Raw genomic sequence first — 57,671 nt, forward strand, 5'->3', positions numbered from 1 at the left:
ACCGTTTTGCCAACAACAACAAACCCCGCGGGGGAAATGGGGGTGGGGGGGGGACCGGGGGGGGGGGGAGGGGGGGGGGGTGGGGGGGGGGGGCCGGGAAACGTTCCCCCCCCCCCCCACCACGAGTGGGTCCTGTGCCCGCCTTACGGGCACACCCAGCTGAACACGCCCCCGGCAACCGTACGGACGTGGACTTCGACGCCTCGGCCGTCAGTGCCGGGCGCGTCGAGTCCCGCGTTCGCGCCACCGACGCGGACCCGAACGCGGAAGCCGTCCGCGGTGGCTACGGCCCGCAGGTCGCGCAGGGTTCCGGGCTGCCCCGGCACTCCCGCACCGGAGACGCCCGCGCCATGGACGCGGTGCGCGGGGGTGCCGTACAGGGCCTTCCAGGCGGCTTCCTTGGCGGAGAAGAGGGCCAGCAGCCGGTCGCGCGCGAGGGCGGGTCCGGCGGCGTGCAGCCTTTCCTCCTCGTCCTCGCGCAGCACCAACCTGGCTGCTCCGCGCGGCAGTTCGCGCAGTTCCAGGTCGCAGCCCGGCGCACCGGGGCGTCCGGGCGCACGCGCCACCGCCACCGCGAGGCCCGCGTTGTGCGTGATCGACGCCGACCGGCCCGGCGGGAAGACGGGCAGCCGTCCGGACCGCGGGATGTCACCGCACTCGAGTCCCACCGCACGCAGTGCGCGCCGGGCGGCGAGCCGTCCGGCCAGGAACTCCTGTGCACGGCGCGGGATCATGCCCGCGGCCGCGGCCGCCTCGCCGGGCCCGGCAGGACGCGCCGCCGGGTCCGCCTGCGAGGCGATGCCCAGACCGAGGCCCACGGCGGCGAGCGTCGCCCGCAGCCGCTCCAACTCCTCCACCGCATGAGCCACTTGTACGAGGTCGACGCGCCCGTGCGGCATTGTGTCCACGGCGTCAGGCCCGCAGCAGCTTCTTGATGATCTTCCCGGCCGGATTGCGCGGCACCTGCTCGATGAACTCGATGCGCCGGGGCCGCTTGTAGGGCGCGAGGTTCGCCGCGACATGTCCGAGCAGGGTGGCCGCGGCGGTGCCCTCCTCGGCGACGACGTACGCGAGCGGGACCTCGCCGTAGTCCTCGTCGTCCGTGCCGACCACGGCCGCGTCCAGGACGGCCGGGTGGGTCATGAGGACGCGTTCGATCTCCGAGGGGTACACGTTCTGGCCCGCCCGGATGATGAGGTCCTTGCTGCGGTCGACGAGGTGGATACGACCGTCCTCGTCGACGAAACCGAGGTCGCCGGTGAGGATCCAGCCGTCGAGGGTGACCTCACGGGTGGCCTCGGGGTCGTTCCAGTAGCCCTGCATGGTGCCCGGTCCGCGGACCACGATCTCGCCGATCTCCCCGCGCGGCGCTTCCCGGCCCTCCGTGTCCACGGCACGCGCCGACATGCCCGGGACGACACGTCCGCACGGGATGCGCGCGCTCACGTCGCCGGGGACGGGGTGCTCGTCGGGTCCGAGGGTCACGAACGGGCCGCCCACCTCCGTCATGCCGTACACCTGACGGAAGCCGCAGCCCAGGCGGTCCACGGCGTCGGCGTACACGTCGAGCGGCATCGGGGCAGCGCCGTAGAGGATCTCCCGCAGGGACGACAGGTCGGTGCTGTGCGAGCTCTTGGCCTGGAGCATGAAGCGCAGCATCTGCGGGACCAGCCACATGTGCGTGGCGCGGTGCCGTTCGACGGCGGCGAGAGCGCGCTGGGGCGTGAAGCCGGGCATCAGCACCACGGTGGCGCCGGCGGCCATGTAGGTGAGGGACACGACCATGCTGCCGTGGTAGAGCGGGCAGCAGTTGACCATCACGATGTCGTCGGTGGGGCGGGCCAGCACCAGCCAGCCGAGCGCGATGGCCCGGAACGACGCCTCGTCGACGGTGACGCCCTTGGCCTGGCCCGTGGTCGCCGAGGTGTGCAGCACCGCGATCGGCGCCGTGTCGGGCACTTCGGGCAGGGGGGTCGGCCGGGCCACCGTGCCCAGCGCGTCGAACACCGGCTTGTCCAGTGCGAGCCGGATCCGCACCGACGCAGGCAGTGAGGCGTGCCGGTCCAGCAGGTCGGACTCGCCGAACACGGCGACGGCGCCGACCCGTTCGATGATCCCGGCCACCTCGGGGAGCGCCAGGCTGTGGTTGAGCGGCACGAACACCGCGCCGAGTCGCGCCAGTGCGAAGTAGCTCTCCAGCACCTCGATCCGGTCCTGGGAGAGCACCGCGACCCGGTCACCGCGCTCGATGCCGAGTTCGGCCAGTCCCCGGGCGAGTTCGGCCGTGCGGTCGTGGAACTGGGCCCAGGTGACGCTGCGGCGTTCGTCGACGAGCGCGATGCGGTCCGGGAAGCACTGGCGGTTGCGCTCCACCAGCTGCGTCAGCCACATCACGCACCGCCGGAGGTACCGGCGACGGAGTGCTCGGAGACGAACCGCTCGTAGTCGGCGATCGTGTGCAGCTTCTCCATGTCCTCGGCCGTGATCTCCACACCCGTCCGCTGCTCGACGAGCAGGACCAGGCGTACGAGATCGCCGGAGTCGATGCCGCTGGCGGCGAGGTCGACGTCGTCACCGATGGTGTCGGCGTACTCGGCCGTGCCGGTGAGTTCGACCAGCAACGTCCTGATGGTGCTCATGGCGTCCCCTTTCGCTGTGCCGTGGCCGTCCGCCGTCCGGCCACGCCTGTGTGTCGCAGGAAGAAGAGGCGCCCGGCGCCTCGCACAATCCCCGGGCTCCCGGGTGACGTTCGTCACCCGGGGCCACGGCAGTCGTGGGGATAGCAAGGGCAGTGCGGGGCCTCTCTTCTCGGTGAGGGTTCTGCCCGCGGCAGGTGACGGACCGGCGGCGGGCGATCGCAAGTCGAGGGAGTGATGAGGGTGCTCAGGCAGTGCGTGCGGACCGGTGCCGCGGGCCGGTCCGGTCCCGGCACGGCGGGGACCGGACCGGGAGAGGGAACGGCATGAGCGCCGCACGGAGTACGGCCGAGGCGGCCACCGGCACGGAGGACGAACTCGGCGCCCGCTTCGAGGAGTTGCTGAGCGCGGGTGAGACCGTGGAGCCGCGGGACTGGATGCCCGACGGCTACCGCCGGATGCTGGTGCGTCAGATCGCCCAGCACGCCCATTCCGAGATCATCGGCATGCAGCCGGAGGGCGGTTGGCTGACCCGGGCGCCTTCCCTGCACCGCAAGTCGGTGCTGATCGCGAAGGTCCAGGACGAGGCGGGCCACGGCCTGTACCTGTACTCCGCCGCCGAGACCCTGGGCGTGGACCGGGCCGAGCTGCTGGACGCCCTGCACCGGGGGCAGCAGCGCTATGCGGCCACCTTCAACCACCCCGCGCTCACCTGGGCCGACACCGGTGCCATCGCCTGGCTGACGGACGGGGCCGCGGTGATCAACCAGGCACCGCTCTGCCAGACCTCGTACGGGCCCTATGCCCGCGCGATGCGCCGGGTCTGCCAGGAGGAGGCGTTCCACGTACGCCAGGGCTACGACCTGCTGCGGTCACTGTGCGAAGGGACGCCCGCGCAGCGGGAGATGGCCCAGGACGCGGTGAACCGCTGGTGGCTGCCTGCCGTGGCGCTCATGTTCGGGCCGCCCGACACCGTCGCGGGCGGCGCCGACGCACGCACCGCCGCGCTCGGCGCGGCCGTCTCCCGCCGCGCCATCGCCTGGGGCATCAAACGGCACACCAACGACGAGCTGCGCCGGCGCTTCGTCGACCACTGCGTGCCGCAGGCCGAACGCCTCGGGCTGACCCTTCCCGATCCGAACATCCGCTGGAACGAGGAGCACGGGCACTACGACTTCGGCCCGATCGACTGGGAGGTCTACCGCAGCGCGCTCGGCGACGACTCGCACTGCGCACGCCGGCGCCTCAGTCACCGGGTCGCGGCGCACGAGGACGGGACGTGGGTACGGGAGGCGGCCGCCGCGTACGCCGCCCGCGAGGATGCGGACGCCGACCTCGCGGAGCGGTCTGCGACCGGCGCGCCCACGGACCCGGGCCTTGCCGGGCAGCCAACAGTCGGCGCGCACACGGGCACCGATCTCGCGAAGCAGCCGACGACCGACGGGCCCCCGCCCAGGGGCCTCGCGGACCAGCCGACAGCCGGCACTCAGACGGACACGGACCGCGCCGAGCAGTCGACGCCCGGCGGGCCCGAGGCCGCGCGTACGAAGGGGTCGGTCGTATGAGCCGTACGACGGAAGGCGCCGCGGGGTCCTGGGAGGTCTTCCTGCGGCCGCGCAGGGGGCTGTCGCACCAGCACGTGGGATCGGTGCGCGCCGCCGACGCCGACATGGCGCTCGCGCACGCCCGCGACCTCTACACCCGGCGAGGCGATCCCCTGTCGCTGTGGGTGGTCCGCTCGGACGCGGTGCACGCCGCGTCCCCCGACGAACGCGACCCGTTCTTCAGCAACGCCCCGCACAAGCCCTACCGGTATCCCGAGCAGTACACACCCCTGGTGGACGGAGGTGACGACGATGACTGAGACACGTGACGCGGGCACCCCGGCGCGGTCCGCTCCCGGCACCGTGCCGGCAGATCTCGCCCGGTTCACCCTCTGCCTCGGCGACGACGCCCTCGTCCTGGGCCAGCGACTGTGCCAGTGGATCACGCGGGCACCGAGCATCGAGGAGGACCTGGCGCTGTCCAACATCGCCCTCGACCTCATCGGTCACGCCCGCGTCCTCCTCGCGTGGAGCGGACGGCTGGACGGCAGCGGGCGTTCCGAGGACGATCTCGCCTTCGGCCGCACGGAACGCGAGTTCCGCAACGCTCTGCTCACTGAGCTGCCCAACGGCGACTTCGCCGTGACCGTGGCCCGGCAGCTGACGTACACGCACTACGCGGTGCTGCTCTACGAGGCACTGGCCGACTGCGCGGACCCGGATCTGGCGGCGTTCGCGGTACGGGCCGCGAAGGAGATCGGCTACCACCGGCTGCATGCCGACAACTGGACGCTGCGCCTGGGGCTGGGCACGGCCGAGAGCAGGCGGCGCATGCAGGCGGGCCTGGAGCTCGTGTGGCCGTACACGCCCGAGCTGTTCGACGAGGACGACGTGCTGCGCCGGCTCGTGGCGGCCGGGACCGTCCCGTCGCCGCGTCTGCTGCACCCGTCGTGGCAGGAGCGCGTCGGTTCGGTCGTCGCGCGGGCGGGACTCTCCGTACCGGCGCCCACCTGGCAGGCGAGCGGAGGCCGGGAGGGTCTGCACACCGAGGAGTTCGCCCCGCTGATCGCCGAAATGCAGTCGGTGCACCGGCAGTTCCCCGGAGGTACCTGGTGACCGGCGCCGCCCGTCCGGGGCCCACGCCGCCGGCCGCTCTCACGGAGGTACGGGCCCGCGTGGAGGCGCTGCCGGATCCGGAACTCCCGATGATCAGCCTGGGCGAACTCGGCGTGATCCAGGCGGTCGCCGTCGGGGCCGACGGGAGTGTGGAGGTGGCGGTCACGCCCACGTTCCTGGGCTGCCCGGCACTGGCCGCCATCAACTCCTCGGTCGAGGACGTCCTCAGGGAGTGCGGTCACGCCGACGGGCGGGTGCGTACGGTCCTGGCGCCGGCCTGGACCACGGAACGCATCACGGCGTCGGGCCGCGACAAGCTCGCCGCCCACGGCATCGCACCGCCCGCCCCCGCGGGCGCCCCCGGACCGGTGCGTCTGGGGCTCGGCGTGCCCTGCCCGCACTGCGGATCAGGTGCCACCCGGCCGCACAGCGCGTTCGGCCCGGCCCGCTGCCAGTCGATGCTGCGGTGCACGGCCTGCCAGGAAACCTTCCCGTACATGACGGCGATGTGAGGTGACGGCATGAACACAGCCCCCGTTGCCCAGCACACCGGCCCGGACGAGGTGCGTGACACCTCGGCCCGCCGCACCGGCTGGTTCCGGCTGCCGGTCACCGGAGTGGACCGCCTGGCCGCGGACACGGTGGCCATCACGCTGGACGTCCCCGACGCGCTGGCGGAGACCTTCGCGCACCGGCCCGGGCAGCACGTCGTCGTCCGGCACCGCCGGCCCGGCGGTGAACTGCGCCGCAGCTACTCGGTGTGTCCGCCGCCCGACGATCCGGCGGCCCTGCGCGTGGTCGTGAAGCGCAACAGCCCCGACGGCTTCGGCGCGTACGCGCTGTCCGCACTGGCGCGAGGCGACCGGCTCGAAGTCTCGCCCCCCGGCGGCCAGTTCGGCCTGCCGGACATCGCCGGAGGCCACCACGTCCTGGTCGCGGGTGGCTGCGGCATCACCCCGCTCGCCCCCATGGCCGGCGCGGCACTGCGTACGGATCCCGACTGCCGGGTGTCCCTCGTCCACGCGGTCCGCACGGCTCACGACGCCCTGCTGTCGGACGAACTCGCCGTCCTCAAGGACGCGTTCGTCGACCGCTTCACCGTCCTGTACGTCCTGTCGCGGGAGCGCAGGGAGAGCGAGCTGTTCTCCGGACGCATCGACCCGCCGAAGCTGCTGCGCCTGCTCGCACTGCTGGACGTCGCCCCGGGGCCTGCCACCTCGTTCTCGCTGTGCGGCCCGTACGGGCTGGTCGAGACGGTCCGTACGACGCTGACCGAGCGGGGCACGCCCCCGGAGGCCGTGCGCTCCGAGCTGTTCTCCGCCGCCGGGGCGCCGCCCGAGCCGGCGCCCGCCGCGGTGGACCACCGGCAGAGCCGGGTCACCTCGGTGCTCGGCGGCCGCACCAGTGTCGTCACCATGCAGTCGCAGGACGACGTGATCCTCGACGCCGTCCTGCGCCACCGCCCCGAAGTGCCGTACGCCTGCCGGGACGGCGTGTGCGGCAGCTGCCGGGCGAAGGTGGTGTCCGGCGCGGTGACGCTGGGCCGCCAGCACGCCCTCGACGCCGCCGACCTGGCCGCCGGCTACACGCTCGCCTGCCGGGCCCGGCCGCGCACCGACGACCTCACGCTCGACTTCGACGCCTGAGCGCCTCCGCGCCCCGGCCATCCGACTTACCTGTAAGGAGAGGACCTTGACCACCACTCTGCGGCATCAAGGCAGGACCGCCCTGGTCACCGGCGGCAGCCGTGGCATCGGCAAAGCCATCAGCCGGCGGCTGGCACGCGAGGGAGCCCTGGTCGCCGTGCACTACGGGTACGACCACACGGCGGCGGAGCGGACGGTCAAGGAGATCGAGGCGGACGGGGGCCGTGCGTTCGCCGTGCACGCCGAACTCGGTGTCGCCGGCGACGCGGACACCCTGTGGTCCGCGTTCGACCGCGAACTGGCCGCGCTGGGCGCGGAGTCCGGGCTCGACATCCTCGTCAACAACGCCGGCATCACTCTGCCGCGTTCCATCGAGCACGTCACCGAGGAGGACTACGACCGGGTGTTCGCCGTCAACACCCGGGCACCGTTCTTCGTCATCCAGCGCGCCCTGGAGCGACTGCGGGACGGCGGGCGGATCGTCACCATCTCCTCGGTGGCCACGCAGGTCGCGTTTCCCGCGATCATCGCCTACACGATGAGCAAGGGCGCTCTGGACACCCTCACCCTGGCGCTGGCCAAGGAGTTGGGGCCGCGCGGGATCACGGTGAACACGGTCGCGCCCGGCTTCACCGAGACGGAGATCAACCCGACGCTGAAGAACCCGGAGATCCGGCAGGCGTACTCCGCCGCCTCGGTGTTCAACCGGCTCGGTGCCCCCGCCGACATCGCCGACGTCGTGTCCTTCCTCGCCGGCGACGACGCCCGCTGGGTGACCGGCCAGTGGATCGACGCCAGCGGAGGCGTCCAGCTCTGACGGCCGTCGTCGACGCCCCGGCACCGCCCCCGCGCACGGCGGGCCCCCACATCGTCCGCCTCTCCCGCGGAGGCGGTTTCTAGGAGTTCTGATGAAAGACGGCACGTCCGCACTCGCGGATCTGTCCCTGGACGATCCGCTGACCCAGCCCTTCCACGGCGCGAGCCCCTACGACGAGTACGTCCACGCGTCGGTCCTCAACGCGCTCCAGCAACCCCTCACCGAAGCCGCGGACGAGATGGGCTTCCTGGTCACCACCCAGGTGATGGAGCTGTGGTTCACCCTGATCGTGCACGAGTGGCGCGTGGCCCGGGAGGCGTTCGCCAAGGACGACCTGGACGCGGCCATGGACGCGCTGGCGCGCAGCCGGCGCGCGGTGCACGCGCTCGTCGACTCCTGGCAGCCCATCGCGGCGCTGACGCCGGTTCAGTTCAACGGCTTCCGGGTCGCGTTCGGCAAGGCCTCCGGCTTCCAGTCGGCGATGTACCGGCATCTGGAGTTCCTGCTGGGCGAGAAGTCCGCCGCGCTGGTCCGTGCCCACCAGGGCGACCCGGCGGTGCACGAGGCACTGCGCGAGGCACACCGCGAGCCATCGCTCTACGACGAGGTCCTGCTGTTCCTGCACCGCCGGGGCCTGCCGGTCCCCGAGCACGTCCGCGAACGAGACGTCTCCGAGCCGTATGTGTCGGATCCGGGCGTGGTCGAGGTGTGGCGCCAGGTCTACGCCGGCCGGCAGCACGATCCGCTGCTCGCGCTCGGCGAGATGCTGACCGGGATCGCCGAAGCGGTCGCGCGCTGGCGGTTCGACCACGTGATGGTGGTGCGCCGCGCGATGGGCGCCAAGTCCGGCACCGCCGGCTCCACGGGGCTGGCCTGGCTGGAACAGCGCTCCAGCCGCCTGGTGTTCCCCGACCTGTGGGCGGCCCGCGGTGAGGTCTAGGGAGATCTCCGCGTTCGCCGCGGAGGAGGAGAAGCGCGTCCTGAGCCTGCGGCCCGTCCTGGCCCCGCAGCACAGCTCGTACGGCGACCACCCGCATCAGGTGTACGACGCCTGGCCGGCCGACGATCCGGACGCGCCCCTGGTGATCCTGCTGCACGGCGGGTACTGGCGCTACGACCGGATGCATCTGACCCCGTTCGCCGCGTACCTGTCCCGGCAGGGGTTCTCCGTGCTGCTGCCGGGGTTCCGCAGGTCGGGCGGCGAGGGCGGCTACCCGGAGACCTTCGACGACATCACGCGGATCGTGGACACCCTGCCCGAGGGCCGGCCGTACGTGCTGGCCGGTCACTGCTCCGGCGGTCATCTCGCGCTGTGGTGCGCGGCCCGCGGGCTGCTGCCGCAGGACTCTCCCTGGTACTCGGCTCAACTGCCGCCCGCCGTCCTGGCCCTCGCGCCGCTGACCGACCTGGACGCGACACGCCGTGACGGGCTGAGCGAAGGAGCGGCTCTGCAACTCCTGGGCGGGGAAACCCGGTTCGAGGCCCGGTTGCCGCTCGTCGATCCGCTCACCCTGCTCAAGGACGCCGGTTCGACGGGCGTACGCACCGTGCTGCTGCACGGCGAGGTGGACGAAGAGGTACCGCTGTCGCAGTTCGCGGACTACGCGGCCGTCCACCGTGACCTGGAGACCGTGGTCCTGCCGGGAACCGGGCACTACACCCTGATCGAGCCGGGCGCCCCGGCGGCCGAGGCCGTCGCGGACACGCTGCGGCGCCTGTCCGGCGAGCGGGGCGCGGTGCGTCCGCCGGCCGAGGACGAACCTGAGGAGACCGGACAGCCGTGACGACCGCTTCCCCCGCCCTGGACGAACTGGCCGCGACCCTCGACGCCGACGATCCTCTCGCACCGGTCAGGGAACGCTTTCTGCTCCCCGAAGGTCTCGTCTATCTGGACGGCAACTCCCTGGGCCCCCTGCCGGCAGCGGTGCCGCCGGTCCTGGCCGACGTCGTGCACCAGCAGTGGGGCACCGATCTGATCCGGTCGTGGAACGACCACGCCTGGTGGCAGGCCCCGCTCCGGGTCGGGGACGCCATCGGCCGGCTCATCGGCGCCGGTCCGGGGCAGACGGTGGCGGGCGACTCCACGAGTGTGCAGCTGTTCACCGCGCTCAGTGCCGCGACGGGACTGCGTCCGGGGCGCTCGTTGCTGATCACCGACCCGGGGCACTTCCCCACCGACCGCTACCTGGCGGATTCAGTGGCCCGGCTGCACGGTCTGCGCGTACGCCATGTGGCGCCCGGCGACCTCGAAGGGTTCCTGGCCACCGAGGGCGACGACGTCGCCGTCGTCAGCTACTCCCCCGTCGACTACCGGACCGGCGAACTCCACGACATGGAGTCGCTGACACGCGCCACGCACCGGGCCGGCGCGCTCGTCCTGTGGGACCTGTGCCACGCGGCCGGGGCCCTGCCCCTGCATCTGGACGGCCTCGGAGTCGACTTCGCGGTCGGCTGCGGCTACAAGTTCCTCTCCGGCGGCCCGGGCGCACCCGCATTCCTGTACGCGGCCCGCCGCCATCTCGACGTCTGGCGGACACCGCTGAGCGGCTGGACCGGCCACGCCGATCCCTTCGGGCTCCCGCAGGACTACAGCCCGGCACCGGGTGTCGCCCAGGCCCGTATCGGGACCCCGCCCATCCTGTCCCTGCTCGCCCTCGAAGCCGCGCTGAGTGTCTTCGACGGCATCGACATGGCACAGGTCCGCGCCAAGAGCCTCTCGCTGACGGGGTTCTTCCTCCGCTGCGCCGAGGACATGCTGACGGAGCTGGGCTTCGAACCGGTCACGCCGCCCGACCCCGCCCGCCGCGCCAGTCAGGTCGCGCTGCGCCATCCGCACGCCTACGGACTGATCAGGTCACTGGCGGACCAGGGCGTCGTCGCCGACATGCGCGCCCCGGACCTGCTCCGGTTCGGCGTCAACGCGCTGTACACCTCCCATCAGGACATGCTCACGGCCGCCGTCCGGCTTCGACAGACGGCGGCCACCGGCGCCTACGACCCGTCCCCCGCGGGAGCAGGGACGGTGACCTGAGGTCCTTCGCACCGTCCGGCCCGGCGTGTCGCGAGGCGATATGCCCGAACACTCCGGAGATGTCATCGACCGCTCCCGTCACACCGCACCGACGGGAGCGCTCGCCGAGCGGAGTGGCTCCCTCGCCCCACCCCTTCTTGCCCCCCAAGAAGTGGATTTGGTGAGGGAATTGGGGAAGATTGCCGAAGCACCCACGACGGACCCGGGTTAGGCTTCCCGGATCCGTCGAGTACCACCCGCTGCCGCCGTATGACCAACGGCCAGGTGCGTTCGACGATCCGGCGGGCCGATCACGGTGTTCGAGAGGTTCGCCTCCCGTCACCAGGGGGGACCGAACATGTGCAGCGCGGCCCGGCCGGACGACGCCGACGCGACGGGCCGGTGCCCGGACACGGTGCTCGTCGAGCGGGAGCGTGAGCTGTCCGTGCTCGCGGAACTGGTTCGGGCCACCGCTTCCGGCCGTCCGGGACTCGTCCTCCTCGAAGGGCCCGTGGGCATCGGCAAGAGCGCGCTGCTGCGGCAGCTGGCCGACGAGGGCCGAGCCGCGGGGCTACGGGTGCTCCAGGCGCGCGGCGACTCCATGGGGCGGGAGTATCCCTTCGGGGTGGTGCGCCGGCTGTTCGCCCCGCTCCTCGAAACCGCCGACGACACCGGCCCGTTGTGGCCGGCGCGGGCAGGCACGGTCGCGGACCGGCACCGGCCTGCGCCGGATGTGCCCGCTCCGCGCGGAAGCGGTACCCGCGGGGACGACGACGTATCGTACGGCGTACTGCTGGAGCTGCACCGGTTCGTCTGCCGTCGGGCGGCGCAGGAGCCGCTGCTCCTGCTGGTGGACGACGCCCAGCAGGCGGACTCGGCTTCGCTGCGATTCCTGGCGCACACGGCACGGCGGCTGGCCGGGCAGCCGGTGCTGCTGGCCCTGTCCCGGCGCACCGACACCGGTGTCCACCTGCCGCTGCTGGACGAGGTCGCGGCGCAGCCGCGGTGCCGGGTCCTGCGGCCACGGACGCTGGGCGGTGAGGGAGTCGCGCGGATCGTCCGGCAGATCACCGGCACCGACGACGAGAGGTTCCACAGCGCCTGTCTGGCGGCGACGAACGGCAACCCCCTGCTGGTCCGCGCCCTGTTGGCCGCTCTCCGGCACGAACGACAGCCGCCGACCGCGGAGAGCCTGGCCGACGTCGAGGGCGGCAGCACCGTCGCCCTGTTCAGCGAGCCGGTCCTGCGGGTGCTCCGAAAGGAATCGGCGGAGACCTTCGCTGCCGTGCAGGCGATGGCCGTGCTGGGTGACGGGGCGTCGCGTGAGATGTGCGCGCGGCTCGCCGGGCTGGACAGGGACGTGTTCCTGCAGGCGGTGCTCACCCTGGCGACCATCGGCCTGGTGACAGCCACGCTGGACGGGCGGGACTGGTCCTTCAGTCACGGCCTCGCCCAGGAGGCCGTACTGGCGGACATGCCGCCGGAGCGACGGGCCGGCGCGCACCGCCGGGCCGCGCGGCTGCTGCTGGACAGCGGAGCGCCTGCCGAGCAGGTGGCCCGGCACCTGCGCATGACCCGGACGCCGGCCACCGAGCCCTGGGCGGTCACCGTGCTGCGCGAGGCCGCCCACGAGGCCACCCTGCGAGGCGCCTTGTCACACGCCGTGGAACTGCTGCGGCTGTGCCTGCCGCAGGACACCGAGCCCGCAATCGATCCGGAGCTGCTGGTCGAACTGGGGCTCGCCGAAGCCCGGGTGGACACCCATGCCGGCATACGGCACCTGCGGCTGGCCCTGGAACGCGTCGGGGACGCGGGGCAGCGGGTGGCCGTACTCACCGCGCTGTCCAGCGCGTTGGTCCGCGCCGAGCAGACCGCGGAAGCGGTGAGTCTGCTCGCGGAGCACGAGGACGCGGTCGGCGCCGGCCGCGGCGAGAACGCGCAGCTGCTCCAGGCCCAGCGGCTCCTGCTGTCCGCCTGGGACCTGCGGTCCTTCCGAGAGGCGATGGACGGGGATTCGCTCGACCTCGGCCTGCCGGGCGACACACCGAGCGAGCGCGCCCTGCTCGCGACGCGGGCAGCCATCCGCGCCGCGCACATGGACCATGTGGATGAGGCGCTCTCGGCGGCGCGACGGTCCGTCGGGCAAGGATTCGTCGCATCCGACTCATGGGTGTTCCTGGCAACCGCAGCCACGGCGCTGCTCTACGCGGACCGGCCGGACGAGGCGGATCCGGTCTTCCGGCAGTTGATCGAAGCGGCCTCGGACACCCGGGCCGAACCGTCGTTCGTCACCCTGCGCACGTTGCACGCGGACGCCTCTCATCGGCTGGGCGACCTCCCCGAGGCGGTCGCCGAGACCGGCGCCGCCCTCGAATCGGCGCCCCCGGAACGGGCGGAGTTCATCTTCGCGCTGCCCTCCGCCATCCGCATCCACGCGCTCCTCGACCAGGGAGACGTCGCGGGGGCCGCCGACACCGCCGGCCGGGAGTTCGACCCGGCAGCCGCGGAGGGCTGGTCCTGGAACGAGTTGCTGGCCGCCCGTGGCCGCCTCCACCTGCTGCAGGGCCGGCCGGAGGCGGCGCTCGCGGACCTGACCGAGTGCGGCAACCGGCAGCGGGAGTGGCGTCGCACCAACCCGGTGGTGTCATCGTGGTGGTTCTGGGCCGGCACCACACACCTGACTCTGGGCGACACTCGCCGGGCTCGTGATCTGGCCGAGCAGGCGGTGTCCGCGGCCCGTTCGGCCGGCCTTCCCTCCGCACTGGGCACGGGCCTTGGACTGCTGGCCGCCACCTACGACAAGCGCGCGGGGCTGCCCCTGCTGGAGGAGGCGGAAGCGGTCCTCGCGGCGTCCCCGGCCGTACTGGAGCTGATTCGCGTGCAGGTCGCACGGGGCAGCGCGTTGCATGCCGCCGGGCACAAGGAGGCGGCACGGAAGGTCCTGCGGCCCGCCCTCGACAAGGCGTACGCGCTCGGCGCCCGCCCGCTGTACCGGCAGGCGCGCCAAGCCCTGTTGGCCACCGGTGCCCGGCCACGCCGCCCGGTGTCGAAGGTGCTGGTGTCCCTCACCCCCAGCGAGGCCGAGGTCGCCCGGCACGCCGCCGACGGCCGGAGCAATCTGGAGATCGCCGAGGCGCTGTTCGTCACCCGGCGCACGGTGGAGCTGCACTTGACGTCGATCTATCGCAAGCTGGGCCTGACCGGGCGGGGGGAGTTGCGTTCCGTGCTCGGCGAACCTGCTGCAGGCCACGGGAAGAACCGGCCGCTCTGAGAGGACACCCGGGCAGCATGCCTGAGCGCGTCGCACACGGGTCCGCCGAGCATGCACGGGCACGCAGAGCGGAGCGTGTTCGGGTTGCGCGTACATGAGCGCGTTCGGGTTGCGCATCATGCGCGTGTGCGGGTTGCGCATCATGCGCGTGTGCGGGTTGCGCATCATGCGCGTGCCGCAGAAGGAATCTGCGCACACATTCACGTACATCGCATAGCGACCCCACCATCGCCACAGTAGTAATCCGGACGAAACTGGCCTGATTGTCACCGAGTCGAAGGAGTTCCATATCGCCAGTCAACTTTCGGTTAACTTCGCCCAGGGGCCGAGCCGTAAACCGGCCACGCATCCGCTGCTTGGCCTTATGCGAATCGAACGCCACTCCATAAGGCGACCGATGTCACATTCCGTCAGAACGCCTCCGCACCCCGCGCGACCAGCGGATCGGCCGGGTGGATACGCCGGGTAACATGCCGATCCACACCGGAGAATGCCCGTTCACAGGCTGCGGGCTGTCTCCTTTCCGCCCGACTCCGGCGCCACCGCGCCTATTTCCGCTGCTGGTTGCTCAGCCCTGCGCCCTATGGTCTGCTGTTGGTGGAGAGTCAAGCACGGGCAGAACGGACTGCGAGGCACGCTCTGGTATGCGCAATTCTCACCTGTGGCCGGAGAACATGCCCCGTCCCGCGGCGGCCGGCGGCGTTCCCGCCCGCACGCCCGACGGGAGCGTGCCGTGCTGCGGGGCCCTCTCGTCCGGCCCGCTCCCTGTCATACGTCCCGGGGTCCGGAGGTTCCCGCTGTGACCTACCGCGCCCCGTCCGCCGGGCCCGTCGTCCCCGCGCTCACCGAGCCGTCGGCCATGGGCGGCGCACTGCGGGCGCTGCCGGACAACGCGCGTGCTCTCTTGCACCAGTTCACCTCCGACCTGCAGGCCGGTCGCTCGGGCGCGGTGGCCATTGTCGGCCCGCGCGGACCGGTTCGCACGGGCCTGACCAGACAGGCCGTGGCCAAGGCGGTATGGGCCGGAGTGGCGGTGCTGGTGGGTCGTGGAACGCCGGCGGAACAGGGCTGGCCGTTCGGCGTGGCCGGACAGCTGGCCGACCGGCTGCCCGGCTCGCGGCGCACCGTCCCGGCCGGCCACGCCGCGGCCGCGGGTGCTCCGCGTTCGGTGCGGGTACAGCAGTTGAGCGACATGTTCCTGCGAGCCTCCCGATGGCGGCCACTCGTCCTCCTCGTCGAGGACGCGCAGTGGTGCGACGCTCCCTCTCTCGAGGTCCTCGCCACCGTGCTGCGCCGCAAGCGAGGCGCGGGCCTGTCCGTGATGGTCACGCTCACCGGGAGCGCATCCGACGTCGCCCCGTCCTGCGCCGACCTGTTGACGCTCCTGTGCTCGCCGACGGTCCAGGGGCGCATGGTCCGGTTGGGGCCCGCCGACGGCTCGGGCGGCCCGACGACACCGCCTCGGCTTCCCCCGGCACGATCGGTGCCGGAGCCGACCTGGGGACTGGCGCCCGGACCACTGGCTCTGCTGCGCAGCCTCGCCGTGTGCCAGGACTTCTTTCCCCTGCATCTGGTGTACGCACTGGCGGGGCTGGAGGAGACCCCGGCCGCGTCTCCCCTGCGGGACCTGCGCGCCGCCGGGCTGGTCACGGGCGACACCCCGCCGCGGCTGACGGAGTTGGTGAGTGCCGATCGTCTGCTCTCCGCCATGCCGGACACCGAACGTCAGACTCTCTTCGAGCGGGCAGCCGAGCTGGGCCGGCGTGCGGCCCTGAGCGACGCGCAACTGGCCGGACTCCTGATGCCGGCCCGCCCCTCGGGAGACGACTGGGCCATCGCCACGCTGCGCCGGGTGGCCGCCGGCTGCCGCGCCCGCGGTGAACACCAACAGGCGGTTTCTCACCTCGCCCGCGTGCTGCAGGAACCCCTGACGGGCCCGGAACGTGCCGCCGTTCTCGTGGAGATCGGCGCGGCCGGCTTCGCGACCGACCCGGCGGCCGCGGACCGCTTCCTCGTACAAGCCCTGCACGTGCCCGGCAACGGGCACGACACCCGGCAACGCGCCCTGGCCGCCGACCTGCTGCTGGCCCGCGGCGACGCGGGCGCCGCAAAGCAGGCGCTCGGTACGGCCTGCCGTGCCGCGGACACCGATGAGCGGGAACGGCGGACGCTGCGTGCGCTGCACTGGTTCGCGGAACACGTCGAGCAGGACGGCAGCGCCCTGGACGGTCTCCTGCCGGACCCCGAGCCCTTGGCGGACGACCCCGGTGACCCGAGCGCGCTGGCCGCGGCGACCTGGCAGGCGACCACGACGGGGGGCAGCGCCGCGCGGGTCGAGGCGCTCGGCCGGGCGGTCCTGGACTTTCCCGCCCGGGATCTGCCCCTGTATCCACGGATCTTCACCTGTCTGGCGCTGGCCGCCACCGGCTCCACGGAGGCGGCTCTCACAGGGCTCGACTCGTGCCTGGCCGAGGCACGCAGGCGCCGGATGCCCCCGCTCGTGGGGCTCGCGCTCCTGGCCCGGTGCGAAGTGAATCTGCGCTTCGGGTTCACCGACCGGGCGCGGCGGGACCTGGCGCTGGCCGACGCGGAGATGCCGCCCGGTAGCTGGCACCCCGCCACCGAGTCGTTCTCCCGTGCTCTGCGGGGCCGGGTGCTGGCAGCGAGCGGGGACCTCGAAGAGGCGGCACGGATCGTCGCGGACGGCTGCGCCCCCGAACACCGTCAGCAAGTCGCCTGGCCCCAGCTCCTGTTCGTCCGCGCCGCCCTCCATCTGGCCGGTGACCGGCCCGAGTCGGCACTCACCGATCTGCGGGAGTGCGGACGGTGGCTGCTGGCCCGCGGCTGGACCAATCCGGTGCTCGTGCCCTGGCGTTGTCTGGGTGCCGTGACCCACGCACGGAACGGCAGACCTGCGGAGGCGACCCGGTTCACGGACGAACTGCGTCGGCTCATGGCCGGCTGGGAGACCCCGACCGCCCGCGCCCTGGCCGACCTGGCCTCGGGCACGCTGGCTCAGGGACCGACGGCCGTACGACTGCTGAAGCGGGCCGTCACGCGGCTGCACGACCCGCTGCTCCACACCTTGGCCGTACGGCAGCTCGCCTCGGCGCAGGCCGGCCTCGCCGCACCGGACACCTAGGGGGCCGGCCCCACGGGCTTCCGCCGGTACGGCGCCCAGCTCCTCGCACCGTCCAGGACGACAGGGCCGCCGGAGGCCGGGGCGGCCCGGCGGGCGGGCGCATCTCCCCCGCGCACCGACTCGTGTGCGTCACGGGGTCGTAGGGGCGGAACGGGCGGAGCGCGCCGGCCGTTTCGGCAGACAAGGTCTCGGAGGAAGAAGGACATCACCGTGCTGTTGGAACGCGCTGACGATGTCAGCAAGGTGAACGCCGCGCTCAGCGCCGCTGCCGGTGGCCACGGCCGCATGGTGATCGTTCGCGGCAGGCTGGGAGCCGGCAAGTCGGAGTTGCTGGAGACCATCGGCGAACTCGGCGCGGCCCGTGAGGTCCTGACCCTGCGGGCCCAGGCCGCGGCGACCGAGCACGACTTCTCCTTCGGCGTGGTGCGGCAGCTGATCGAGCCCGCCCTCACTCGCGTTCCCGCCGAACGGGCGGAGCGGTGGTTCCAGGGCACGGCCCACGGCGCCCGGCTGATCCTGACGGAGGAGGCGCCGGCCGGCCACGACGCCCCCTGCCCGGCCGAGCAGCTCAACCTGGCGCTCACCGGGCTCACCATGCTGGTCGCCAACATGAGCCGCGACAGCGCGGTACTGATCCTCGTCGACGACCTGCACTGGGCCGACGCGGAGTCGCTGCGGATGCTCTGGCACCTGACCCGCGTCCTGCCCATCAGACGGATCCTGGTGGTGTGCACGGTGCTGACGGGAGACGTCCGCGCGGAACAGCCTCTGGTCCAGGAGCTGTTGTCGCTGGCCAGACACACCGTCAGTCCCGAGAACCTGAGCCGGGACGCCGCCCGCTCACTGATCGAGGAGTATCTGAGCGCCCCGGCGGACGACGACTTCGTGCGCGCCTGCCACGAACGGTCCGGCGGGAACCCGCTGTTCCTCACCGCCATCCTGGCGGAGGCGCTGTTCCACGGTCTCAAGCCGTCCGCGCAGCACGTGGCGGACGCGGTCGCCCTGCGTCCCTCGCTGCTGCGTCAACGGCTGCCGGCCTTCCTGGAGTCGCTGCCCGACCACATCCGCAGGACCGCGTACGCCATGACCGTGCTCGACGAGAACACCTCGCCCCAGCTGCTGGACGGGCTCGCCGAACTGGACGCGGTGCGCCGCGCGGAGTCCCTGCGGGTGCTGCGGGAGGTCGGCCTCATCACCGACTGCGCCCATCCGGTGTTCGCGCACTCCGTCGTCAGGGATGCCGTCGAGGAGAGCATGCCGCCCGCCGAGCGCGCGGCGATGCGCGCGGTCGCCGCCGAGCTGCTGCACCGCTCGGGTCATCCCGTCGAACAGGCGGCGGAGCACCTGATGGACGTCGTCACCCCGCAGGACCGGGACGTCCTGCGGATCCTGCGGACGGCGGCGGACAGCGCCATGCGGCGCGGCGCGCCCAGGGACGCCGCGCGCTTCCTGCGCCGCGCCCTGCTGGACAGCTCCTCCTCGGACCCCGAACGTGCCAGGCTGCTGATCGACCTCACCACCGTGGAGCGCAGCTTCGCCACGGCGGCCTCGGTGCGCCACATCATGGAGGCCGTGCCGCTGCTGGACACCCCGCGCGAACAGGCGGCGGCCGTCGCGAGGATCGGCCCTGTACTGATGGCTCCGGCCGCGTTCCCGGTGGACGACATGGTCCGACGTGTGTCGGCCGATCTGGCGACGTCCGGCACGACCGACGGAGTGGACCGCGAGCTGGCGCTGCGCCTCGAGGCGAGGGAACGCTTCTTCACCGCCCAGGACCCCGCCAGGATCCGGTCCGCCGTGGCACGTCTGGCGGATCTCGTTCCCGAGCCCCCCATGGACAGCGTCGGCGAACGGGAACTGCTGACCGTCCTGATCCACACCGCCACCGTGGCCAACGCCGTGCCGGCCACCGCGGTCGCGCCTCTGGCGACCCGGCTGCTGGAGCACGAGCCGCCCACACCCACACAGGTGCACACGGCTCTGCCGCTCGCGGTGAACGTCCTCGCCGCGGCGGACCGCACCGAGGGAGTCGCCGCCTGGCTGGACGAGGCCTACCGGATCGCCGAGAGCCGCAGGAGCGACGTCGAACAGGCGGTCATCCGCGCCGAACAGGCCCTGGTGGCCCTCAGCGTGGGCGACATGGCCGACGCCAGGGCGAAGGCGCGCCAGGCCGACGCGCTGTCCGACGCGGAGCTGGGCGGACCTCCTGCGGTGTGCGCGGCCATCCTCGCGATAGTCGCCCTCCAGACGGCCCAGCCGGAACGGGCCGAACGCCTGCTGAGCCGGCACCGCCTCGGCGCGGAGAACGAGCACCTCGCGGCCCTGCTCGCCGTGGCCAAGGGCAGCCTGGCGTCCCGTGCCGGCGACACCGGCGGGGCCCTCAACCACTTCCTCGTGGCGGGGCACCGGCTGGAGCAGATCGGCTGGCGCAACCCCGTCGTGCTGCCCTGGGCCTCGTACGCCGCGCTCATGCACCAGCGCCTCGGTGACACCGCGGCCGCCCTCGACCTCAGCCGGCAGGAGGTCGCGCAGGCCCGCGCATGGGGCGCCCCGTCCTCGCTGGGCCGATCCCTGGTCGTACAGGGCCGGCTGACACCGGGCCGGCACGGCACGGAACTTCTGGAGGAGGCCGTCCAGCTTTTGGAAGCCATCCCCAATCGATACGAACTGTGCCTGGCGCTCTTTGCGCTCGGCCGTCGTCTCGGGCCCAGACGTGCACAGGGCAGAGCCCTGCTGCGCCGGGCGCTGGAACTGTCGGCCGAATGCGGCGCCCCTTGGGTACAGGCCGCCGTGGAAAGCCACTTGGGGCAGAATGCGCCGAGCCGGAACGCGCACAACTCGGCTCTCACGCCGTCCGAAAGCAAGGTGGCCCACCTCGCCGCGTCAGGTCTGAGCAACCAGGAAATATCCCTCGAGTTGTCGATCTCCTGCCGCATGGTCGAGAAGCACCTGACGAACTGTTATCGAAAAATGGGCATCAAGAGCAGACGCGATCTGGAGTCCGCGCTCAGGAACACGGGCGCGGTCAACGCCGGCTGACCGACGGGCCGGTGCCCCGGACCGACCGCTGCCGCGCTCGGCCACCGCGTCGTCGCGCGAGCGGCCGCCGTGTCACGTCCAAGCTGTGGAGCGCGGCTCGGACACCTGGGAACCGTCTGTGACCTGCGCGACTCCGGCGTCCCCGGTGAGTGGATTCAGTGCCTCCGGGTTCGCGCGACCTCACAGAAGTGACACGGCACACCCCGACCGCACCACGGCGGTGGCGCCACGACCGCACCACCGAACCACCCGACCACAGTGTTTGGGCACCGCACCAGAGTTCGCTTGACCGGCCTGTCCCGCGATTTTTAGTGTTTTGGCAACCGATCAGTAGTGATCCGGACGCCATCCGGAGCCCTGCCGCCCGGCGTTCTCCGATCTGTCCCGTCACATCGCGCAGCGGACACTGATTGGCCCCCCACATCTGGCTCAGAGAGACGGTTCGTCTTCATGGCAAAGACAATCACCAGTGCCCCGCACAGCAGGGAAGACGTCATACTCGTCACCCGTTCCTCCACGGGCTCGCCTTTACCGGACAGCCGGGCGCGCGGAATGAGCCGCCGCCGGACCTGCACCGCGCATCTGGATCCGGATCTCGACGTCATCGCGGCCGACCCCGATTTCTGCCGGCTGTTTGCCCGCACCTCCGCCGACATCTGCGGACGCGGTCTCTACGACCTCCTTCATCCCAGCGCCCCGGCCGCGCTCGACCGCCCCTTCACCCGACTGTCCGAAGGGCGTGGCAACCGCGTCGTCGAGCGGGTTCTGGGGCTGGGCCACGGAGGAAACGTTTTCGCTTGCGAGCTGACCGCGATCGCCGTGCACGGGGCCTCCGGGAGGCTCACCGGATTCGTCATCCTCGTACAGACCGAGGAGGAAGTGCTCGACAGCGCGGCCGACGAGTCGCACGGAACGCGGAACCACCAGCTGCTGAGCAAGCTGGACGCGCAGGTCCTCGAAGGAATCGCCTCCGGTGCCTCCACCGTCCAGCTGGCGGCCCGGCTCTACCTCAGCCGGCAGGGCGTCGAGTACCACGTCGGCCTGATGCTCCGGAAGTTCGAGGCCCCCAACCGCGCCGCCCTGGTGGCACGCGCGCACGCGACGGGCCTGCTCTCGGTCGGCCAGTGGCCGCCGCGCGTCCCGCCCGAGTGCATCAAGTAGCTCCACCGGCCGGCCCGCCGGGCGCGAGCGGGGCGTCTCCGCCGGAGGCGCCCCTCGGCCCTGGTACGACCCGGTACGGCCTGATGCGGCCTGGTGAGGCCTGGCGCGGCTCTCAGACGATCGGCTCGCCGATGCCCAGCAGGTTGCCCTCGCTGTCGCGGAACCAGGCGCCGCGTTCACCCCGGGCGCCCTTGCTCGGATAGTTCCCGTCGATCTCGGCGATCCCGTCCCGCGTACGGAATCCCGGCGCATCGACCTCCTCGAACTCCACGCCCCGCCGGACGAGTTCGCCGACGACGGACTCGATGTCGTCGACCTCCCACGCCATCTGCGTGAACGTACCGGGTGAGGCGCCCGTCGACCGGAACAGTGCGAAGTCCACGTCACCGCACCGGTAGAGCAGCCCGCCGGGCCGTTCGTCGACGGGTTCGAGACCGAGCCGTTCGGAATAGAAACGCCGTGCCCGGTCGAGATCCTGGGCTGGAAGCCTGGTCGCCACGCGTCCCCGGGCCAGAGGCCTTGCGTCGTCTGCTGTCACCGTCCCACTGTGCCGCCCCGCGGGGCCGGTGGCGGGGACCTCGGAGCACCCGATCGGGGAACGCACGACCTGGGCGTACGCCGTGACCTGCACCGGTGCCAGAATGTCGCCCGACTACGGCAACCGGGGGACGCATGGGTTACGAACTACGGGCAGTCATCGCGGACGGCACACTGCTGCGAAAGGCGGCGGGCCACATCCGCGCGGCTCGGCTCGTGCCGCTGCACGGAAATCTCTCGCTCCTTCCGATGACCGAGGAGTTCCACGACGCCGTCACCGACGGCTCCGACGACCGGCCGATGGACTTCTGGGGCATGCCGGGCGGCTTCGACCGTGAGCTCGCCCGCTGGTCGGCCACCGGGCCCGTCGGCTATGTCGAATCGGAGTACTTCGGCGGAGCGGGCGAGGAACAGGCCGTCGTCTGGAGCAACGGCACCGTCGCACTCGGCCCCCTGTATCTGCCGGAAGGCACCGCGCCGCCCGCCGGGGGCGGCCCGGTCTCTCAGGTGCTGCGTCATCTCGGCGTCCGCAAAGGCAGCGCTTCCGACGAGTTCGAGGCCGCGGGTCTCGACCGCCGGCGGCGGACGGACGAGTGGGGATCTCCGGGCCAGGAGTGACAGGCCGGTCCGCCACCTGCGTCCGCTACTCGATCAACGCCGGGTGCGTGAACGCACCTGTGGGGGTATCGAGTTGCTCCCCTGTTGGCGGCTGCCGAGTTGCTCCCCTGTGGGACCGGACTCCTCGGCGAAGAGGCCGACATGGTTGGCGTACGTCAGCCTCTTGCCGAAGGCGTAGCGCCTGATCGACGCGGGCGAGAGCGTCCACGCCCGGCGGGGGCGCAGCACGATCCACCTGTTCGAGCGGGAGCGGGAGTCACGCGGACGTGAGCCCGAGGATGCTGGACGCGTGGCCGCTCCGGCAGGCACGTTCACTCGAACAGCCGTGTCCGCGGACGCGCCGGGCCCTCCCACCCCGTCCAATGGACAAGGCGAGATGCCATACGGCCAGGAGGAACCATGACGGCGACACCCCGGCCCTTCACCGAGCGGGACTACGCGACACGCATGACCCGCGCCGCCCGGGACGCGGCCGACGCCGGGCTCTCCGGCCTGCTGATCACCCCGGGGCCCGACCTGACCTGGCTGTGCGGATACCGGCCCACCGCGGCCACCGAGCGTCTCACGCTCCTCGTCCTCGCCGCGGACTCCGAACCCCGGCTGCTGGTACCGGTGTTGGAGCGGCCGGACGCGGAGGCGGCTCCGGGCGCGGGCGCCCTGCGGCTGTCCGACTGGAGGGACGACCAGGATCCCTACGCGGTGGCGGCCGGCCTGCTGCGTTCCGACGGCCGCTACGGCGTGTCCGACTCCGCGTGGGCGCTGCACCTGCTGGAACTGCAGGAGGCGGTGCCGCTGACCAGGTACCGGGCACTGACGTACGCGCTGCCGATGCTCCGGGCCGTCAAGGACGAGCCCGAGATCGCGCGGCTGGCCTCGGCGGCCGCGGCAGCGCAAGCCGCGTACGAGGAGATCCTGTCCGTACGGTTCGCCGGTCGCCGCGAGACCGAGGTGGCCGCCGACCTCGCCGGGCTGCTGCGCGCACACGGACACAGCCAGGTCGACTTCACCGTGGTCGGCTCCGGTCCCAACGGCGCCGACCCGCACCATGGGGCGGGCGACCGCACCATCGCGACGGGTGACACGGTGGTCCTGGACTTCGGCGGCCGCAGGGACGGCTACCACTCCGGCGTCACGCGTACGGTGCACGTCGGTGAGCCCACCGACGAGGAGCAGCGGGTCCACGACATCGTCCGTACGGCGCAGCAGGCGGCGTTCGAGGCGGTGCGGCCCGGTGTCGCCTGCCAGGAGATCGACAGGGTCGCCCGCTCGGTCATCGAGAACGCGGGATACGGCGAGTACTTCGTCCACCGCACAGGGCACGGAATCGGCTTCACCCCGCACGAGCCGCCGTACCTGGTGGCGGGCGAACAGCAGCCGCTGGCGGCGGGCATGTGCTTCTCCGTCGAACCGGGCATCTACCTCCCGGGACGCTTCGGTGTCCGTATCGAGGACATCGTCACCTGCACCGCCGACGCGGGCCGACGGCTCAACACCGCCCCGCACGAGATGGCCGTCGTGGAGTGACGTCGCACTGCGCCCGTACGCCAAGGGCACACGCAGTCGGGTAAAGCGCGAGTCGGCGCCGATATACCGCCGACCTCTTCGAATACGCCCCAGATAAGTGGATTGCCCAAATTTGAGTCATGCTTCAGCCAAAGGTCTGGATTCATCCGGGGTTGCCGTCGCACCATGAATGGACAGAGAAACATGCATGCTGCAACCGGTCGGGGTGAGTTCCTGACCGCGGGCGCTTGGAGGGAAAGGCATGCGAGAAAGCGGCCTTGAGAACACCCACCGACGGCGAGCTCGATTCGCACGGTCCCAGGGCGCTCGGTCCGGTTCCGGGAGCATGCCGGCTCAGGCCTACAGCGCGGCCGATCCCCTGACCGGGCGGACCACCGGCCGGAGCCTGGACCTGGCAGCCGCCCACGCGACCCCGGCGCTCCTGACCATTCGGGACCGGTTGCTCGTGGCCCTGGCATTCTCGTCAGGTGTCTTCGAAGCGATCTGCTTCCTCTCTTTCGGAAAGGTCTTCACGGCATTCCAGACCGGGAACATCGTGTTTCTCGGTCTCGGTGTCGCCGGAACTCGGCCACCCGCAGGACCGGATCCGGTTCGCGTGGTGGTCTCTCTCGTCGCCTTCGCCGTTGGAGCCGCACTGGCGGTGCGCATATTGAGGGCCTTCAACGGCGACGACGAAGTCGAGGACAGCGACATCTTCGAGGCCTGGCCCCGTCGCGTGTCCCTCGCGCTCGGTGTCGCGCTGGTCGCACAGGCGGGCTTCCTCGCCGTGTGGCTGGCCACCTCGCCGTCCGGCCTGGTGTCCAACATCCTCGTCAGCCTGAACGCGTTCGCCATGGGACTGCAGATGAACGCCATTCGGTCGCTCCATGTGCCGGGTATCTCCACCACGGCCGCGACCGCCACCTTCATCAGTCTGGTCACGGGCATCACCGCCTGGTCGCACAAGGCGGCCGCGGCGCGGCGGCTGACCGGGGTGATCGTGGGCATGGCCGCCGGCGCCTTCGTCGGAGACTGGATGCTCGGCCACGCGCACGCCTACGCGCCGGCCCTCCCCGTGGCGGTCATGGCCGTCGTGATCGCGATCGCCTCGGTGACGCTGAAGCAGGGGCACGCGCGATAGCGTCGTGCCGGCGCCCTCGCGGGACTCAACTCACATAACCGACCTTGGACCAGTCGACGGCTTCACCGGCGTACCAGTTGATCCCTGTCACGTTCCTCCGCGCGCCCACCTGGAATCCGGGCTGCGCGATCCAGAGCCAGGGAGCGTCCTTCGCGATGATGCCGGTGCACCGCTTGTAGGCCTCCAGCCGCTGGTCCCAGGTGAGTTGCGGACGCCCGGCCCGGGCCAGACAGGCATCGGCCGCGGCACTGCGGTATCCGCCCCAGTTGTTGGAGCTCTTCGACTGGTAGAAGACGCCCAACGCGTAGGCGGGATCGGGCGAATCGGCCCCGAAACTCTGGAAGAACATCGGCCGCTCGCCATGGAACAGGGCATGCGTGTACGTCGTCGGCGGGAGCGCCTCCAGATCGAGCGTCACCCCGACGTCCTCGAAGGCGCTCCTGAGCGCGGCGCCGACGGGTTGACCGAGCGGCTCGGCGGTGCTGTAGGCCAGGGTCGTCCGGAACCCCTTGCCGTGTCCGGCGTCCCGCAGCAACGCGCGCGCCCGCTCGGGGTCGTAGGTGTACGGACGGAAGTAGGGGTCGAACCCGGCCGCGTGGTCCGAGACGGGGCCGTGGGCCGGCCCGGCGAAGCCGCGGTAGACCTGCTCGATGATCCGGTCGTACGGCGTCGCGTACGACAGCGCCTGCCGCACCCGGACGTCGTCGAGGGGCGGGAACTTGGGGTTCATGGGGCTCGAGTGGATGACGTAGCCCTGGAAGTTCCACAGGTGCAGGTCGGCGCTGTTCTGCACCTGTTGCATGTCCTCGGGCAACAGGTACTGGGCGATCTGCGCCTCGCCGGTCATCAGTGCGTGGAGCCGCCGGGACGACTTCGGCACCTGCCGGAAGGTGATCCGCTCCAGCCTGGGCGGGAAGGGGTGCTCCTTGTGGGCCACCCAGACGACCTGCCGGCCGGGGCTGAGCTCGGCGAGCCTGAACGGACCGAAGCCCGCGTCGTGGTTCTTCAGCCACCGCTTGGCCCAGGGATCGGTCGGGGTCGCGTGCCTCTTCGCCACCGCGGAGTCGACCATCGCCCGCCAGAACTCGCTCATCGTGAGCAGCAGATCCGGCCCCGGCTCCGCCAGGTCGATACGGACCGTGTACCGGTCGAGGACCCGCACGTCGTCGGGCCGTTCGATCATGGCGAGGGTGTTGTAGAAGCTGGTGATGCCGTGGACGGCGAAGCTCCGGTCGAACGTCCACTTCACGTCCGCGGCGGTGAACTCGTTCCCCGCGTGGCTCGGCCAGCCCTTCCGCAGCGAGAACGTGTACGTCCGGCCGCCGTTGGTGACCTCCCACCCCTCGGCCATGCGCGGTTCGGTGATGTCCTGGAAGTTCTCGGCCTGCCACGCGAGGTCGTAGCCGCCCGGCTCGCCGGGGGCCGGGATCTCCTTCCAGCGGGTCAGCCGGTCGTTGAGGTTGAAGACGTGGTCGTACACCTCTTTGCCGAAGACGAGTTCCCAGTCGAGGCTGGGCGGCGTCGTGGCCGCCGCGACGACCAACCGCTTGCCCGACGCGGCCTGTCCGCCGCAGGCCACCGCCAGCGATCCCGCCAAGGGCAGCCCTGCCACCGCTGCCGCGCCCCCCAGGAACGACCTGCGGGACACCGGAGGGCGGTCGCGGCCGGTGGGAGGGTCACTGGGCTGGTCCGTCATCGGCCTTCCTGACCCGGGCACTGAGGACGGTGCCCCTCCGGACGGGAGAGGCTTCGGCGCGTGGGCGTCCTGCCGCGCGGAAGCCGGTCGGCCTCCGGCGGGCATCCTCGGTCGAGAGAACCGTCGAGACCGCCAATTCCTCACTCCCCGGCCCGTCTTGACCGATGCCGTCACGCTAGCGCGTCGTGCTTCGACGTCAAGAACGCGTCTTCCTCCGGCGACGGTGAAGGAGGAGGATTGTCTCGTTCGCGAGCGGAGTGAGCATGCGGCCTCGGCAGGTTCTGACGGTGGCGATGGTCCTCGCGTTGACCGTTGCCGGATTCTTCGGCGCTCGTCTGCTCGGTGAGCGCGACGCGCGACGCAGTTCCATGCACCGCGCCGACCTGGCCGCGGCGCAGATCCGCGAACGCGTCGTCCAGGGGTCGTCGCTGGCCGAGAGCCTGCGCCGGTTCCTGGCGAGCGACGCGGGGACCCAGGTCACGAGCGGGGAGTTCGAGAGCAACGCGTCGAGGTGGCTCAGTCCGGCGGGCTTCCCCGCCGCCGCGTGGGTCGAGCAGGTTCCCGCAGGCCGTCGTACAGCGTACGAACAACGGATCGGGCACCCCATCGTCACGCGCGACCGGCAACTGAGGATCGTGCCCGTCGGATCACGGTCCTCCTACCTGCCCGCGACGCTCGTCTCCGGCATTTCCCCCGTGGCGGTGCCCGGAATGGACCTGGGCGACGAAACCGGTGTCGCGGCGGCCGTGCGCCGTGCGCGGACGTCACGCAACGCGCGCGCGACACCGCTGGCAACACAGAGAGACGGCACGCAAGGGCTCTTCCTCATCCGGGCCGCACCACGCCTGGTCGGGGACGTCGTGGAACCGGGGTTCGTTGTGCTGTTCATGTCGGAACTCTCACTGCGCACCGCGGCGACGGACCCGACTCCGATGCGGCTCACCGTCGGCCGCAGCTCCACGGGCGAGCTCCAAGGCGCCAGGGCCGTCCACACCACATTCACGGAAGCGGGGCAGCGGTTCGAGGTCGCCGTGCCCCAGGAATCGGTCCACGGCGCCGCGGCGTTCCTGCAATGGATCATCCTCGCCGCCGGTCTCGTCCTCGCCGCCCTCGCCGGAGTGCTCGGAGTCAACGGGGCACGGCGGGCGAGAGCGCAGGACGAACTGGACCGCATATTCCGACTCTCCTCCGACCTGATCGCGGTGGCCGACTTCGAAGGGCGCCCCACACGCGTCAATCCGGCCGTCGAACAGATCCTGGGCTACACGGCGGAGGAGTTCCTGGCCCGGCCCTTCCTCGAACTCGTCCATCCCGACGACCGGGAGAGGACGGCCGCGCTCACCGAGCGGATCCGCCAGGGCATGAAGGTCACGTCGTTCGAGACGCGGTACATGCGCAAGGACGGGTCGTACCGCGTGCTCGAGTGGACGTCGGCCCCCGGCATCGCGGAGAGGTCCATCTACGGCGTGGCACGGGACGTGACGGAGCGCCGGCACACCGAGAGGGAGCTGCGACGGCTCGCCGGCGAGCAGGCGGCACTGCGGCGGGCGGCAACGCTCGTGGCGCGGGGCGTTTCGTCGGCGGAGGTCTTCTCGGCCGTCGCGGAGGAGGGAGAGCGCCTGCTCGACGCCCGGGCCACCGCGATCGGGCGCCTGGAGCCGGACGGCATGATGACCGTCGTGGCCAGCAGCGGGACCGCGAGCGACGAACTCCCGGTGGGCAGCCGCGTGTCGCTCGCGTCCGAGCTCGCCCTCACCGAGGTGGCGCGCACCGGCCGGTCGGCCCGCGTGGACGGCGACCGTCGCACCTTGGACGGCGTCGGCCGGAGGGGGCAACTGGGGACCGGCTGTGTCGTGGCGGTCCCGATCATGGTCGGTGGGTCTCTCTGGGGATCGATCGGCGCCGGAACAGACCAAGAGCGGTTCCCGGCCGACGCCGAGCAGCGCCTGGCCGACTTCACGGAACTCCTGGCCACCGCGATCGCCAACGCGGACAGCCGTGCGGAACTCGCCGCCTCACGCAGGCGGATCGTCGCGGCGTCCGACGAGGCTCGCCGCAGGATCGAGAGGGACCTGCACGACGGCACACAGCAGCAGCTGGTCTCCCTCGTCCTCACGGTGCGTGCCGAGGAGGCGAATGTCCCGCCCGAGAGCAGCGAACTCCGTGCCGCGCTGGCCCGGGTGGCGACGGGTCTGACCGGCGCGGTCGAGGACCTCCAGGAGATCTCACGCGGCATCCACCCCGCGATCCTTTCCGCAGGCGGTGTCGGCCCGGCGCTGCGCACCCTCGCGCGCCGTTCGGCGATTCCCGTGGAGCTCGATGTAAAGACCGACTCGCGGCTCCCCGAGCCGATCGAGGTCGCGACGTACTTCGTCGCGTCGGAGGCCCTGGCCAACGCGACGAAGCACGCGCGGGCGTCGCACATCGCGGTGTCCCTCGCGCTGCGCGACGCCGGCCTCGTCCTGTCGATCCGTGACGACGGCGTGGGCGGCGCGGACTCCGGGCGCGGCTCGGGACTCGTCGGCCTGCGGGACCGGGTCGAGGCGCTCGGCGGAACCATCAGGATCGACAGCCCGACGGGCAACGGAACTTCACTGGTCGTCACGTTTCCGCTCGACTTCGAGCCCACGGGTCACTGATCTCGCTGTCCGCGGGGTCCCGGCCCGGGCAGCGGCGACCGCTCGCACGCCGCGACCAGCGGCAGCCTGTCCGGAGCCGCCGGGCGAGACGAGGCGCCGGCATCCGGAGCCGTCGCGTGAGACAAGGCGCCGGCATCGGAATCCGGGTCTGCCGACCGGCAGTAGCCGCACGAGCCGCCGACCGGGAATGCCCGTGCCACGAGCCCGCCGACCTTGACTGCCCGTGCCACGGGATCGGGGACATTCACCGCGTCCACTGAGTAGGGTCCGAGCCATGCGGATCTCCGTTTCCTCGGACATGGACGAACCCGTGGCCCGCTCCCTCCTCGCGGAGCTGCGCAGTCGCGGTCACGAGGTCATGACACACGGGGCTTTGAAGCCCGGGGACGACAGCCAGTGGGCGCCGTGCTCGGCGTCGGCGGCCCGCGATGTCGCCGGCGGGACGGCGGACCAGGCGATCGTGTGCTGCTGGACCGGCACCGGCGCGTCGATCGCCGCCAACAAGGTCCCGGGCGTACGAGCGGCTCTGTGTACGGACGCCTACACGGCGGACGGGGCACGGCGCTGGAACGACGCCAATGTGCTGGCCCTCAGCCTGCGCCTGACGTCGGAGCCGTTACTGAAGGAGATCCTCGACGCGTGGTTCGCCGCCGAGGCCGGCCAGACCGCCGAGGACAAGGAGAACGTGGCCTACATCGAGCGCCTCGACTAGGCAGGTTCGTTCGGATCACTTTCGCCGGCCGAGGTTGTCGTTGACGATGTCTGTGTGACTCACCGCATCAGCGCTCTGACCTCGGCCTTCGGCATCCTTGCCAGCACGACACTGCTGATTCTCGGCGTTCGTGAGTACCGCTCCGGGGCGTCGGCCCTCTGGATCGGGGCTGGAGCTGTGATCTTCCTCAGCGCCCTCTGCACGCTCGTGCGGGACGTACGGCGGCTCCGCGCTGGACCGACCGCCTGACGAGCGGCGCCGTTCCAACCCCCGCCGGTCGCTGCTCCGTGTGTGCCGTTGACTGGCGCGCAGTGGGCGCGAATCGAGCCGCTGCTCCCAGATCGGACACCGAGGCCGGGTGGCCGGTGGAGGGACCACCGAGAGGTGATCGACGCAACCGCCTGGACGTTTTGGACGGGAACGCAGTGGGTCCACCTCCCCGAGAAGTACGGCAACCAGCGAGGCGTCCACAACCGGCTGCGGAAGCGAACCGGCAGACGATCTACCTGGCCAGACTCCACATAGCGGGCGCATCTTCCTCTGGTCCGCTCAGGTGATCGAAATGAAACGACCTCGGCCGGAACCGACGGCCACGATCACCTGGGAGTGACAAGTCGGCCTCACTGGCGTCCGGATGGGGCCGGAATGCCCTACCCGACCAGCGTGATCACCGGACTGGGCACTCCCGACGTCCGCGCCCAGGACGTCGAGTTGTCCACCGAGGACAGCTCATTTCCCGGCGGGCGTGCGCCTTTCGGAGCGAGACGTGTTGGCCAGGTCGAAGAACACGTCCCGCCTTATGTGCGGCGCATCGCTGTCGGACGGACGGGTGCGGGTGCGGGTGCGGGACAACTCGACCGTGGGATCGAGGAGTTCACGGAACCTCTTCACGTCCTCCGTGTCGAGGACGCGCAGTCCCGTCGCGGCCGTTGGGCTCGAAAGGGAGATGTACGGCTCCGGCTACGCCCGTGTCTGCGCGCGGTGTGGACAGCGCCGCACCGATCTCCATCTCACCGAGGTACGGGGCACGACACATGGGCGCTGGCCGCCGCGGCGATCCGTGGAGAGCTTCAGTCGACAAACGACGGAGAGTCGATGCGCGAACTGGCCACATTCCACGAGCCGTTGAGCGTCACTCGAGCGCGCAGCCGCCCAACACGCCCCTTCTGCCGCTGCCCAGGGGCTCACGCAGCCGCGGTCGTCCGAATCGCGTGGTGTCGGTCCGGCCCCCGCCGGTCTATGCTCCGAGCAGGGTCCTCGCCCTTCTGCCGACTACGGTCGGCGACGGACGCCGGCCCGCATATCTTTTGGGCCCCCAGCCCCCGGGCCGCAGTGAAATCCGACCACTGTGAGCGGCTGGAGCCGCATCGCCGACAACGCAGCTCCAGCCCTTCGTCCTCCCCAGCCTGTTCGAGCCCGGGATGAACTCCCGTGCACCCCGGGGGTGGTGAGGACGGTCAGTGCGAGGCGGCGATGTGAGGGGAGCCTGCGCCGTTCTCGCACCTCGCGGCCGCCGCCGGTGCTCGCCCGCATCCGGCGGCGGCCGTTGACGACTTCTGCACCAGCACCACGGGCATGCCCTTCAGCTGCCCGCCCGTGATCCCGCCGACAGCCCGGTCCGCATCCTTCACGGCTCCCGGCACGGGCCGAGTTCTGGCGACGCTGTCCCCGTCGCGCCGAGCCCGATGAGGTCGGCACTCCCCACGAACTGCTCCACCAGACCCTGGCCCGGCAGTGCTTCCTGCCGCGGACTGCCGCCAAGTCTCCTCAGCGGCTCGGCGTTGGACTTCCTCGGACGACATGCCCCTTGCGGCATCGGCCGCCATCAGACCGCCTTCCTCGCATGTCCCAGTCTCCTCCTGTTCGGCCCATCGGAGTACTGCCTGACGACAGCTGGCGAAAACAAGCGCCGCGCATACAGAGGACGACAGCTACACCGCGGCCTTGCGATCACGACTGGCGGCAACGGCACGACATCAGACTCGGTGACATCGTGGCGGACCCTGCGAGACGACTCCCCAAGTCCCTTCGAAATGAGCCCCCACAGATACCGACACACCCTCGAAGTAGTGCGGGACACCATCGATGACCGCGCCGACCTCACGACAACCCACCACGCCTATCGTCAGCCGCCGACCGCGGGCGCCGGGGAGGCATCTTGCGGTCAGGGGCCGGCCGGATACGCCGGCCCCTCCGCGTTCAGGCGGCGAAGCCCACGTTGGTCACATACTCGTACTGACCCCACTGGGAACCGAGGTCCACGATCTGCTCGACCCAGGCGTCGTCCAGAGCCTGGGCATCCGCGACGGCCCAGGCGTTCACGAGGGCGTCCCAGTGACGGACGTTGAGAGCGCGGTATTCGACGACGCGCTGGCGCGGGCGGGGCACCTGGGACTGGTTGACCGGGTGGATTTCCACGCGCGTACCGCGACCTGCCGCGTTCAGTCGTCCACTCAGATAGCGAGCGACGTTGTGCCGGCGCACGGCGCGATAAGCGGTCTCGATGCGCTCCAGATTCTTCCTGGAGGGGCGGCGCTTGTCGTCCAGCCAGGCCTTGAACGTACGGTCGGTGACGGTCAGACCGGCTTCCCGCGCGGCCTGTCGGGCATGGTCGGTACGGGTGAGGTAGTGCAACCGGGCCAAGAGACCGCGGCGGGCGGTGACGGGAGTCGCGACGTACCCGGCGAGCCTGTCGAGCTGACGGGCCACAGCCTCACTGCCCTTGATACCGCGGGCTCCATACTGACCGAAGTCGCGTGTTCTGTCAGCCATTCACCCGGACCCTTTCCACTTCATTGGCGTGCACTTCCCCATAATACCGTAACCACGCGCCCGCAACTCCCTTTTGTCGACGGCATTTTCAAAGATTTCACGGATTCGAGGGGTCTGCTGTCGGGCATCCGTGCCCCTTCCGTTTCCACACAGGAATCCATCTCGCGCGAGGTCGGATTTCTCGTGAGGAATACCGACTGAATCTCCGACTTCGCTGCGCCAGACGGCAGACGGGCAGACGGGCAGACGGGCCACGTTGCCCGGCGTCCAGGAGAGCCCGGCGCCAATCCGCCCGCCGGACCAGCAGATGTCCTGCGCCCGAACCCCCCGTGTACACGCCGTGCATTCCTGGGCGCCGCTACAACCACGGGTGCCGGTCGGGGTGTCCAACCCCCCGGCACGACCGGCGGCAACGCCTTCCGAACGACGACCGGATCAAACCATGGAGTTCACGTGCGCCTACGTCCACTGGCGGCTCGCCTGACCGCGTCCGCCCTGCTCGCCCTCGCCACCACCGCGGCCCTCACGCTGCCCGCCGCAGCCGAACAGGCCGCACCTGCCGGAGGCACCGCCGCGTCCAACACCTCCGCGCCGGCGCCCTACCAACTGACCTTGTCCAGCAATCCCGGCACCACCGACTTCGGCCACCGAACGGTCAATCTGTCCGGCACGCTGAGCCGCGCCGACGGCTCGCCGGTCGCCGACGCCACGGTCCCGGTCGACGAGGCCGTGCTCTACAGGACGTGGAACCCGTGGGGTGATCCGATCGACCCGATCGAGCGCGAGAGCCGCAGCCTCGGCACCGTCCGTACCGACAGCGATGGGCAGTTCACTCTCGACGGCGTCTCGGCGGACCGCTGGCTGACCCGGAACAGCACCTTCGTCACTCCCCTGAACCAGGTGCAGTTCTACGCCTCCTACGACCCCCAGGAAGACCCCACGAACCAGGACATCCTCTTCGCCGAGACCACCGTCGCCACGCAGCCCGTCGGCGGCACGATCAGCTACAAGGTGAACAAGACCAAGGTGCGTGCGGGCGACACCCTCGTCGTGTCGGGCAAGGTCACCTGGCCCGCCGGAGGGGGCCCGGTCGCCGGCACCCGAGTGCTCCTGCGTACGTATTTCGAAAGCTCCTACAACGCGCAGACCATCACGGACGCCCGGGGCAACTTCACCGTCAGCAGCAGGATCAGGGACTACGACAACGAATTCGTGATCTTCTCGGCCCCCAACGACTACTATCTCGCGGGCGCAAGCCAGAACCTTCCCGTCAAGAACCTCAGCAACGGCTGACGTGATGAGGCCCGCCCCTCAGGAGGCCTGAGCGCAAAGCGGGTTGAGTGTTCCGTCTGTCGCCCAGGAAGCGGCGTCTGCAGGAGGCCCTTTTCAACTCGGCTGGTCCCGTCGACCCTCCACCAGGGTCGGTCAGCTGTCGGCTGCGTCTGGGAATACCTCCCACAGCAGGAAGTCGTCGTCCCCGGGACGACGGCAGCGATCCAACATGTGACCGGATTCCAACGCGTCGGCGGTGTGGTGCACGAGTGAAGGAATCGATGCCCACATGGAGTGCGACGACAAGAGGGATGCGCCCTCCCTGTCGTGAGCGCCGATGCGTTCGTGGGGCCGGGAGACATCGAGGTAGAGCTCGCCGCCGGCTCGGTCGGAAGCGAAGGGCACCCACTGTGGGCGGTACGGGGAGTAGGGGTGATCAGCCCAGACATCCGTCTTGATTCGCCAGGCGTCTACGACCTCGCTGCTGCTGAGGACTACGTAGTAGGGAGGGAGGGTGAAACTGCCGCTGCCATTGTGGCCCTGTAGGAGCTGCTTGTGATCCGGGTGGAGGTTCACGCCGAGGCGTTCCTCGACCCGGGCGATCTCCTGACTGGTCGCAGGAGGAGCCAACTCCCGGATGCGTTCGCGATCTCGTAGCCAGCTTTCGATGCGATGCCATGACTCGCTGATGGGACGCAGCTCCATAGGTCCTCCTGGTCTCCGGGCCGAGATGCCGGGCGGTGGCGCCCTCACAGAGACCACCACCGCCGTTCAAGTTTCTCTGCTCGATGAACAGCCGGACAGTGCGAGTGAGAGCCACAGCAGCCGCACGGCCGTCACCCGATCCGACCGCACTCCTCCTTACGAATGACCGTCTCAGACCACGCTTGGAAGGCAGGACGAGGTGAGTCCGCAGACCTGGTTCGGCTGTGCAACCGCTGACCGGCTCGGTCACGTCGTCGGCCTCGGTCGTACAGCCGACGTCGGGTACCGGAGGGGGCCACGACGGCCCCCGCACTCACCCGGCCTCGGTGGTACGGCCGACGGTCGGGTGCCGGGGCGCCACGACGGCCCCCGCACTCACCCACGTATGTGCACCGCCCCAGCACGCCTCAGCGGGTACCCACCGCCCGGCCGTGACTCCGGCGGCGCATGCGTATCGCCGCCCCTGTCAGCGCGAGCGGATCCCGGCGCATTTCACGCACGTCCTCGCCGCGGGGCGTACCTCCAGGCGTTCCGTGGGAATCGGCTCGCCGCACTCCTCGCATCGCCCATAGACGCCTTGCTCAAGCCGTTCCAGTGCCTGGTCCAGATCGACCAGATATTCCCGCGCCTGTGTCAGCAACGAGGAGACATGGGCCCGCTCAAAGGCAGTGCTCGACCCCTCCGGATCGTGCTCGTCGTCGACCGCCACGAGAGCATTCGCCTCGACGATTCCCTCGAAATCACGTTTCAGGGCGGCGATCTGCTCGCTCGTACCGGCACGCTCGACCGCCAGTCGCGCACGGACAGCATCCTGCTCGGCTGGAGAGAATTCGGATTCAGGGGACGATTTAGCCATTACGGAGAAAACGCCGGTGTCCGTTCCTGTATTCCGCAGGCCACAGGGCGCTCCGCCGTAGTTGCCGCCCCTGGTCTCGACCGTGCCGGAAGTCCGACCCGCTGCCCACTGGTGCGTCCAACTGTCCGTGCGGAGGATCTGCGCGCGGTGCCGGTCCCTTCTCACCTGCGCGCCTCGCGAGCATGTGGCGGCACGGGATGACGTCCGGATACGTCACCGGTTGGCGGCGGAATCAGGCGTCCACGGGATGCCCACCGCGAAGTGGGGTAGCCGAACGCTCACGCAACCGGCCGCACCTCAGGCATCCAGCGCCTGACACCCGTAAGGGAGGATCCATTGGTCACCGCCATACTGTGCGTATTCCTGCTCATCGGCCTGGTCCAGGTTGTCCGGCCGCAACTCCTGTGGAGGGCCAACCGGCCTCTGCAACGTCCGTTCGTCAGGGATTACGACGCCACGGAACCGACGGGCAAGGGCTATCTGGTGATGCGGATATCCGGCGCGGTGTTTCTCGGAGCCGCCCTCTGGATGCTCGTCCAGAATCTCCAGGGTCAGTGACGGCAATCACCAGCAAGCTGGACGCTCTCGCACGGCGGGGGCGTACGCGTAAAGGAGTTCCTGTGACCACGTATGTCATCACCGTCCCCGGCACGTTCGTCCACGGCATCACCGATGCCTTGCGGTCCGATGTGGAGCGCCGGCTGCGTCCGCAGGATCCGCAGAACACCGAACTGGGCGAGAGCGAGGAATTGCACCTTCTGACGGTCGACGAGGACAGCATGTTCTCCGTCCGGGTCGAAGTCGAAGCCGCGGACCAGAAGAGTGCCGAGGCCGAAGCGGTACGGCTCGTCTCCGGCGCCCTGCGGGACAGTGGTTTGACGGAGAACGACGCCCCGCTCGGGCAGGCCGCCGTCACCGGCATCGACCGCGAGTTCTGACGTGGGTACGGCCCTCGCTCAGGGACGCTGACAGCCACCCTCACTCCACGAGCGGCCCAGCGCGTTCGGCGTGTACGCCGGACAAGAACCGTCTGCTCTGCGCGGGGCACGACCGTCGCCGACGCGTTTCTCCTCCAGTCCCAACGGTGTTCGGGGCCGGCGGGGAGACGGGCGTCCGAGCCGGCTACGCGGTGAAGGGACCGCCGGTGCCGAAGGCCAGCTTGGCGAAGCGTTCGCCGATGCGGCGGTGCGTGGCGGCGTCCGGGTGGATCTGATCGGGCAGCGGCAGCTCGGCGAAGTCCGCCTCGCCGTAGAGCTCACGACCGTCGAGGTAGTGCAGGTTCGGGTCGTCGGCGGAGCGCTGCTTCACGATGCGGGCCAGTTCGTCCCGGATGACATTCAGCGTCAGCTTGCCGCGGGCGCGCTCCGCGGGGTCTCCCATGGCCAGGAATTCGAGCTTCCCCTCGCTGACGTTGCTGAGATCCGGGGCGCTGGGGCCAGGTGTGTCCTCGTGGATGGGGCACAGGATCGACGACACCACCAGGAGCGGGGCGGTGGGGTGGCCCTCTCGGATGGTGTCGAGGAAGCCGTGCACCGCGGGGCCGAAGGCGCGCAGACGCATCAGGTCGGTGTTGACCACGTTGATACCGATCTTGACGCTGATCAGGTCCGCGGCGGTGTCACGCATGGCCCGAGCAGTGAACGGGTCGAGCAGGGCGCAGCCGCCCAGACCGAGGTTGATCAGCTCCACACCGCCGAGGGAGGCGGCCAGTGCCGGCCAGGTCGTGGTGGGGCTTGCGGCGTCGGAGCCGTGACTGATCGAGCTGCCGTGGTGCAGCCACACCGGGCGATCTCCGCCCGGCACGGTCTCGACCGGGGCGTCGGTCCGCAGGGCGGCCAGCTGGGTGATCTCGTTGTGCGGCAGCCAGATCTCGACGACCTTGGCGGAGTCGGGCAGGCCCGAGAACCGCACGGTGCCGACCGGGCCGGGCCGGGTTTCCGCGGCTCCGGTGGTGAGGTCGGTCAGCAGGACATTGCCCCCGGTCGTGCTCGCCTGTCCCGCCAGGCTGCCGTCGACAAGCAGGTCGTACACGCCGTCCGGGCGGGGCGGGACACCCTCGTAGGCCATCTTGGTGCGGAGCGTGTCGAGCTCGATGGTGGTGCCTCGGGTACGGAACACCAGCCGTACGCCCGACGGCTGCGACTCCACCCGCGCCAACTGCGCGTCGGCGCACTGCGCACGGGCCCGGGCGGGCAGCCGGTGGGGCAGCGCACCGTGCTCGGTCCGCTCCAAGTCGGCCATTCCACGCAGAAGGTCCGCCGTGATGGGCGTGATCACCCAGTCCGAATCCCGGGGCGCGGAAGAGGAACCGGGAACGGCGTCGTGCTCAGAACTCATGTTCTCAGCCTGTCAACGGGATACCTGATCGGCAAATGATTTGCCGGCATCCCTGTCGCGAAGCAAGCGACCGGCTCGCAGCCGGACGTGGATTCCGTTGACGGGCCGCGCGATTCGCACCGCAAGGCAACCGGGAGGCAGGCGCCCAAACCCTCGCCACGGGCAGCCGCTATCTTGCGACGATGCCTGATCCATCGCAGCGGCCGCTGCTCTTCCTCGACGTAGACGGGCCGCTCATCCCCTTCGGGGCATCGCCTCAGCACCGAGCGGATGGGTATCCGACGTTCCCCACGGCCCTCGATCACTCGCAAGCTGATGCGAATCCGCTGCTGGCGCGGCTCGATCCCGCGCACGGGCCGAGGTTGACGGCACTCTCATGTGACTTGGTCTGGGCGACGACTTGGGCGGAAGAGGCGAACGAGTGCATCGCACCGCGACTCGGCCTGCCGCAGCTGCCCGTTGTGGAGTGGCCGGAGCCGTCCGAGGACGACGAACGCGATGTCCGATCGGGCTTGCACTGGAAGACGCGTGCGCTTGTCGGCCGGGCGGCCGGGCGTGCGTTCGTCTGGGTCGACGATGAGATCACGGACAGGGATCGAGCCTGGGTGGCCGCTCGGCACGGTCGGCACGCCCTGCTCCATCGTGTCGATCCTCGTCGCGGCCTCACCGACGCGGACTACATCCGTCTGACCGACTGGCTGCGCACCCTGTGAACCACCGCTCTCGGAGCCGCAGAGACACAGTCGGCGGCCCCAGCCACCCGGCAGGTGACCCTGCCGTCCGGTGGGAAGGCAACCGTCGCCGATACGCCCACCGATCGAAATCGGCAGGCGTATCGGGCGCGGGCGTGCTCCGGGTCGCGATCAGTGGTTGATGTGGGCGAGCAGCAGGTTGGGGTCGTCGTGGGTGAAGTAGGCGCCGCTCGTCACGTATGCGGTGTTCCCTCGTACGGCGACGGAGGTGGGGTTGGAGAGGCCGTCCTCGGCGGTGAGTACCGTCTCGTGGGTGCCGTCGGGGTGTACCAGGGCGACGGAGTTCACGAAGTTCTGCGCCGCGAGGACCGTGTCGCCCTTTCCGACGAAGGTGAAGTCGTCGATGCTCGTCACGCCCTCGGCCTGCGTCGTGACGGCACCCGCGCTGCCGTCCGCGGCGATCGGGATGCGCAGCAAGGTGCCCTTGTCGGTGTTGCTCACCCAGACCGCGTCGTCGTGGACCTTGATCCCGTTCGCACCGAACCCGGAGGAATACGCGCCGGTGGACGGCTGAAGGGCCTCGCCGCTCGCCCACAGGGAGGCCTCGCCGGTCCTCGGCGACACCTTCCACACCGTGCCACTGGAGGAGTCGGTCACGTAAAGGGTGTCGTGACGCTCGTCCAGCGCCAGGCCGTTGACGACCTTCGCCTCGGGCAGAGCGGCCACCTGCTCAGCCGTGCCTCCCGGGCTGACGCGCCAGACCCCGGACAGGCTGCCGGCGTTGTAGTTGACGTAGAGCGTGCCGTCGGCGGCGCGCACGATGCCCGAAAGCGTGGCGGTGCCCGAGGCGGGGGCGGGCAGCGTCGCCAGAATCGTCGTGCGGCCGTCCGGGGTGACGCGGGCAACCTGCCTGGCCTTGGTGAAGGTCACGTCGGCCGCGCCGCTCGGCTCCAGCGTGATGTTCTCCGGCTGCTGCATTTTGTCGATGTCGAAGTGGGCGGCCTCCCGCGCGTGGGTCAGCGGGGCGGTGGCGGCAAAGGCAGGCGCGATCCCCTGCGTGGTCGCGAGTACGGCAACGGCGACGGCGCTCATCAGCGTGGCACGGCGGTGACGGTACATGTACGCCTCCAGAAGTCGGAATCGGAAGGGTCCAGGAGATCGCCGTACGCGGAAGCGTCCGTAGCGGTCGTAGGCGGCTGGAATTCCCAGTGGGTGCATTCGCCACGAGGTGACGTTGCTGAAGCAGGGGTCAGAGCGATCTGGGTGTGGGCTTGCGATGAGAGCCGAGGTGACACCGGAACGAAGTCATCGCCTCATCAATGCATTCCCTGGTTCTGATCGTGTGCCGACTCCGGACTGCTCAATCAATGTGTAGTCGATCACCGTGAACACGGGCAAGGGGTCTCCGTCGTCTCACAGCGAACCCAAGGCTTCCTCATGGAATTCGACAGGTTCTTCTCACTGAATCCATGGGGGTTCCGGGTCGATTCCGGCATTCCGGCGGCCGAGCTCCGTTACGTCGAATTCAGCACGGTGTGCGTGGCGGCAGTGAGCGAAGTGGGCCCGGACACCCGGCTGTTGAAGGCTCCGCGCGCGCCTGCATCTCGCTTCATGACATGACTCAGGGCCCGGCAGTATTGACGGCCGGGCCCTGAGTTGCGAGTAGCGGGGACAGGATTTGAACCTGCGACCTCTGGGTTATGAGCCCAGCGAGCTACCGAGCTGCTCCACCCCGCGTCGGTAGTCCCCACCCTACGTCACGGACGGCGGGACCTTTACCAGTGCACCCGCGCACCGCCGCGAGCCGAACAGCCGGCACCTCCTGGAAGGCGAACGCCCCAGCGAGGATTTCGGCGCCCGGCTCGGGCCGAACCCCGGCGGCTCAAGGAGCGTCGCCGTGCCAGTCGAAGCGGCGCCCGTCGCCCGGGCGGGGCCCGTAGAGCGCGTGGCCGCCCGGGCCGTAGGAACCAATCTCCGTCGTCAAGGCGGCACCCTCGCGCCGCTCATCCGCCGTCCAGTCCGTCACATCCAGCAAGAGACCGTCCAGCGGGCCTCCCACCAGCTCCGCGTACTCATGTCCGGGCTGCGGGCCGGGATCAGGATCGTCATGGTCGGCGCCGTAGACCCGGCCGCGCATGAATTGCTGCTCATCCATAACGGCAGGGTCGCATCCGCCACTGACAACCGCCCTCCGGCCGCCTGTGTCCACGTGGCCGGACGCAGGAACGCCGACGAGGTCTTGTGACCGCGGCGGGCTACGCGCTGTGCCGGACCCAGACGTTGGGTTCGGCATAGACCGCGTGGTCGTGCGCGAGGTCGCAGTGCACCGGCACCAGCGCGGCGGGCACCTCCACGGCGCCGTCACGGTCGAAGGGGAGGCCGGTCCACTCCCGCCACTGGGCCAATGAGCCGCTGACCGTCATGGACGCGGGTGCGATCTTCTCGATGGTGCCGCCCGCCTTGACGTGGACGCGCAGCCAGGGATCGGCCGGTAGCCCGTCGGCGCGCTGCCGGCCGATGTACGCGGCCATCGGAAGGCGTGGTTGCAGATGCTTGGCCGTCGGACGGACCGGCGCCATCAGCACGTCGTGCCCCTGCCCGGCGACCGCGCCCCGCAGCGCCGCCAGCATGCGGTAGGACAGCCCCCGGCCGAGGTACTCCGAGTCCACCGTGATCTCCAAGGCACTGGCCGTTGTCGGAACCTGCCCTCGAAGCCGATCGTGGAATGCCCACACCAGGACCTGGTCCCAACCTTTGTCCGGCGTCTCCTCACGGCCGTCGCGATCGGCATCGAAGGGCACGCTGAGCCCGCGCGCCACGACGCGGTCGCCATCCGTCGCCACGACGCAGTAGTGCGGGAAGTCCTCGATCACGCGGCCCAGCAGAGCGACCACCACCGGATCGTGCGCGGTGAACACCGGCCACGTATCGGCGATCTCATAGGCGCGGGCGATCAACTCCGGCCGTTCGGCGAAGGGGGTGATCTCGATGTTGTCGATGTCCGTCACGGCAGGGCACCTTGTCACAGGAAAACCTTCGTGACCACGGGTTTTCCCTCACTCGTCGCGTGATGTGGAAGAACTCGTGCACCAGGCGGAGGACTTGGTGTCGCCCGTCCACTGCCGGCGTGCCGTCACGCCAGGAGGGCGTCCGAGACCGAGGTGAGGCGCTGCAGTTGCTCGGCGGAGAGTTCGAGGGTCGCGGAGGCGAGCAACGGCTCCAGCTGTTCGGGACTACTGGCGCTTGCGATCGGCGCGACCACAGTGGACCGGCTGCGCAGCCACGCCAGCGCCACGGTCGCCGGCTGCACGTCGAGTTCTTCTGCCACGGCCTTGAGTTCGTGTACGACCGCGAAGGCCTTGTCATTGACGAACTCGCCGAGCATCCGGGCACGGGCCGTGCCCTCGACATCGGCGGCGGACTCGTACTTGCCTGTCAGGAACCCCGCGGCGAGCCCGAAGTACGGCAGGACGGCGAGGCCGTTCCGCTCCGCGACGGGCTGCAGCGATGCCTCGAACTCCCGTGATACGAGGTTGTATTCGGGCTGGAGCGACACAGGCTTGGCGACTCCGAGCGAGGTGGCCACGTCTACCCAGGCCTGGACCCGGTCGGCGGTGTAGTTGGAGAGACCGACCTGCCGAATGGTCCCGCGCTGTGCGAGATCGGCGAAGGCGGCAACGGTCTCTTCCAGAGGCGTGTCCGGGTCGTCGTAGTGCGCGTAGTAGACGTCGATGTAGTCCGTCTGCAGGCGTCGCAGAGACTGTTCGACCGCACCGGCGATGGTCGTCGCTTTGAGCCCCTTGAAGTCGGGGTGGGCCGAGACCTTGGTCGCGAGGAGGACGCTCTCGCGGTTGTTGCGGGCGGCGAGCCAGTCGCCGATGACCGTCTCCGCGTCGCCGCCGGTGCTGCCCGGGGCCCAGACCGAGTACACGTCCGCGGTGTCGATGAAGTTGCCGCCGCCGGCGACGAACCCGTCGAGAATCTGCTGGGACGCCTCGGCGGTGGCGGTCCAGCCGAAGGTGTTGGTACCGAGAGCCAGGGGAAAGACCTCCCGGCCGAAAGCCTCGGATACGGGCATGGGCATGTCCCCCTGACGTGAGGTGGGTGATCCCCGGGGAGCGCCTCGTACCGATACCGGGGTCGTCCCCGCTCGCTTTGAACGCTAACGGGGGTGCCACCACCCGGCAAACCAGGGCAAACGTCGCCGGCCGGGCTAGGGAGTGCCCTCGGCCTCGTGGGCTGAGCCGTCCAGGTGGATGATCTTCCTGAGCTGGTGGGCGGGCTTGAGCTTCGGTGAACGTCGGATCACCACCATGGCCGCGTCGTCGCGCAGACGCCCGCCCACGTGGGCGACGAGGTCGTCACGGATGTGGTGCAGCAGGGACTCGGGACTGCAGCAGGACCAGCGCCCGATCCGTTCCGCCAGCGGATAGAACGAACCGTCGGGGGCCCGGGCCTCGATCACACCGTCCGTGTAGAGCAGCAGTGTGTCGTCGTCCTCGAAGGTGAAGGCGTCGACGGTGACCCCGGTCTTCGGCAGATCACACATGCCGAGCGGCGGCTGTGGTTGGCGCGAGTCCAGCGCGGTCACCCGGTCGCCGTGCAGCAACAGGGGCGGAGGGTGTCCGCAGGAGGTCATCTGCGCCAACAGGTCCTCGTCGGGGATGTCGAGCATCAGCGCGGTGACGAAGTGCTCGTTCAGCTCGTGGTCCGCCTCGCGAGGACCGGCGGGCGCTGAGTGCTCGGTGTGCTCTGAGTGCCCTGGGTGCTCGGCGTACTCGGCGTGCCCTGGGTGCTCGGCGTACTCGGCGTGCCCTGGGTGCTCGGCGTACTCGGCGTGCCCTGGGTGCTCGGCGTACTCGGCGTGCCCTGGGTGCTCGACGTGCTCGACATGCTCGAAGAGGTGTCTGCAGAGGCTCTTCTCCAGCGTGTCGACGAGTTCGAGGAGCGTGGCGCACCGGTGGGCGGCCTCACGGAAGGCGCCCATCACCACTGAGGCGTCACTGATGGCGGGCAGCCCTTTGCCCCGTACGTCCCCGATGATCAGACGTGCGCTGCCTCTGGTGCGCGTTGCCGCATAGAGGTCGCCGCCGATCTGCGCCTCGTCCTCGGCGGCCAGGTACAGGGAGGCGATCCGCAGGGGGCCCATCCGGTGGGGCAACGGACGGAGCACCACCCGCTGTGTCGCCTCGGACACCGACCGCACTCTGGCCAGCTCACGGGTGCGACGCTCACGCTCGCGGCAGAAGACGACGAGCAGGAGGGAGATCACCGCGAGCGAGGTGATCTGCACCTGATGGTTGGTGGTGAATCCACCGCGCAACGCGGCGATGACCGTCTGGGTTCCCACCGCCAGGGCCCCGATCACAGCGGTGAGCCGGGGGCCGGCGAGCGAGGCGGTGACAGCGGGCGCCACCACCAGCAGCGGGCCGAGATGGACATCGCTCGGGGCCAGGACGTCCAGGACCGCGATGGCCACGATCAGCGCCAGCGGAACCACCACCAGCGCGTGGCTCGGTTGCCATGGCTGCCACAGATCGGCAAGGCGTCGCCGGAGGCCCATGACTTCTACTGTGCACCTTTCGTGGTCCCTGGTGGCAGTGCTCACGGCCCGCGGTCGCCAGGGGTGCGGCAACGCGCCGAGGGGCGGACCCACCCTGTGCGGTACTCGTCACGGTCCGCGACCGGGGCCGACCGGGTCACGTCCCGCACCGGGCGGACCCCGGATCTGTCCGGCAGCGGCCGGCTGAGCCGATGTCCCCTCCGCCGACGGGTGTCCGTCTCCCGTTCGCGGGAAGTCGGAACCCACAAGGGCAGGCAGCCTGCATCGACGTCGAGGACGACAAGTGACCATCGAGCAAGATCAACAGCGCGGCGTGGCCGACCGCACCGCGCAGACGCCGGACACGGCGGATGAGCCGACCGGCGACGAACGGGCGGCCTGGCGGCACGTCCAGCGACGCGCGACAGGAATGTCCCACCACGAGGCGAAGGCCGCACGCGACGCCGCACGCGACGCGGCGGACTCCTCCTCCCTCAGCGACGGCGAGGCCGTACGTGCCGGCGCCGAGGCCGAGGAGTGGGAACGCGTGACGGATGCCCTTGCCGACCACGCCGGCACGTACGACCCGGACATCGATCCGTTCGTGCAGGGCGAGAGGGCTGCTCGGGCAGATCATGGGAGGAGTTCGCGGGAGGACGAGTAACCGGGCGGCGCCTCTCCCGGCTCCCGCCCCTCCACCCTCGTCCGAACGACGACCTGTCAAGAAAGGCCGCCTCACATGCGCACCGTCGGAGTGGAGGAGGAACTCCTCCTGGTTGATCCGGAGACCGGAGACCCGCAGGCTCTGTCCGCGGCCGTGCTCGCTCGTGCCGCGCTGGACGATGCGAGGGAGGAGACCTTCGAGAAGGAACTGCACGGCCAGCAGCTCGAGTTCGCCACCCACCCGCAGGCCGACATGGCCGAGCTCGGCGCGGAGATCGTCCGCTGCCGGAAGGAAGCCGGCCGGGTCGCGGGCGAGATCGGCACCGCGGTCGTGGCGCTCGCCACGTCACCGCTGCCGGTCAGCCCCTCGGTCAACATGGGCACCCGGTACCAGTGGATGGCGGAGCAGTTCGGGCTCACCACCCAGGAACAGCTCACCTGCGGTTGTCACATCCACGTGTCGGTCGAATCCGACGACGAGGGCACAGCGGTCATCGACCGCATACGGCCCTGGCTGTCGGTGCTCTCGGCGCTGAGCGCCAACTCCCCTTTCTGGCACGGCCAGGACACCAGCTACAGCAGTTATCGCAGCCGGGTCTGGGGTCGCTGGCCGATGGCCGGACCGACCTCACTCTTCGGTTCGGCCGACGAATACCACCGGCGGGTCGCCGCCATGGCCGCCACGGGCGTGATGCGCGACAAGGGCATGGTGTACTTCGACGCCCGGCTCTCCGAGCGGTACCCGACCGTCGAGGTCCGTGTCGCGGACGTGTGTCTCGACGCGGGGACCGCTCTGCTGATCGCCATCCTCGTCCGAGGACTCGTCGAGACGGCGGCGCGTGAGTGGCGAGCGGGCCGCGATCCGCTCGGGCACAGTGTCGAGCTGTTGCGCCTGGCCGCCTGGCGGGCCGCCCGGTCCGGGCTGGAGGAGGACCTGCTGCATCCGCTGTCCCTGCGGCCGGAGCCCGCCGAGGACGTCGTACGGTCGCTCTTGGAGCACGTCGGGGACGCCCTCACCGACAGCGGCGACGCCGACCGGGCGGAACAGGCGGTCTCCGTCCTGCTGAGGGACGGCAACGGGGCCCGCGTACAGCGTCAACTCCTGGAAGCCACCGGCAGTTTGAATGCCGTGGTCGCGGAGTGCGTGCGTCGCACGCAGGCTTGACGGGGACAGCAGCACCGGGCCCGCACGGCTGTGCGGGCCCTTTCCGTGCGCCGATGGTGCGTCAGTTGCGCAACTGACGCGGGGTCACATACATAAACCCTCCACTATCACTCTTGACGTGGTCGCGCCACGGTCTTACTGTCGCGACACCAAATGTTCATGTGTGAATACTTCGTTCACCCACATGAACATGAAGGTGTGACAACCGCGCGTCCGCCAACTGAGCCCCCGGGCCGACTGGAAGGCACCCCCCATGCGCATGCGTACAGTCCTCACGTCCCTGGCCGCCGTGACCGCCCTCGGCGGCCTGGCCCTCGTCGCTCCCACCGCGGGAGGCACGACCCTCCCGCCCCACTCGGACAAGGCCGCTCCCGCCGTCAAGGCCGACGCCTCCATCACGGCGGACCCGTCCAAGGCACCCGGCGGCAACTTCGACCTGGGGATCTGGCAGCTCCAGGAACCGGTCGGCTCCCCCGGCTCGCCGACCACGATCTCGTCGGCCCGGCTCCAAGGGGCCAGCGGGTTCCAGGACTCGTACTTCTACACCGACACCCGCGACGGCGCGATGACCTTCTGGGCGCCGGAGAAGGGCGTCACCACGCCGAACTCGAACTACGCGCGCTCCGAGCTGCGGGAGATGAACCGTAGCGGCAGCGCCGCCAACTGGTCGCTCGCCGGCACCCATAAGCTGAACGCAACGCTGCGCGTCGTGTCGGTGACCTCGAACGTCTGCGTCGGTCAGATCCACCTCGGCACCGGCGGTACGTCCACCAAGCCGCTCCTGGAGCTGTACTACCGGCCCAACGGCGACATCATCCTGGGCACGGAGAACTCGCCCGCCGGTGGCCAGACGCTGCACACCGTCGGCAATGTGGCGGTCGGCAAGACCTGGAGCTACACGATCGGCGTCTCGGGCGGTCACACCATCGATCTGACGGTCAACGGGAGCACCACGCACTACGCCATACCGTCGTCCTTCGACCCGTACAAGCAGTACTTCAAGGCCGGTTCGTACAACCAGTCCTCGTCCGACAGCACCACCAAGGGCGCCCGGGTCGCCTTCTACGGGCTCACCGTCTCCCACAGCTGACCCCCACGTCAGCAGCGGGCTCGAGGGAAACCCCGGCTCCGGCCGCGGTGAGGACGCGCTCGCGCGCCACACCGCGGCCGGAGGCATTTCCGTGACAGGGCGGCACAAGCGCGGATCGCTGCGGGCGTGCTGCAAGCACGCGGTGTGCGCCGCATCTTCGCGAGGAGGGTGTCCGGTCGCTGCGAATGACCAGGACGGCCAGGACGACCAAAAGACAAAGGCAAGGAGATCGCTCTCCTTGCCGTTCTTAACTTATAGCGCATGGGGGGCCTTGCGGCAAGGCCCCCGTCATGCCGCAGAATCGGCGGCCGAAAGCCAGAACCTGCGGATATGGGAGTCGCGAAGTGCGTGTGCAGTTGACGACGTGGGGATCGCGCGGGGATGTCGAACCGCTGACGGGACTCGCGGTGGGGTTGCGGGGACGCGGCGCGAAGGTGCGGGTGTGCGCGCCGCCGGACGAGGAGTTCGCGGCGCTCCAGGCACGTGTCGGCGCACCGCCGGTGCCGCTCGGCCGACCGGTGCACTCGTTGGTCGGCCGCCCGGACGCCTTGCAGCGCGCAGTGCTCGTGAGCGCCGCCGTATCGGAGCTGACGAAGTGAATCCCCTGGCCACCAGCGCGTTCAACCTTCCCGACCACCTCTCCCCCAAGGCCGACCCGTGGCTGATCGCCGGCGATCAGCAGCACTTCGCGGAAATCTCGGAGTGCCTCGACCAGACCATCGCCGAACTCTCCGACCGCCTCGATGCCGAGCTCAAGGCGCCCGGCGGGACCGGCCGGCAGGCGATGGACCGGGACGCGGAGATCCACCGCCTGACCGCTCGCCTGCGCGCGCTGCGCCGCTTCGGTCTTGACCTGTGCCTCGGACACATGGTCAGCGCCGACGACCCCGAGCCCCTGTACGTCGGACGACTCGGTCTTACGGACAGCGCGGGTCGTCGGCTGGTGGTCGACTGGCGTTCCCCCGCGGCCGAACCGTTCTTCGGAGCCACCCACGGCAACCCGATGGGGCTGGCAAGCCGCCGCAGGTATCGCTGGACCCGCGGCCGGGTCAGTGACTACTGGGACGAGGTGTTCACCTCGGACGGGTTCGCCGGGCACGCGGCGCTCGACGACCAGTCCGCCTTCATCGCCGGCCTGGGCAGCAACCGGTCACCGCGGATGCGAGACGTGCTCGGCACCATCCAGGCCGACCAGGACGCCATCATCCGCGCGGGATCCCGCGGCGCGCTCGTCGTCGACGGCGGTCCGGGTACGGGGAAGACCGTCGTCGCTCTGCACCGTTCCGCCTACCTCCTCTACTCCGACCCCCGTCTCGGTCACCGCCGGGGCGGCGTGCTGTTCGTCGGCCCGCACCGGCCCTACCTGGCGTACGTCGCCGACGTCCTCCCGAGTCTCGGCGAGGAGGGAGTGCAGACCTGCACCCTGCGGGACCTCGTCGCCGAGGGAGCCGGAGCGGCGATCGAGGCCGACCCGGAGGTGGCCCTCCTGAAGTCGTCCGCGGACCTGGTGAAGGCGATCGAGCCGGCCGTCAGGTTCTACGAGGAGCCGCCCGCCAAGGGGATGACGGTCACGACCCACTGGTCCGACATCCGGCTCGGCGCCGACGACTGGGCCGTGGCGTTCGAAGCAGCACCCGGTACTCCGCACAACGAGGCGCGCGACCTGATCTGGGAGGAGCTGCTCACGATCCTGGTGGACAAGCACGACGGTGATGTCTCGCCCGACGTGCTCCGCAAGTCGCTGCGGCACAACAGGGAGCTGCTCACCGCCTTCGACCGCGCGTGGCCGCTGATCGAGGCGGCCGACCTCGTGGGCGACCTCTGGACGGTGCCCGCCTACCTGCGCAAGTGCGCTCCCGGGCTCAGCCCCGATGACGTACGACGGCTGCAGCGTGCGGACGCCCAGGCGTGGACGGTGTCCGACCTGCCGCTCCTGGACGCGGCACGGCTGCGGCTCGGCGACCCGGAGGCGTCCCGGCGCAGGCGTCGGCACGAGGCCGTTCTCGCCGCCCAGCGCGAGAGCATGGCGCAGGTCGTCGACAACCTGATCGGGGCCGCCGTCGACTCCGGCGCCGACGGTGACGACGGCGAAGGCCTGGTGCGGATGCTCCGCGGCCAGGACGCCCAGGTGAGCCTGGTCGACGAGTCCGAACTCTCCCCAGTCGAAGCGGACCTGCTCGCCGGGCCGTTCGCGCACGTCGTCGTGGACGAGGCGCAGGAACTGACCGACGCGGAGTGGCAGATGCTGCTGCTCCGGTGCCCGTCCCGGAGCTTCACGATCGTCGGGGACCGCGCCCAGGCCAGGCACGGGTTCACGGAGTCGTGGCAGGAACGGCTCGAACGGGTCGGGCTCGACCGGATCAACCTGGCCTCCCTGAGCATCAACTACCGGACGCCGGAAGAGATCATGACGGAGGCCGAGCCGGTCATCCGGGCCGCGCTCCCCGACGCCAATGTGCCCACCTCCATCCGTGGCGGCGGCTTCCCCGTCACCCACGGATACGTTTCGGACCTGAGCTCGATCCTCGACGCGTGGCTCGCCGCGCATGCCGAGGGCATCGCCTGCGTCATCGGCGATCCCACGTTCCGGTCGACGCACCGCGTCCGTTCGCTGACCCCGGAACTGTCGAAGGGGCTGGAGTTCGACCTGGTCGTCCTCATCGACCCGGAGGCGTTCGGCGAGGGCATTGAAGGAGCGGTCGACCGCTATGTGGCGATGACCCGGGCGACCCAGCAACTGGTCATCCTCACCAGCTCCTGACACCTGCCGGACGTACGCCCGCTCCCGCCTTCCCCACGAGGACGCCCGCCACGGTGCGACGACGAACGCGGCCGACGTCGTAAAGCGCCGAACGATCCCCGGCGTCGGGGCGTCACAGGAGGGTCCGACCGGCATCCGTCCCGCCGGTCGGATCTCCGCTCCGCACCGACTGCCCAGGGGGACCCATGCGTACGAGCGCTGCACGCACCGTCAATGTGATCGTCGCGGCCGTCCTGATCGCCGCCGGAGCGGGGGCCGTCACCGGATGCGGCAGCGAGAAGAGCGGCGGCGGCTCGGAGGCGCCGGGCGACGGATCGGCGTCGCCGTCAGGGGTCCGCGCCCGCGAGGTCGCCGACGCCTGGGACGGCTCCGAGGCCGCGCGGGTCTGGCGCGAGGGTTACTACCCGATGGGCGAGGCGGTCCAACTGCCCGAGAACGCCTTCCGTGACGACGCCGACAAACAGGCCTACACGAACCAGAGCTTCGTCCTGCGCGGCGGTCTTGCCGCCACGCCGCCGTCCAAGAAGGGGCAGGTGAAGTGGCAGAGCGGAGGCTCGCTCGAACTGCCGCTGATGGAGGCGCGGACGGCGTACGAGAAGGTGGCCCGCGGCAGCGACGACGGGCCGCATCTGACCGTCACCGGGGCCGAGTTGGGGGAGATGACGCTGGCCACGAGTCGTGGGCCGGCGACCGTCCCCGCCTGGCTGTTCACGCTGGAGGGCTACGACACCCCGCTCAAGCGGGTCGCCCTGAGCCCCTCGAAGGCACCGGCTCCGCCGATCAAGCCGGCTCGGGAGGTGTCCTGGAGCGAGCTGGCGCCCCTGCGCGCGCTGGTGGCGGTCGCCGAGGACGGACGGTCCGTCACAGTGCTGGCCGGCCACGGTTCCTGCGACGACGGCCCGGCCGTGGACGTGCTGGAGACCGGCGGGAGCGTGGTGCTCTCGGCGACCGTCGTCGGGATGAAGGACGGCCCCTGCACCAGCGAGCTGCGCGGCAGGAAGGTGACGGTGCGACTGGACCGGCCGGTCGGTGAGCGGGTGCTCCTGGACGCGTTCTCGGGGCGACCGGTGCCGTTCCGGGACGCTAACGGGCCCTCCCCCAGCTGACGTTCAGCCACTTGAGGGTGAACCCGCCTCCTCTCACCCGCACAAGGCGGGACGCCTTCGGACGCAGTACCCAGGGGCGATGAACTCGTCAGCGGCGAACCGTGACGACGATCTTGCCCACCTGGGCGCCCGCCTCCATGTACCGGTGCGCCTCCGCGATGTCGTCCAGGTCGAAGACGCGGTCCACCACGGGTTCGAAGGCACCGCTGCGCAGGCCGGAGGAGACGAACGCGGCGGCCCGGCGCAGCCGTTCGGGGTCGGTGGTCGTCTCGTGGACGGTGTAGGTGCGCATGTTCAGTGCGGGCATACCGAGCGCGAACCCCGGATAGGGGGTCTCCTCGCCGCTCACTGCCCCGTACTCGAAGAGGGTGCCGCCGGGCGCGACCACCTTGGCCAGGTCCAGCACGCCGGGACCGGCGACGGCGTCGAAGACGAACTCGGCGCCCCGCCCCCGGGTCAGTGCGAGCACGCGGTCCACGATGTCCTCCTCGGCGGTGACGATCACGTCGGCCGCTCCGGCCTTGAGCAGCGCGTCCTTCTTGGCGCCGGTGCGGGTGGTGGCGACCGGCACCGCCCCGACCCGGTGCGCGAGCCGGATGGCGGCCAGGCCCACGCTGCTGGAGGCCGCGGTGAGGACGACCGTGTCACCGGCCCGCATACCGCCGACCTCCACCAGCGCCCCGTAGGCCGTCAGATACGGCATCCACACCGCCGCGCCCCCGATGGCGTCGAGCCCCTCCGGGCGGTGCACCACCGCCGCCGCGGGGACGATCGCGCGCTCGGCGTAGACGCCGTAGTCGTTCATCGAGAACGCGGGCACCACGCTGACCGGCTCGCCGGTCCCGAATCCGGTGACGTCCGTGCCGACGGCCTCGATCACGCCGGCGGCCTCGGTGCCGAGCCGGGCGGGGAACTCCTTGACCGGCTGGATGTAGTGGCCGCTGCGGAACAGCACCTCGGCACGGTTGAGGCCGATCGCGTCCACCCTGATCAGCACCTCGCCGGGGCCGGGCGCGCCGATCTCGACGTCCTCGAGCCGCAGTACGTCCGGTCCTCCGAGCTCGTGGAACCGCACGGTCCTGACCATCACGCATCGCCCCTTCGATTCGGTGCCGGCCAGACGGAGGACGCCTCGCCGGGCCTCACTCAAGCGCAGAGTACGATGGGTGTCAAACTTTGATGCATATCGAACTTTGATGCACGCCCTACGATGCGTGCGGGAGGTCGACAGACGATGGCAGTGGCGCGGCAGAACGGGCGGGACCGCATCCCGCCTCATCCGGACGTCCGGACGATCACCCTTCAGCAGGTGCTGGAGGCCCTGGTCGACCCGGTGCGCCGCCTGATCGTCAGCGAGCTCCATGCCGCGGGCCAGGACCTCAGCTGCGGCACGATCGAGCTGCCGGTCAGCAAGTCGACCGCCACCCACCACTTCCACGTACTGCGCGAGGCCGGCCTCATCCGCCAGTACTACGTCGGCACCTCCCGCATGAACGGGCTGCGCCGCGACGAGATCGATGAAGCATTCCCGGGGCTCCTGCGCGCACTGGTGGCCCCGCCGAGTCGGGACTGACCCCGCTCGCCCCCACCCGGGGCCCCACCAGCCATCGCCGGTGACGAATCCGCACACGAGCGGGCACAGCGCGACGCGACCGTGATCGCCCACCCGGCCGTCGCTCCCGCCCCCACCGGGCCGTCACCCCCGCCGCCCCTCCGGTCGCCGCTCCGGGCGCCCCTCCGGCCGTTCCTCCAGCCGAACCGCGATCGACCCCACGGCAATTTTGACAGAGCCTTGACAAATTGCTCGTGGCCTCGCGAGCATGCAAGGCAACTCACGTGATGTGCAAGAAACTTGTGCCGCATGCGCAATTAACGAACAGCGCGACCGGAGTGCAAGCGCGGCCGCCGCGCGCCTTGCCTGACACACCCCACGCACGTCAGGAAGGAACAGCCCCCATGCCAAGACGCCCGCACGTCGGGAGCAGAATCCTCACGGCCCTGGCCGTCGCCGTCGCCACGGCAGGTCTCACCCTGCCCGCCCGAGGCGCCGCGCAGGACATCCCCGCCGACGACTACCAGCAGGTCCAACTGGCCGTCGGTGCAGCCGAGTTGGGCGAGGCTATGTCGCTGGCCGTGCTGCCCGACCGCTCCGTCCTGCACACCGCACGGGACGGCACGATCCGGTTGACCGACAGCGCCGGCAACACCAAGGTCGCCGGCAAGCTCGACGTGTACACCCATGACGAGGAAGGGCTCCAGGGAGTCGCCGTCGACCCGTCCTTCGCCGACAACCGCTTCGTCTACGTCTACTACTCGCCGAAACTCAACACCCCGGCGGGTGACGCCCCGACCAGCGGTTCCGCAGCCGACTTCGAGCCGTTCAAGGGCCACTTGAACCTCTCCCGCTTCGTCCTCAAGAGCGACGGCACGCTCGACACCGGCAGCGAGAAGGTCGTCCTCGAAGTGGCCAACGACCGCGGCCAGTGCTGCCACGTCGGCGGCGACATCGACTTCGACAGCAAGGGCAACCTGCTGCTGACCACCGGCGACGACAGCAACCCCTTCGAATCGCAGGGCTACTCCCCCCTCGACGAACGCACCGACCGCAACCCGCAGTTCGACGCCCAGCGCTCCTCGGCCAACACCAACGACCTGCGCGGCAAACTGCTGCGGATCAAGCCGACCGCGGACGGCGGCTACACGATCCCCGACGGCAACCTCTTCGCCCCCGGCACGGACAAGACCCGGCCCGAGATCTACGCCATGGGCTTCCGCAACCCGTTCCGTATGCAGGTCGACCGGGCCACCGACATCGTCTACCTCGGCGACTACGGGCCCGACGCCGGCACCACGGCAGCGGACCGCGGACCGGGCGGCCAGGTCGAGTTCGACCGCGTCACCTCTCCCGGCAACTACGGCTGGCCCTACTGCACCGGCACCAACACCACCAACGAGACGTACAACGAGTACACGTTCCCCAGCGGCCCGTCCGCAGGCAAGTACGACTGCGCCGGCGGCCCCGCCAACAACTCGCCGCACAACACGGGCCTGGCCGAACTGCCCCCGGCGAAGGCGAGTTGGATCCGCTACGGCGGCGACGCGGGCTCTCCGCCCGAGTTCGGCAGCGGCTCCGAGTCCCCGATGGGCGGTCCCGTCTACCGCTACGACGCCTCGCTCGACTCCCCGGTGAAGTTCCCCCAGTCACTCGACGGGCGGTTCTTCGCGGGCGAGTACGGCCGCAAGTGGATCAAGGCCATCGAGGTGAAGGCCGACGGCTCACCCGGCGCCATCGAGGCCTTCCCCTGGACCGGCACCCAGGTCATGGACTCCGCCTTCGGCCCGGACGGTGCCCTGTACGTCCTGGACTACGGAACCGGCAGCGGCAACCAGGCCCTGTACCGCGTCGAGTACATCGGCGGCAGCAACCGCAGCCCCGTGGCGAAGGCCGCGGCCGACAAGACCTCCGGACAGACGCCGCTGACGGTCGGCTTCTCCTCGGCGGGCAGCAGCGACCCCGAAGGCGGAGCCCTCGACTACGCCTGGGACTTCGGCGACGGAGGCAGCTCCACCGAGGCCGACCCGACGCACACGTACACCGCCAAGGGCACCTTCACCCCCACACTGACGGTGACCGATCCCGAGGGACTCACCGGCACCGCCAGCCTGGTGATCACCGCGGGCAACACCGCACCGACGGTCACACTCCAACAGCCTTTGAACGGAACCCTGTTCAGCTTCGGGGACAGCGTCCCCTTCACCGTGCAGGCCAGTGACCCCGAGGACGGTGAGATCGACTGCTCCAAGGTGAAGGTGACGTACGCCCTGGGCCACGACAGCCACCAGCACGCGATCACCTCGAAGTACGGCTGCACCGGCACCATCGACGTGCCCACCGACGGTGAGCACGACAGCGCCGCCAACCTCTACGGCGTGTTCGACGCCGAGTACACCGATGCCGGCGGCCTGACCACGCACAGCACCCGCGTCCTGCAGCCGCGCCACCGCCAGGCCGAGCACTTCGGCAAGCAGTCCGGCATCCAGATCGCGGGCCACGGCCCCGCCGAGGGCGGCAACGCCGTCGGCTTCACCGATGACGGCGACTGGATCTCGTTCGAGCCGTACGCCCTCGGCAACGCCAAGTCGCTGACGGCGCGGGTGGCTTCGGGCGGCGCGGGCGGCACCATCGAGGTCCGCACGGGATCCGAGACCGGCACGCTGCTGGGCACGGTCACCGTGCCGGTGACCGGCGGCTGGGAGACCTACCAGGACGTGAGCGCGAACCTTTCCGGAGCACCATCGGGCAGCACCACGCTCTACCTGGTCTTCAAGGGGCCCTCCGGCCAGGGCAACCTCTTCGACGTCGACTCCTTCACGATCGGGACCTGACATGACCCGACGACATCTCCCCACCCTGCTCCGGCGCCTGACCTCCGCGCTGGCCGCACTGACCGCCCTGACCCTCGGCGGCCTGGTCACGGCGCCCGTGGCCCACGCCGGCGCGGACGCCTCGTACGACGTCCTCGTCTTCTCCCGCACGGCAGGCTTCCGCCACGACTCCATCCCGGCGGGCATCCAGGCGCTGCGGGAGCTGGGCGCCGCGAACGACTTCTCCGTCACGGCCACCGAGGATCCCGGCGCGTTCACGGCGGCGAACCTGGCCGGCTACGACGCGGTGGTCTTCCTGTCCACCACGGGCGATGTGCTCGACACCACCCAGCAGAGCGCCTTCCAGTCGTACATCGACTCCGGCGGCGGTTACCTGGGCGTGCACGCGGCTGCCGACACCGAGTACGACTGGCCGTACTACGGACAGCTCGTCGGCGCCTGGTTCAAGAGCCATCCCGCCATCCAGCAGGCGACGGTCGTCAACGAGGACCGCGCCCACCCGGCCACGGCCCACCTCGACGCGACCTGGTCGCGCACCGACGAGTGGTACAACTACCGCACCAACCCGCGTGCCGACGTCCATGTGCTCCAGAGCCTCGACGAATCGAGCTACAGCGGCGGCGAGATGAGCGGCGACCACCCGATCACGTGGTGCCATCCGCAGGGCCAGGGCCGCTCCTTCTACACCGGACTCGGCCACACCCAGGAGTCCTACGCCGACCCGGCGTTCCGCTCGCTGCTGCTGGGCGCCGTCCAGTACGTGTCGGGCGCGGTGCAGGCCGACTGCGGCGCACCGGACACTCAGGCCGATCCGTCGACGAACGTGCACCTCTTCTACTACCCCTGGTACGGAACGCCGTCCGTGAACGGCGACTGGCGGCACTGGCAGCAGGGCGGCCGCACCCCGCCCGACGACATCGGCGCCGACCTGTACCCGGCGCTCGGACCGTACGACTCCGGTGACTTCGCCGGGGCCGTCACCCAGCAGATGCGCTGGATCCAGCAGTCCGGGGCCGGCGTCATCGTCTACAGCTGGTGGGGACAGGGCAGCTACGAGGACGGACTCGCGCAGGGCGTCCTGGACGCGGCCGCCGCGAAGGGCATCAAGGTCGCCTGGCACATCGAGCCCTACCAGGGCCGCACCCCGGAGTCCGTCGCCGCGGACATCGCGTACATCGACGAGAAGTACGGCAGCCACCCGGGCTTCTACCGTGCGGCGGAGCACGGCAACAAGCCCGCGTTCTACGTCTTCGAGAGCCTTCGCTCGACCGACTGGTCGGCGCTGGACGCGGTGACCGGCGACAACATCGTCCTCGCACAGACCACCGACACCACCAAGATCGCCCACTTCTCGGGGTTGTACACGTACGACGGGATCGCGGGCGCCACGGCCCCCGGCTGGAAGCAGGCCGGTGACTACGCGAAGGCGCACGGCCTGATCTGGTCGCCGTCGGTGGCCCCCGGCTACATCGACGACCGGGCGGTGCCCGGCAACACGACGCCGACGCTCGGCAGGGCCGAGGGGGCGACCTACGACAAGGAGTGGAGCAATGCCCTGGACCCGGCCATCGGCGGCTCGCCGACCTGGGTCTCGGTGACGTCGTTCAACGAGTGGCACGAGGGGAGCTCCGTGGAACCGGCCGACGCGAGCCCGCCACCCGGCCACGACTACCAGACGTACGAGGGGGCCTACGGCACGTCCGGTACGGCCTCGGAGACGGCCTACCTCGACCGGACCGCGTACTGGACCGCCCGCTTCGAGGCGGCCCGCAGGCGGTAGACCAGGCCAGGAGGGAACAGGTACAGGCACGACCGGGGCGGCTCCGGCGAGGCGCGCTCAGCGCACCGCCGGGCCGTCCCGGCACGCTCAGAAAGCGGACAGCGGGCCGCGCGGCTCCGGCACGCGGAAGTCCAGCACGTTCTCCGCGGTGCGTTCGGTTTCCTGCGCGGCCTGCCGGGCGTTCGCGAGGACATCGCCCTGCTCGTCGACGAGGCGGTCGTAGATCGGCGCTGAGGCAACAGCGGGCACGGGACGGAACTCCTGACAGTCGGCTGCATGACACGGCCGGCCGCCGATCCCGGGGCCGACCAAAGCA

The 57,671-nt window shown here is 70.5% G+C and carries 49 protein-coding genes, 1 tRNA gene and 2 pseudogenes; 34 read left to right on the forward strand and 18 right to left on the reverse strand.

All coding sequences use genetic code 11. The features are described from left to right. Positions 1–143: 143 nt before the first annotated feature. The 3 genes from ACFWM2_RS37320 to ACFWM2_RS37330 are packed head-to-tail and all read right to left on the reverse strand — an operon-like array spanning position 144 to position 2,639. A complete protein-coding gene (locus tag ACFWM2_RS37320) occupies positions 144–899 on the reverse strand; it encodes a 4'-phosphopantetheinyl transferase superfamily protein (protein ID WP_383290065.1) in 756 nt (251 codons plus the stop codon). 13 nt (positions 900–912) lie between these two features. Then, the gene (locus tag ACFWM2_RS37325; RefSeq protein ID WP_383290068.1) at positions 913–2,391 is read right to left on the reverse strand and encodes a class I adenylate-forming enzyme family protein; all 1,479 of its coding nucleotides are present in this window, start codon (positions 2,389–2,391) and stop codon (positions 913–915) included. After that, positions 2,391–2,639 carry an acyl carrier protein gene (locus ACFWM2_RS37330; RefSeq protein WP_383289774.1) on the reverse strand — a complete coding sequence of 83 codons (249 nt, stop codon included), beginning with the start codon at positions 2,637–2,639 and terminating at the stop codon, positions 2,391–2,393. Before ACFWM2_RS37330 ends, ACFWM2_RS37325 begins: the two co-directional genes overlap by 1 nt. 323 nt (positions 2,640–2,962) lie before the next feature. Here ACFWM2_RS37330 and paaA point away from each other — a divergent pair. The 13 genes and pseudogenes from paaA to ACFWM2_RS37395 form a co-directional block, all read left to right on the forward strand. Next, positions 2,963–3,997: pseudogene (gene paaA / locus ACFWM2_RS37335) on the forward strand (1,2-phenylacetyl-CoA epoxidase subunit PaaA); the annotation flags it as partial. 200 nt (positions 3,998–4,197) lie between these two features. Continuing rightward, positions 4,198–4,500 carry a 1,2-phenylacetyl-CoA epoxidase subunit PaaB gene (paaB, locus tag ACFWM2_RS37340; protein WP_383289777.1) on the forward strand — a complete coding sequence of 101 codons (303 nt, stop codon included), beginning with the start codon at positions 4,198–4,200 and terminating at the stop codon, positions 4,498–4,500. Next, positions 4,493–5,296: a 1,2-phenylacetyl-CoA epoxidase subunit PaaC gene (gene paaC, locus ACFWM2_RS37345; RefSeq protein ID WP_383289780.1), complete on the forward strand. Its 804-nt coding sequence runs from the start codon at positions 4,493–4,495 to the stop codon at positions 5,294–5,296. The genes paaB and paaC overlap by 8 nt, the downstream gene beginning before the upstream one ends. Next, positions 5,293–5,808 carry a 1,2-phenylacetyl-CoA epoxidase subunit PaaD gene (gene paaD, locus ACFWM2_RS37350; RefSeq protein WP_383289783.1) on the forward strand — a complete coding sequence of 172 codons (516 nt, stop codon included), beginning with the start codon at positions 5,293–5,295 and terminating at the stop codon, positions 5,806–5,808. The genes paaC and paaD overlap by 4 nt, the downstream gene beginning before the upstream one ends. A gap of 9 nt (positions 5,809–5,817) precedes the next feature. Continuing rightward, the gene (locus tag ACFWM2_RS37355) at positions 5,818–6,942 is read left to right on the forward strand and encodes a 2Fe-2S iron-sulfur cluster-binding protein (RefSeq protein WP_383289786.1); all 1,125 of its coding nucleotides are present in this window, start codon (positions 5,818–5,820) and stop codon (positions 6,940–6,942) included. Between the two features lie 46 nt (positions 6,943–6,988). Then, a complete protein-coding gene (locus tag ACFWM2_RS37360) occupies positions 6,989–7,759 on the forward strand; it encodes an SDR family oxidoreductase (protein WP_383289789.1) in 771 nt (256 codons plus the stop codon). Positions 7,760–7,850: 91 nt separating this feature from the next. Continuing rightward, on the forward strand, positions 7,851–8,699 hold the full coding sequence (locus ACFWM2_RS37365) for a tryptophan 2,3-dioxygenase (RefSeq protein WP_383289792.1): 849 nt from the start codon (positions 7,851–7,853) through the stop codon (positions 8,697–8,699). Continuing rightward, positions 8,689–9,543, forward strand: coding sequence for an alpha/beta hydrolase (locus tag ACFWM2_RS37370; protein ID WP_383289795.1), 855 nt, complete (start codon positions 8,689–8,691; stop codon positions 9,541–9,543). The genes ACFWM2_RS37365 and ACFWM2_RS37370 overlap by 11 nt, the downstream gene beginning before the upstream one ends. Further along, entirely contained in the window at positions 9,540–10,790 is a 1,251-nt protein-coding gene (gene kynU / locus ACFWM2_RS37375) for a kynureninase (RefSeq protein WP_383289798.1), read from the forward strand. Before ACFWM2_RS37370 ends, kynU begins: the two co-directional genes overlap by 4 nt. A gap of 337 nt (positions 10,791–11,127) precedes the next feature. Then, the gene (locus tag ACFWM2_RS37380) at positions 11,128–14,040 is read left to right on the forward strand and encodes an ATP-binding protein (protein WP_383289801.1); all 2,913 of its coding nucleotides are present in this window, start codon (positions 11,128–11,130) and stop codon (positions 14,038–14,040) included. Between the two features lie 799 nt (positions 14,041–14,839). Next, positions 14,840–17,182 carry a hypothetical protein gene (locus ACFWM2_RS37385; protein WP_383289804.1) on the forward strand — a complete coding sequence of 781 codons (2,343 nt, stop codon included), beginning with the start codon at positions 14,840–14,842 and terminating at the stop codon, positions 17,180–17,182. A gap of 210 nt (positions 17,183–17,392) precedes the next feature. Next, positions 17,393–20,221 carry an AAA family ATPase gene (locus ACFWM2_RS37390; protein WP_383289807.1) on the forward strand — a complete coding sequence of 943 codons (2,829 nt, stop codon included), beginning with the start codon at positions 17,393–17,395 and terminating at the stop codon, positions 20,219–20,221. Positions 20,222–20,773: 552 nt separating this feature from the next. Beyond that, positions 20,774–21,382 carry a LuxR C-terminal-related transcriptional regulator gene (locus tag ACFWM2_RS37395; protein ID WP_383289810.1) on the forward strand — a complete coding sequence of 203 codons (609 nt, stop codon included), beginning with the start codon at positions 20,774–20,776 and terminating at the stop codon, positions 21,380–21,382. A 112-nt stretch (positions 21,383–21,494) separates the two neighbouring features. Here the strand turns inward: ACFWM2_RS37395 and ACFWM2_RS37400 are convergent, their stop codons facing one another. After that, on the reverse strand, positions 21,495–21,920 hold the full coding sequence (locus tag ACFWM2_RS37400) for a VOC family protein (RefSeq protein WP_383289813.1): 426 nt from the start codon (positions 21,918–21,920) through the stop codon (positions 21,495–21,497). A gap of 134 nt (positions 21,921–22,054) precedes the next feature. Here ACFWM2_RS37400 and ACFWM2_RS37405 point away from each other — a divergent pair, with 134 nt between their 5' ends. Continuing rightward, positions 22,055–22,537: a hypothetical protein gene (locus tag ACFWM2_RS37405; RefSeq protein ID WP_383289816.1), complete on the forward strand. Its 483-nt coding sequence runs from the start codon at positions 22,055–22,057 to the stop codon at positions 22,535–22,537. A gap of 33 nt (positions 22,538–22,570) precedes the next feature. Here ACFWM2_RS37405 and ACFWM2_RS37410 read toward each other — a convergent pair whose 3' ends face one another. Next, positions 22,571–22,765, reverse strand: coding sequence for a hypothetical protein (locus tag ACFWM2_RS37410; RefSeq protein WP_383290082.1), 195 nt, complete (start codon positions 22,763–22,765; stop codon positions 22,571–22,573). A 171-nt stretch (positions 22,766–22,936) separates the two neighbouring features. Here ACFWM2_RS37410 and ACFWM2_RS37415 point away from each other — a divergent pair, with 171 nt between their 5' ends. Both ACFWM2_RS37415 and ACFWM2_RS37420 read left to right on the forward strand, forming a co-directional pair. Continuing rightward, complete coding sequence (locus tag ACFWM2_RS37415) at positions 22,937–24,061, forward strand: aminopeptidase P family protein (RefSeq protein WP_383289819.1); 1,125 nt, start codon at positions 22,937–22,939, stop codon at positions 24,059–24,061. A gap of 325 nt (positions 24,062–24,386) precedes the next feature. Continuing rightward, positions 24,387–25,181, forward strand: coding sequence for a YoaK family protein (locus ACFWM2_RS37420; RefSeq protein ID WP_383289822.1), 795 nt, complete (start codon positions 24,387–24,389; stop codon positions 25,179–25,181). A 25-nt stretch (positions 25,182–25,206) separates the two neighbouring features. On the opposite strand, the gene ACFWM2_RS37425 is transcribed toward ACFWM2_RS37420, so the two are convergent. Continuing rightward, positions 25,207–26,877: an ABC transporter substrate-binding protein gene (locus ACFWM2_RS37425; protein ID WP_383289825.1), complete on the reverse strand. Its 1,671-nt coding sequence runs from the start codon at positions 26,875–26,877 to the stop codon at positions 25,207–25,209. 263 nt (positions 26,878–27,140) lie between these two features. On the opposite strand from ACFWM2_RS37425, the gene ACFWM2_RS37430 reads away from it, so the two are divergent. The 4 genes from ACFWM2_RS37430 to ACFWM2_RS37445 all read left to right on the forward strand — a co-directional run bounded on the left by ACFWM2_RS37430 (position 27,141) and on the right by ACFWM2_RS37445 (position 30,753). Continuing rightward, a complete protein-coding gene (locus ACFWM2_RS37430) occupies positions 27,141–29,516 on the forward strand; it encodes a PAS domain S-box protein (RefSeq protein ID WP_383289828.1) in 2,376 nt (791 codons plus the stop codon). 274 nt (positions 29,517–29,790) lie between these two features. Continuing rightward, on the forward strand, positions 29,791–30,228 hold the full coding sequence (locus ACFWM2_RS37435) for an RpiB/LacA/LacB family sugar-phosphate isomerase (RefSeq protein ID WP_383289831.1): 438 nt from the start codon (positions 29,791–29,793) through the stop codon (positions 30,226–30,228). A 54-nt stretch (positions 30,229–30,282) separates the two neighbouring features. Next, positions 30,283–30,477, forward strand: a complete 195-nt coding sequence (locus ACFWM2_RS37440) for a hypothetical protein (protein ID WP_383289834.1) — start codon at positions 30,283–30,285, stop codon at positions 30,475–30,477. Between the two features lie 42 nt (positions 30,478–30,519). Continuing rightward, positions 30,520–30,753: a transposase gene (locus ACFWM2_RS37445; RefSeq protein ID WP_383289837.1), complete on the forward strand. Its 234-nt coding sequence runs from the start codon at positions 30,520–30,522 to the stop codon at positions 30,751–30,753. 1,674 nt (positions 30,754–32,427) lie between these two features. On the opposite strand, the gene ACFWM2_RS37450 is transcribed toward ACFWM2_RS37445, so the two are convergent. Then, complete coding sequence (locus ACFWM2_RS37450) at positions 32,428–33,000, reverse strand: transcriptional regulator (RefSeq protein WP_383289840.1); 573 nt, start codon at positions 32,998–33,000, stop codon at positions 32,428–32,430. A gap of 453 nt (positions 33,001–33,453) precedes the next feature. On the opposite strand from ACFWM2_RS37450, the gene ACFWM2_RS37455 reads away from it, so the two are divergent. Continuing rightward, positions 33,454–34,293 (forward strand): acyl carrier protein, encoded by an 840-nt coding sequence (locus ACFWM2_RS37455; RefSeq protein ID WP_383289843.1) that lies wholly within the window; start codon positions 33,454–33,456, stop codon positions 34,291–34,293. 132 nt (positions 34,294–34,425) lie between these two features. Here ACFWM2_RS37455 and ACFWM2_RS37460 read toward each other — a convergent pair whose 3' ends face one another. Then, positions 34,426–34,977, reverse strand: a complete 552-nt coding sequence (locus ACFWM2_RS37460) for an SMI1/KNR4 family protein (protein WP_383289846.1) — start codon at positions 34,975–34,977, stop codon at positions 34,426–34,428. Positions 34,978–35,443: 466 nt separating this feature from the next. After that, positions 35,444–35,833, reverse strand: coding sequence for a TraR/DksA family transcriptional regulator (locus tag ACFWM2_RS37465; protein WP_383289849.1), 390 nt, complete (start codon positions 35,831–35,833; stop codon positions 35,444–35,446). 336 nt (positions 35,834–36,169) lie between these two features. Here ACFWM2_RS37465 and ACFWM2_RS37470 point away from each other — a divergent pair, with 336 nt between their 5' ends. Together ACFWM2_RS37470 and ACFWM2_RS37475 are read left to right on the forward strand one after the other, a co-directional pair. Further along, the gene (locus ACFWM2_RS37470) at positions 36,170–36,391 is read left to right on the forward strand and encodes a DUF6199 family natural product biosynthesis protein (protein ID WP_383289852.1); all 222 of its coding nucleotides are present in this window, start codon (positions 36,170–36,172) and stop codon (positions 36,389–36,391) included. Positions 36,392–36,453: 62 nt separating this feature from the next. Further along, positions 36,454–36,771 (forward strand): hypothetical protein, encoded by a 318-nt coding sequence (locus ACFWM2_RS37475; protein ID WP_383289855.1) that lies wholly within the window; start codon positions 36,454–36,456, stop codon positions 36,769–36,771. A gap of 184 nt (positions 36,772–36,955) precedes the next feature. Here ACFWM2_RS37475 and ACFWM2_RS37480 read toward each other — a convergent pair whose 3' ends face one another. After that, positions 36,956–38,170: a GDSL-type esterase/lipase family protein gene (locus ACFWM2_RS37480; protein WP_383289858.1), complete on the reverse strand. Its 1,215-nt coding sequence runs from the start codon at positions 38,168–38,170 to the stop codon at positions 36,956–36,958. A 182-nt stretch (positions 38,171–38,352) separates the two neighbouring features. Here ACFWM2_RS37480 and ACFWM2_RS37485 point away from each other — a divergent pair, with 182 nt between their 5' ends. Further along, positions 38,353–38,883: an HAD domain-containing protein gene (locus tag ACFWM2_RS37485; RefSeq protein WP_383289861.1), complete on the forward strand. Its 531-nt coding sequence runs from the start codon at positions 38,353–38,355 to the stop codon at positions 38,881–38,883. A gap of 150 nt (positions 38,884–39,033) precedes the next feature. Here the strand turns inward: ACFWM2_RS37485 and ACFWM2_RS37490 are convergent, their stop codons facing one another. Then, entirely contained in the window at positions 39,034–39,981 is a 948-nt protein-coding gene (locus ACFWM2_RS37490; RefSeq protein WP_383289864.1) for an SMP-30/gluconolactonase/LRE family protein, read from the reverse strand. Between the two features lie 318 nt (positions 39,982–40,299). Here ACFWM2_RS37490 and ACFWM2_RS37495 point away from each other — a divergent pair, with 318 nt between their 5' ends. Then, complete coding sequence (locus tag ACFWM2_RS37495; RefSeq protein ID WP_383289867.1) at positions 40,300–40,482, forward strand: hypothetical protein; 183 nt, start codon at positions 40,300–40,302, stop codon at positions 40,480–40,482. Positions 40,483–40,525: 43 nt separating this feature from the next. Here ACFWM2_RS37495 and ACFWM2_RS37500 read toward each other — a convergent pair. From ACFWM2_RS37500 to ACFWM2_RS37520, 5 genes are all read right to left on the reverse strand, one after another. Next, positions 40,526–40,599: transfer RNA gene (locus ACFWM2_RS37500), tRNA-Met, on the reverse strand. Positions 40,600–40,744: 145 nt separating this feature from the next. After that, positions 40,745–41,017 (reverse strand): hypothetical protein, encoded by a 273-nt coding sequence (locus ACFWM2_RS37505; protein WP_383289870.1) that lies wholly within the window; start codon positions 41,015–41,017, stop codon positions 40,745–40,747. Between the two features lie 100 nt (positions 41,018–41,117). Continuing rightward, positions 41,118–41,870 (reverse strand): N-acetyltransferase, encoded by a 753-nt coding sequence (locus ACFWM2_RS37510; RefSeq protein ID WP_383289873.1) that lies wholly within the window; start codon positions 41,868–41,870, stop codon positions 41,118–41,120. 125 nt (positions 41,871–41,995) lie between these two features. After that, positions 41,996–42,940 (reverse strand): aldo/keto reductase, encoded by a 945-nt coding sequence (locus tag ACFWM2_RS37515; protein ID WP_383289876.1) that lies wholly within the window; start codon positions 42,938–42,940, stop codon positions 41,996–41,998. Between the two features lie 135 nt (positions 42,941–43,075). Further along, the gene (locus ACFWM2_RS37520; RefSeq protein ID WP_383289879.1) at positions 43,076–44,425 is read right to left on the reverse strand and encodes a PP2C family protein-serine/threonine phosphatase; all 1,350 of its coding nucleotides are present in this window, start codon (positions 44,423–44,425) and stop codon (positions 43,076–43,078) included. Positions 44,426–44,708: 283 nt separating this feature from the next. On the opposite strand from ACFWM2_RS37520, the gene ACFWM2_RS37525 reads away from it, so the two are divergent. The 6 genes and pseudogenes from ACFWM2_RS37525 to ACFWM2_RS37550 all read left to right on the forward strand — a co-directional run bounded on the left by ACFWM2_RS37525 (position 44,709) and on the right by ACFWM2_RS37550 (position 51,189). Next, on the forward strand, positions 44,709–45,068 hold the full coding sequence (locus ACFWM2_RS37525; protein WP_383289882.1) for a hypothetical protein: 360 nt from the start codon (positions 44,709–44,711) through the stop codon (positions 45,066–45,068). A 75-nt stretch (positions 45,069–45,143) separates the two neighbouring features. Then, a complete protein-coding gene (locus ACFWM2_RS37530; protein ID WP_383289885.1) occupies positions 45,144–46,232 on the forward strand; it encodes a glutamate--cysteine ligase in 1,089 nt (362 codons plus the stop codon). Positions 46,233–46,485: 253 nt separating this feature from the next. Beyond that, positions 46,486–47,322, forward strand: a complete 837-nt coding sequence (locus tag ACFWM2_RS37535; RefSeq protein ID WP_383289888.1) for a polysaccharide lyase family 7 protein — start codon at positions 46,486–46,488, stop codon at positions 47,320–47,322. Positions 47,323–47,666: 344 nt separating this feature from the next. Continuing rightward, positions 47,667–47,855 (forward strand): annotated as a pseudogene (locus tag ACFWM2_RS37540) (glycosyltransferase); the annotation flags it as partial. A 62-nt stretch (positions 47,856–47,917) separates the two neighbouring features. Beyond that, positions 47,918–50,083, forward strand: coding sequence for an RNA polymerase recycling motor ATPase HelR (gene helR / locus ACFWM2_RS37545; RefSeq protein ID WP_383289891.1), 2,166 nt, complete (start codon positions 47,918–47,920; stop codon positions 50,081–50,083). Positions 50,084–50,268: 185 nt separating this feature from the next. Next, a complete protein-coding gene (locus ACFWM2_RS37550) occupies positions 50,269–51,189 on the forward strand; it encodes a hypothetical protein (RefSeq protein WP_383289894.1) in 921 nt (306 codons plus the stop codon). Between the two features lie 88 nt (positions 51,190–51,277). Here ACFWM2_RS37550 and ACFWM2_RS37555 read toward each other — a convergent pair whose 3' ends face one another. Continuing rightward, positions 51,278–52,276 (reverse strand): zinc-dependent alcohol dehydrogenase family protein, encoded by a 999-nt coding sequence (locus ACFWM2_RS37555; RefSeq protein ID WP_383290070.1) that lies wholly within the window; start codon positions 52,274–52,276, stop codon positions 51,278–51,280. Between the two features lie 147 nt (positions 52,277–52,423). Between ACFWM2_RS37555 and ACFWM2_RS37560 the strand changes: the two genes are divergently transcribed. From ACFWM2_RS37560 to ACFWM2_RS37570, 3 genes are all read left to right on the forward strand, one after another. Next, a complete protein-coding gene (locus ACFWM2_RS37560; RefSeq protein ID WP_383289897.1) occupies positions 52,424–52,762 on the forward strand; it encodes an ArsR/SmtB family transcription factor in 339 nt (112 codons plus the stop codon). Between the two features lie 383 nt (positions 52,763–53,145). After that, a complete protein-coding gene (locus ACFWM2_RS37565) occupies positions 53,146–55,575 on the forward strand; it encodes a carbohydrate-binding protein (protein WP_383289900.1) in 2,430 nt (809 codons plus the stop codon). 1 nt (position 55,576) lies between these two features. Then, positions 55,577–57,355, forward strand: a complete 1,779-nt coding sequence (locus ACFWM2_RS37570; protein ID WP_383289903.1) for a ThuA domain-containing protein — start codon at positions 55,577–55,579, stop codon at positions 57,353–57,355. 87 nt (positions 57,356–57,442) lie between these two features. On the opposite strand, the gene ACFWM2_RS37575 is transcribed toward ACFWM2_RS37570, so the two are convergent. Then, complete coding sequence (locus ACFWM2_RS37575; protein WP_383289906.1) at positions 57,443–57,604, reverse strand: hypothetical protein; 162 nt, start codon at positions 57,602–57,604, stop codon at positions 57,443–57,445. Positions 57,605–57,671 lie beyond the last annotated feature (67 nt).

The sequence above is a fragment of the Streptomyces sp. NPDC058371 genome, from assembly GCF_042723265.1.
Classification (GTDB): domain Bacteria; phylum Actinomycetota; class Actinomycetes; order Streptomycetales; family Streptomycetaceae; genus Streptomyces.

Coding starts and splice junctions, on each gene's coding strand:
- ACFWM2_RS37430 (WP_383289828.1), top strand. CDS start 27,141: ATGCGGCCTCGGCAGGTTCTGACGGTGGCGATGGTCCTCGCGTTGACC.
- ACFWM2_RS37570 (WP_383289903.1), top strand. CDS start 55,577: ATGACCCGACGACATCTCCCCACCCTGCTCCGGCGCCTGACCTCCGCG.
- paaC (WP_383289780.1), top strand. CDS start 4,493: ATGACTGAGACACGTGACGCGGGCACCCCGGCGCGGTCCGCTCCCGGC.
- ACFWM2_RS37425 (WP_383289825.1), bottom strand. CDS start 26,877: ATGACGGACCAGCCCAGTGACCCTCCCACCGGCCGCGACCGCCCTCCG.
- ACFWM2_RS37480 (WP_383289858.1), bottom strand. CDS start 38,170: ATGAGTTCTGAGCACGACGCCGTTCCCGGTTCCTCTTCCGCGCCCCGG.
- ACFWM2_RS37460 (WP_383289846.1), bottom strand. CDS start 34,977: ATGGAGCTGCGTCCCATCAGCGAGTCATGGCATCGCATCGAAAGCTGG.
- ACFWM2_RS37380 (WP_383289801.1), top strand. CDS start 11,128: ATGTGCAGCGCGGCCCGGCCGGACGACGCCGACGCGACGGGCCGGTGC.
- ACFWM2_RS37490 (WP_383289864.1), bottom strand. CDS start 39,981: ATGTACCGTCACCGCCGTGCCACGCTGATGAGCGCCGTCGCCGTTGCC.
- ACFWM2_RS37330 (WP_383289774.1), bottom strand. CDS start 2,639: ATGAGCACCATCAGGACGTTGCTGGTCGAACTCACCGGCACGGCCGAG.
- ACFWM2_RS37320 (WP_383290065.1), bottom strand. CDS start 899: ATGCCGCACGGGCGCGTCGACCTCGTACAAGTGGCTCATGCGGTGGAG.
- ACFWM2_RS37420 (WP_383289822.1), top strand. CDS start 24,387: ATGCCGGCTCAGGCCTACAGCGCGGCCGATCCCCTGACCGGGCGGACC.
- ACFWM2_RS37485 (WP_383289861.1), top strand. CDS start 38,353: ATGCCTGATCCATCGCAGCGGCCGCTGCTCTTCCTCGACGTAGACGGG.
- ACFWM2_RS37450 (WP_383289840.1), bottom strand. CDS start 33,000: ATGGCTGACAGAACACGCGACTTCGGTCAGTATGGAGCCCGCGGTATC.
- ACFWM2_RS37435 (WP_383289831.1), top strand. CDS start 29,791: ATGCGGATCTCCGTTTCCTCGGACATGGACGAACCCGTGGCCCGCTCC.
- ACFWM2_RS37495 (WP_383289867.1), top strand. CDS start 40,300: ATGGAATTCGACAGGTTCTTCTCACTGAATCCATGGGGGTTCCGGGTC.
- ACFWM2_RS37395 (WP_383289810.1), top strand. CDS start 20,774: ATGAGCCGCCGCCGGACCTGCACCGCGCATCTGGATCCGGATCTCGAC.
- ACFWM2_RS37555 (WP_383290070.1), bottom strand. CDS start 52,276: ATGGTCAGGACCGTGCGGTTCCACGAGCTCGGAGGACCGGACGTACTG.
- paaB (WP_383289777.1), top strand. CDS start 4,198: ATGAGCCGTACGACGGAAGGCGCCGCGGGGTCCTGGGAGGTCTTCCTG.
- ACFWM2_RS37325 (WP_383290068.1), bottom strand. CDS start 2,391: ATGTGGCTGACGCAGCTGGTGGAGCGCAACCGCCAGTGCTTCCCGGAC.
- ACFWM2_RS37530 (WP_383289885.1), top strand. CDS start 45,144: ATGCGCACCGTCGGAGTGGAGGAGGAACTCCTCCTGGTTGATCCGGAG.
- ACFWM2_RS37505 (WP_383289870.1), bottom strand. CDS start 41,017: ATGGATGAGCAGCAATTCATGCGCGGCCGGGTCTACGGCGCCGACCAT.
- ACFWM2_RS37550 (WP_383289894.1), top strand. CDS start 50,269: ATGCGTACGAGCGCTGCACGCACCGTCAATGTGATCGTCGCGGCCGTC.
- ACFWM2_RS37415 (WP_383289819.1), top strand. CDS start 22,937: ATGACGGCGACACCCCGGCCCTTCACCGAGCGGGACTACGCGACACGC.
- ACFWM2_RS37465 (WP_383289849.1), bottom strand. CDS start 35,833: ATGGCTAAATCGTCCCCTGAATCCGAATTCTCTCCAGCCGAGCAGGAT.
- ACFWM2_RS37560 (WP_383289897.1), top strand. CDS start 52,424: ATGGCAGTGGCGCGGCAGAACGGGCGGGACCGCATCCCGCCTCATCCG.
- ACFWM2_RS37405 (WP_383289816.1), top strand. CDS start 22,055: ATGGGTTACGAACTACGGGCAGTCATCGCGGACGGCACACTGCTGCGA.
- ACFWM2_RS37365 (WP_383289792.1), top strand. CDS start 7,851: ATGAAAGACGGCACGTCCGCACTCGCGGATCTGTCCCTGGACGATCCG.
- ACFWM2_RS37535 (WP_383289888.1), top strand. CDS start 46,486: ATGCGCATGCGTACAGTCCTCACGTCCCTGGCCGCCGTGACCGCCCTC.
- ACFWM2_RS37520 (WP_383289879.1), bottom strand. CDS start 44,425: ATGGGCCTCCGGCGACGCCTTGCCGATCTGTGGCAGCCATGGCAACCG.
- ACFWM2_RS37565 (WP_383289900.1), top strand. CDS start 53,146: ATGCCAAGACGCCCGCACGTCGGGAGCAGAATCCTCACGGCCCTGGCC.
- ACFWM2_RS37355 (WP_383289786.1), top strand. CDS start 5,818: ATGAACACAGCCCCCGTTGCCCAGCACACCGGCCCGGACGAGGTGCGT.
- ACFWM2_RS37515 (WP_383289876.1), bottom strand. CDS start 42,940: ATGCCCGTATCCGAGGCTTTCGGCCGGGAGGTCTTTCCCCTGGCTCTC.